Here is a 55,925-nt window from a genome sequence, read left to right as displayed (position 1 = left end):
AACTCCGGGTCGGACTGACGCCGCCCGCCCCCAGGACATCGGCGATCCGTCGCAGACGGGCGGCGTCGCAACAGCCTCAGCGGACCGTGCCGGCGCGGCGCTTGTTGTAGACGTCGAAGGCCACGGCGACGAGCAGGACGAGCCCCTTCACCACCGACTGCGTCGACTGGTCGATCCCCATCAGCTGCATGCCGTTGCTCATCACCGCCATGATCAGACCGCCGACCATCGCGCCCACCACGGTGCCCACCCCGCCGGTGACCGCTGCGCCACCGATGAAGGCGGCGGCGATCGCGTCGAGCTCGAACATGTTGCCGGCGGCCGGCTGCGCCCCGTTGGACCGCGAGGAGTAGATGACGCCGGCGACCGCCGCCAGGAAGCCCATGTTGACGAACATCCAGAAGTTGACCGTGCGGACCTTCACCCCCGACAGCGCCGCGGCCGAGAGATTGCCGCCGATCGCGTAGACCTGCCGACCGAAGACGGTGCGCCGGGTGAGCAGGCCGTAGACCAGCACCAGGACCGCCAGCACGATCAGCACGATCGGAAGCCCACGGGCGTGCGCGAGCTGCCAGGCGAAGTACATGATCACCACGCCGACCAGGGCGACCCGGGCGACGAACAGCGGGAACGACTCCACGGGCTGCTGGTACCGGATTCGCGCGACGCGGGTGCGGAAGCCGCTCACCGCGTACCCGGCCACGGCCACGGCGCCGATGAGCAGCGTGAACGCGTCGTAGCCCTGCCCGCCGAGCAGGCCGTTGAGGAATCCCGCCGCGACGCGCTGATACTCGGCCGGGAACGGCGACAGCGAGATGTTGTCGAGCACGCGCAAGGTGAGGCCGCGGAACAACAGCATCCCGGCGAGGGTCACGATGAAGGCCGGGATGCCGACGTACGCCACCCAGAAGCCGTGCCACGCGCCGACCGCGACGCCGACGACCAGCGCGGCCAGGATGCCGACCCACCACGGGTAGCCCTGCTGGATCACCAGGACGGCGGAGACCGCGCCGGTCAGCGCCACCACCGACCCCACCGACAGGTCGATGTGCCCACCGATGATCAGGATGACCATCCCGATCGCGAGCACCAGGATGTACGAGTACTGCAGGACGACGTTGGTGATGTTCCCGGGGCTCAGCGACACCCCGTCGGTCAGGATCGCGAAGAGGGCGACGATGACGACCAGGGCGACGTAGATCCCGCTCTGCCGCAGGTTGTTCAGCACCAGCGCCCGCAGGTCGCTCGTCCCGGTGTGCAGGGCCGCGGCCGACGTACCGTCGGGGGGCGTCGGGCGCTCCGTCGAGGGGGTCTTGGTGCTGGTCATCCGATGAGCTCCTTGTCCTTGGTCATCAGCTCCATGAGGCTCTCCTGGGTCGCCTCGCCCGCCGGCAGCTCACCGGTGATCCGGCCGGCCGCCAGGGTGTAGATGCGGTCGCACATCCCGAGCAGCTCCGGCAGTTCGGAGGAGATGATGATCACCGCCTTACCGTCGGCCACCAGCCGATTGATGATCGTGTAGATCTCGTACTTCGCCCCGACGTCGATCCCGCGCGTCGGTTCGTCCAGGATCAACACGTCCGGGTCGGTGAAAAGCCACTTCGACAGCACAACCTTCTGCTGGTTGCCCCCGGAGAGCTTGCCGACCACCGCCATGACGCTGGGCGCCTTGATGTTCATTTCCCGCCGGCTCTGCTCGGCGACCTTGATCTCCTCGTTGCCGTTCACCCAGCCCAGCCGGGACAGCCTGGCCAACGCGGCGGCGGAGACGTTGCGGCGGACGTCGTCGATGAGGTTCAGGCCGAACCGCTTGCGGTCCTCGGTCACGTAGGCGATGCCGTGGTCGATCGCCTCGGTGACGGTACGGGCGGTGACCTCCCGACCGTGCATGAGCAGCCGCCCACTGACGTCGCGGCCGTAAGACCGGCCGAACACGCTCATCGCCAGCTCGGTCCGGCCGGCACCCATCAGCCCCGCGATGCCGACGACCTCACCGGCCCGCACGGACAGGCCGACGCCCTCGACGACCATCCGGTCCTGGACCGGATGTCGCACCGTCCAGTCCTCGATCCGGAGCACCTCCGCGCCCGGCGACGACTCCCGATCGGGGTAGAAGCTGTCCAGGTCGCGCCCGACCATGCCTCGGATGATCCGTCCCTGCGTCACCTCGTCGGCGTGCATGTCGAGGGTCTCGACAGTACGTCCGTCGCGGATGACGGTGGTCGAGTCGGCGATCGCGGTGATCTCGTTGAGCTTGTGGGAGATCATGATGCAGGTGATCCCCCGGTCCCTGAGCTGCCGCAACAGGTCGAGCAGGTGAGCCGAGTCGACCTCGTTGAGGGCGGCGGTCGGCTCGTCCAGGATGAGCAGGCGCACCTTCTTCGACAGCGCCTTGGCGATCTCCACCAGTTGCTGCTTGCCCACCCCGAGCTGGATGACCGGGGTGACCGGGTTCTCGTGCAACCCGACGGACGCCAGCAGCTCCGCCGCCTCGGCGTTGGCCCGGTTCCAGTCGATGAGCCCGCCGCGCCCGCGCCGCTCGTTGCCGAGGAAGAGGTTCTCGGCGATCGACAGGTACGGCACCAGGGCGAGCTCCTGGTGGATGATGACGATGCCGTTGGCCTCGCTGTCCCGGATGCCCCGGAACTGCATCGGCTTGCCGTCGAAGAGGATCTCGCCGTCGTACGAGCCGGTCGGGTGGACGCCCGACAGCACCTTCATCAGGGTGGACTTGCCGGCACCGTTCTCGCCGCAGATGGCGTGGATCTCCCCCCGGCGCACCGCGAGGTTCACGTCCTCGAGCGCAGTCACCCCGGGGAAGGTCTTCGTGATGCGGCGCATCTCGAGGATGGTGTCGTCCATGGTCACTGTCCTCATCGTCAGATCCGGACGCGGTACGTCGTGACACCGGGCCCGGCGGTGACCGCCGGGCCCGGTGGACGGCTCAGCCCTTGGCCTGGCCGGCGGCGACCTCTTCCGCCGTCCAGTAGCCGGAGTCGATCAGCGTAGCCTTGATGTCGTCCTTGTAGACCGTCGCGATCGGCAGCAGGTAGGCCGGGACGACCTTGACGCCGTTGTTGTACGTCTGCGAGTCGTTGGCCTGCGGCTGCTTGTCCTGCAGGAACGCCTCGGCGGCGTTCACGGCCTGGTCGGCCAGCAGTCGGGTGTCCTTGAAGACGGTGGAGCTCTGCACGCCGTCGTTGATCAGCTTGATCGAGGCGATCTCCGCGTCCTGGCCGGTCACCACGGGCATCTTCTTGCTCGCGGCGCCGTAACCGGCGTTCTGCAGCGCGGTGATGATGCCGCGGGAGATACCGTCGTACGGCGACAGGACTCCGTTGACCAGAGCGCCGTCGTTGTAGCTGGAGGTGAGCAGATCCTCCATCCGCTTCTGCGCGGTCTCCTGCTGCCACCGCAGGATGGCCACCTGCTCGATGGCGGTCTGTCGCGACTTCACCCGCAGCGTGCCGGCGTCGATGAACGGCTTCAACGTCTCCATCGCCCCGCCGAAGAAGTACTGGGTGTTGTTGTCGTCGAGCGAACCGGCGAACAGCTCGACGTTGAACGGACCCGTCGCCGCGCCCTTCGAGCCGTCCTTGTTCTGCAGGCCGAGACCGACCAGCAGCGCGGTGGCCTGAGCGACGCCGACCTTGAAGTTGTCGAAGCTGACATAGAAGTCGACGTTCTTGCTGCCGCGGATCAACCGGTCGTACGCGATGACCGGGATCTTCGCGTCGGCGGCGGCCTGTAGCTGACCGCTGAGCGCCGTACCGTCGATCGCCGCGATGACCAGGACGTCCGCGCCCTGAGTGATCATCTGGTCGACCTGCTGCGACTGGGTGGGGATGTCGTCACCCGCGTACTGGAGGTCGACCTTGTAGCCCTTCGCCTCCAGCTTCTGCTTCACCGCGTTACCGTCGGCGATCCACCGCTCGGAGGTCTGGGTCGGCATCGAGACGCCGATGGTCAGGTCGCCGGGCTTCTCACCGCTGGTGTCACCGCCGCCGCCGGCACCCTCACCACCGCACGCCGCCAGACTGAGCGCCAACACCGCACCGCCGAGAGCAACCAGGAATTTCCTGCCCACGGGCGTCTCCTCTCTGGACTCCCCGCCGATCACCGGGGCCACCTGTCACCTTTCCGGGTAGTGTTAGCGCTCACATGCCGCACGTCAACACTTACTCTGAAATACCGGCGTCACGGTCTCGTAACGGAGGCACCCGCCGGCGAAGCCCCACCGGCCGCCATCCACATCGGACATAAGTGGCGGCGATGCCGGCTCAGGGCGAGGTTACTGCCCAACCCATGCGCCAGCTAGCCCCCGGTGCCGCCCGGGCGCCGTCAGTGGCGCGGTGGGGCGACGCTACCGCGGGCGACCAGGGTCGGGGCGATGGTCTGCCGAAGCGCCCCGCCGGTGCCCGATTCGATCTGGGCCAGCAGCAGCTGGAGACTCGCCCGCGCCACCGCGTCGAAGTCCGGCCGGACGGTGGTCAGCGGCGGAATGAAGTACGCAGCCTCCGGCACGTCGTCGAAGCCGACCACACTGATCTCGTCCGGCACCCGCCGACCGGACTCGTGCAGTGCCCGCAGCACACCGAGCGCGAGATGATCGTTGGCCGTGAAGATCGCGGTGACCTCGGGCATCCGTGCCAACAACCGCCCACACCGGTAACCCGAGGCCGCGGACCAGTCCCCCGGCATCAACGGTGGCGGTTCCACCCCCGCGGCCAGCAGCGCAGCCCGCCAGCCTTCGATCCGACCGGCGCCGTCGAACCAGTCGGCTGGCCCCGACACGTGCCAGACGGTGCGGTGCCCGGCGTCGAGCAGATGCTGGGTCGCCGCCCGGGCGCCCGCCACCTGATCGACCGTCACCAGCGGCACCGGCCGGCGCGGGTCACCGTCGACGGTGACCAGCGGGACGTCCTTGGGTAGGCGTTCCAGCGCCTCACCGGCCGACTCCACCGGCGCGATGACCACGATGCCGGCGACCCGGTGCGACAGGTGCCGCTCGACCGCCGCCGAGATGGAACGGTGGTCCAGGTTCCGCACACTGCCCACGCTGACCGCGAAACCCTCTTCCGCGGCGGTCTGGTCGAGAGCGGCCAACAGCGACGCCGGACCATAGAGGGTCGTGTTCTGCGCCACCACGCCGATGACCTGCGATCGGCCGGTCACCAACGCGCGCGCGGCGCCGTTCGGGCGGTAGCCGAGCTCGGCGATCGCCGCCCGTACCCGCAACCGGGTCTGCTCACGGACGTTGGGGTGCCCATTGAGCACCCGCGACACCGTCTGATGGGAGACACCGGCCAGACGAGCAACGTCGGTCATCGCCGGACTGCGCACGGCCATTTTCTTCCTCCGCCCACGTCCGATCCGTTGCCCGCCGACGTCGACTGGAGCGGCCCGGCCCGATCACCCTCGCTCAGCCCACCACACCGGTGCTGAGTGCCAGGTGATCATCGCTGAACCGCCAGCAGTCTACGTCAGCCGCGGGCGGGGCCCGGCTGAGCGACGCGGCGGTGGGGAGGGTGGTGGGGGACGGCGCCCCGCAGCACCGGGTAGGGCTCCGATCAGGGCGCGCTCACAATGTGAGCGCTAACATCCTTCCCGCCGGCGACAACTGCGGGCGTCGAACCCGGCCAGACCTGACCGCTGACGTGACCGGCGGCCCGGCAGCCTTGCGGATCGTCGCGTCAGCGTCGGTCGTCGGCGAAGGCCGTACGTGGGTCGAGAAGCTGTCCTCGTGCGTACTCCTCGCCGAAGGCGTCCGGGCCGAGCGCCTCGATCGCGGCGGCGCGCGCCTTCGCGAGGTCGGCCGCGTCGTCCGGGTCCGGCACCTGGCCGAGCGACGCGAACGCGGCATCCGCGACGCCGATCATCCGCGCCGCCCGAGTGTGATCACCCTCGGCTGAGCCGAGCGCCGCGCCCGCTACGCAGACGTACGGCACGAAGTCGGCCCAGCCGTTGCGGAACACCCGCTCGCGGCCTTCGGCGAACAGCTTCCTCGCCACATCGAGATTGCCCAGGCCCAGCTCGCAGAACGCGAGGTTGTGATACTCCGAGTTGACCATCTTGGGCTGGCCGAGCGCCTCGTTGAGCGCGATGCTGTCCAGGTACAGACCCCGAGCGCGGAGCAGATCGCCGGACATCCGCGCCACGGCAGCCAGCACGTGCCTCGGCCGTTCCTCGAGGCTTCGGTCGCCGGAGCGCAGCGCGACCTCAAGAGCCTCCCGGGCCCGGGCCTCTCCGCCCGCGAGGTCACCGCCACGGATGGCGACCCGGGCCAGGCTGTACCGGGCTTCGACCTCGCCCGCCGGGTCGCCCGCCGCCTGGGCCCGCTCGATCTCGGCCTCGCTCATGCGCACCACGGCGTCGGTCTCACCACGCCGGAAGGCCGAGCGCACGTTGTCACTGAAGTTCATGGGTCCTCGGAGGCGTTCGTCTACCTGCTGTGGGCAACCTACGCCACCGGCACGGTGTGACCGTCGACGGTGGCACCCTGATCGCCTGAGTCCGCAGCCGGAGCGGGCGGGCCGCAGGCACGGCCATCACGGCCGCGACGTGACGGTCCCAGGATCCGTGTGAGCAACCGCCGCGGGCTACGTGGCCGGTCAGGCGAATTGCGGCGCGCGAGACTCGTGGCGCGGTTCGAGCGTGATGTGCGCGGACAGCGCGCGGAGGAAGTCGGGCGCGTCGAAGATCTCGCCGGCGGAGGCGACGCCGCTCGTCCTCGTACGACCGTCGAGAAGGCGACGGACCGCCTCGACCGCCAGCGGTGCGCTGATCGCGTAGATGTCCTGGCCGCTGGCGACGACGCGTCGTTGCCTGTCGCCGGAGCGCACGATGACGTCGACGGTGAACGTCTGCGCGGACCGGCCGCGCTCGTCGACCGCGGTCGGCGCGGGTGCGTCGGGGGCGGCCAGGTCCCGGGCCGCGTCGGTGGTCATGTACGTACGCACCTCGGGGATGGACAGGTGGCTGGGCACGGTGACGATGTCGGCCATCGAGAACTCGCCGAGGACGCTCCTTCGGCCCATCGGGGCGGGAAAGTCCCAGTCCAGGGTCGGCAGAACGCGCTCGTCGACGTAGTACTCCAACCGGCCACCGGTGTAGCGGACACGTTGGCCGCCGCGCCGGTCCCGGGAGACGGTGCCGGAGACGAGGGTCCCGGCCGTGGGGTGCCAGCTGCTCAGTCCGTACGCGACGTGCGCCTCGTCGGCCGCCGTCCAATCGCCCATCGCCGTCGTGACCAGCAGGTCGCCGAGTCCGCCGAAGAAGGCCATCGCCGGGACCACCGCGACGCCGGCGGTCCGGGCGCGCTCGGCGAAGTGCGTGAACGTGTCGAGGTTGGCCTCGATCTCGGCCGCCACATCCACATACGGGATCCGGGCGCGCAGGGCGGCCTCGATCACCGGGGCCGCGGTCGAGGCGAACGGTCCGGCGCAATTGATGACGGCAGCGGCGTCCTTCAGTGCCTGGTCGAGCGAGGCCGGGTCGTCGACCGACGCCACCCGGAGTTCGAGCCCGGGATGAGCCGCCGCCAGCGCCTGGAGCTTGCCCGCGTCGCGACCGAGGAGGAGCGGGACGAACCCGCGATCGCGCAACTCCGTCACCACGAACCGCCCGGTGTGCCCGTACGCCCCGAACACCGCCACGGTCTGATTCGAACCCATCGCAGTCCCTCCCCTTGAAAGATCGACTGAGGAGATCCTCTCCGCACGGCCGGCCCTGGCCTAGTGTCTGGAACGCCATTACCCGTACAGTTTCGGACATGGCCACGATCGCGCTCGCCGCCACCGACGGGATGCTGCACTTCGAGCTCGCCATGGCCTGCGAGGTCTTCGTCCGCGACCCATCGGGCCTGGCGGACCCGTGGTACGACCTCGTGGTCTGCGGCCCGGGCCCGGTCCGGATCGGCAGGTTCCGGGTGGAACCTGACGCCGGGTTGGACCGCCTCGCCCGCGCCGACACCGTGATCGTCCCTTCCGTGGAGGACATCGACGCGGAGGTGCCAGCCGATTTGCTCGACGCCGTCCGGTCGGCCCACCAGGCGGGCGCCCGGATGGTCTCGCTGTGCACCGGTGCGTTCGTGCTGGCCGCCGCCGGGGTGCTGGACGGGCTGCACGCGACCACCCACTGGGCCCACACCGAGGCGCTGGCCGCGCGCTATCCCCGGGTGCAGGTCGACCCGGACGTGCTCTACGTCGACAACGGCAACGTGCTCGCCTCTGCCGGCAAGGCCGCCGCGATCGACCTGTGCCTGCACCTGATCCGCCGCGACCACGGCTCGACGGTCGCCAACGCCGTCGCCCGCCGCCTGGTCGTACCGCCGCATCGCGCCGGCGGCCAGGCCCAGTTCGTCACCACCCCGGTGCCCGCCCGCGACGACCATCCCCTCGCCGACCTGCTGCCGTGGGCGATGGAACGGCTGGACCGCCCGCTGACCGTGGAGGACCTGGCCCGCCAGGCGAACATGAGCTCGCGCAACCTGGCCCGCCACTTCAGGTCGGTGACGGGCAGCACCCCACTGCACTGGCTGTCGACGCAGCGGATCCGCCGGGCCCAGGAGCTGCTGGAGAACACCGACAACAGCATCGACGCCATCGCGCAGGCGGCCGGCATGGGGACCGCCACGACGCTGCGCCGACACTTCCATCGCACCGTCGGCGTACCTCCGGACGCCTACCGTCGCACCTTCCGCAGCGTCGGGCCCTCGTCAGGATCGTGATCGCCGTACGCACAGGCGTCCCCGCGTCGAACGTGCTGGCGCGCGGCGAAGTCGTAGGCTGCGATGCACATGACGGACAGGAGGCTGAGGTGGCCGAAACGACGCTCACCGAGTCGACCGTGGCCGAGGTGATGGCCGAGCTGGCAGCGCTCGAGGACCCGAAGACACGCGAGGTGAACGAGAAACACGGTGACGATCACGGCGTGAACCTCGGCAAGCTGCGCGCGCTCGCGAAGCGGCTGAAGACGCAGCAGGAACTCGCGCGCCGGCTCTGGGCGACGGAGGACACCGCGGCGAGACTGCTGGCGATCCTGATCTGCCGCCCGAAGGCGTTCGAGCGTGACGAGTTGGACGTCATGTTGCGCGAGGCGCGCAAACCCAAGGTGCACGACTGGCTCGTGAACTACGTGGTGAAGAAGAACCCGCACTCCGAAGAGCTGCGCCTGGCCTGGTCCGCCGATCCGGATCCGGTGGTCGCGAGTGCCGGCTGGGCGCTGACCACCGAACGTGTGGCGAAGAAGCCCGACGGCCTCGACCTCGCCGGGCTGCTCGACGTCATCGAGGCAAAGATGAAGGACGCCCCCGATCGCCTGCAGTGGGCGATGAACCACTGCCTGGCTCAGATCGGGATCGAGCACGCCGAGCACCGCGCCCGCGCGATCGACATCGGTGAGCGCCTGCAGGTGCTCAAGGACTACCCGACCTCCCCGGGCTGCACGTCTCCGTTCGCGCCCACGTGGATCAACGAGATGGTGCGCCGGCAGCAGGATATGTAGGGCGGATCCGCGGCCCCGCGACTGTCTGCGTGTGGCGGCACAACCTGCCCCTGGTCGCCCAGCCGCAAGGCAAACGGTCCGCCCGCTGCTGCCGGGCGGTCAGGAATCGTTCGATAGGAAGTCCAGACGCCCACGATCGTCGATGACAATTCCCTGTTCGGTCAGCCGGACAGCGCCAGCAGCGGTGAGCCGCGCCAGAGCCCGGTTGATGGTGACCCGGCTCAGCCCAAGCATGCGCGCCAACTGCTCTTGCGATCCTCGCCAGGCGACCCGATCCGCCGGATCCTGCGCGTTCAGCCAAGCAGCCACTCGAGCGACCGCCGGTAGCGTGACGGCCTGCGCGAGCCGCCGTCGGCTGGCCATGGCGTCCCGCGCGAGCTGTCCGAGCACATGCCTACGCACCGACTGTTCGTCGTCGAGCAGGCGCAGAAACCGGATGCGAGGCAGCAGGCGCGCGGTGACCCCGGTAATCGCCACCAACCCGGTTGACGGCCTGCCGCCATCCAGCACGGCGGACTTGTCCACGATCGCGGGGCCCGTCCACTGATCGGGCCACACCTCACCGCCGGTGGGTGCGGCGTGCGTGGCGACCACGGTGCCGGACAGCAGCAGGACCACGGCGCTCACCTGCTCACCGGCCGGCCGGATCAACGCCCCGGCGCCGAACCGTACCGCGCGACTGTCCCGGGCAACCGCCTCCAGCTCGACCGGGGACAGGGCTCGTAGCGCCGGGATGAGATCCAACGAAGTCATGTATCAAGTGATACAGCGCCGCACGGCGCCGACGTCCTAGCGTGCCCGTGTGTGGATCGTAGAGTTGACCTTCACCAGTGACCCCGAACGCCTGGCCGCACGGGCCGCCCATCGCAGCCGGCTGGCCGCCCTTCACCGCGATGGAACCGTTCGGATGGCGGGTCCCTTCGCCGACGACAGCGGAGCGATGATCGTCATTGACGCGCCCGACCGGCAGTCCGTTGACGCGCTGATCGCCGCCGACCCCTATTTCACCACCCCGGGCGTCACGATCGCGCAGATCCGGAACTGGCATCCGTTCCTGCAATAGCAGTCACCAGCCCTTGCACGTGGGACGCGCTGCACCACCGGACAACCCAGCGCACTGTCGCGATCGGATCTCATCCGGCTCCCCGGCGTCGGATGCGGGGTCGGATGGCAGGTTGCGCAGACTCCGACTCCACCAGCGATGGCCGGAGCACTAAACTCGCGATAACGGTGGGTCACGATGCAAGCACTTTTCGCGACCACCGCTGGTCCTTGAGTGCAGACGTCCTCACAGCAGCGCGGAGGGAAAGAACGACGTGGCCCATAACGTTCACGCGGGAGAAGTTGACGGACTGAAGTTCATCAACCCAAAGGGTCTCTACGATCCTCGGCCGAACGCCTACTCGCACCTTGCGGTATTCCCGGCCGGCTGGCGGATGATCCTTCCGGCAGGACAGGGCGGCGAGACCGAAGACGGCGTTCTGGCGGAGGACTTCGGGACGCAGCTCAGACAAGCGCTGGCGAACACCGCAACTGTGCTTGCAGCCGCTGGTGCCACGATGTCGGACGTAGCGAAGTTCAACCTCCTCGTCGTCGACCACGACGAGGAAAAGTTTGGGGTGGTGAGACAGGAGTTCGATCGTGTGTGGGGAGACCGGAAGCCGGCATGGACTCTGATCCCGGTGCCCGGCCTGGCGCTGGCCGGGATGCTGATTGAGATTGACGTCATCGCTGTGGTGCCGCGCTGAGGCCGTGGACGGGACGGCCATAGAGCGCCCCCGCGGCTAGGATCCACCAGCAGCGACGGTGACGGAGGAACGCAAGTGATCGACGCGGTCTTCTTCGATATCGGCGGGACGATTCTCGACGAGTCCCGCGAGTTCGAGAACTGGGCGGACTGGCTCGGCGTTCCACGGCACACGTTTTCGGCGGTCTTCGGTGCGGTCATCGCCCGGGGCCTGGACTATCAGGAGACGTTCCGGGCCTTCCGGCCCGATTTCGATCTCGCGGCCGAACTCGAGCGCCGAGCAGCTGCCGACAAGCCGGAGACGTTCGGCGAAGAGGATCTCTACCCCGACGCGCGACCGTGCCTGACCTCCCTGAAGGAACAGGGCCTGTTCGTGGGCCTGGCCGGCAACCAGCCAGCTCACGCTGAGCGGATCCTCCGCGCTCTCGACCTCTGCGTGGACGTGATCGGCACGTCGCACGGTTGGGGCGTGGAGAAGCCGTCGCCGGCCTTCTTCGAGCGGGTCGTTCGCGAAGGCGGTGGCAACGCGTCTTCGATCCTGTACGTCGGCGATCGGCCCGACAACGATGCACGCCCCGCCAACGAGGCCGGTATGAAGACCTGCCTGATCCGCCGTTCTCCGTGGGGTCACATCCTCGACATCCCAGCCGTGTCCGAGCAATGCCTGTTCCGCATCGACTCGCTGGACGAACTCCCGAACCTGGTCGCGAAGCACAACGCGGCAGGCTAGTACTCCAGTCGGGGATCGTGATCACGGCTGGGCGAGGGCGTGCCGCGGCGTATTGGCTGTCATGGGCGAGGCTTCATGACAGCGTCGACGTGTATTCAGAAAAGATCTCGCCGAGGACGCGCTGCGCGCTCGCGAAATCCTCCGCGTCCTCGGGGTCTTCGAAGGTGTAGGAGCAGGTAGCGAGCGTTTTCCAGAGGGCCCAGCCACGTCCGCGCGCCCACGTCGCATCATCCACCGACAGCCGCTTGCGGAATGCCTGCCGGCCGTCAGCGGTCAGCAAAGTCCAGGCAATCGCCAGATCGCAGGCTGGGTCACCGACGCCGCATGTCCCGAAGTCGATGACGCCCACCAGCTGCCCGTCAGCAAGCAGAAGGTTTCCCTCGGCGATGTCCCCGTGGAACCAGCGGTCTACACCGTCCCAGCAGGCGTCGAGCGCCCTCGCCCAGATCTCGCGCACCAGCTCGGCATCGACGTGACCGTCCAACTCCGCGAGAGCACGCTCCACCTTCTTGTCGTAGGTGCGCAGGGTGCCGCCCCGGAACCAGTTGTGGACACCCGGCTGCGGACCCTCGGCGGTGTCGACACTCTGCAAGGCCGCTAGGAACTCGGCCAGGTCGATCGCGAATCGCACCGGGTCGGCGATGCGGTCCACGCTCGCACGTTCGCCGTCGAGCCACCGGTAGATCGACCACGGATAGGGGTAACCCGCGTCTGGCCTGCCTTTCGCCACCGGGGCGGGGATGGGCAGCGGCAGCCGAGCGGCGAGGGCCGGGAGCCACCGATGTTCCTTGTCGACCGCCAAGGCGTACTCTGCCGCGCTGGGCAGACGCACCAGCCTTTCGGGGCCGAGGTGGAAGGTCCAGTTGTCCCAGCCGCCGTTGGCCACCGGCTCGATCGGGAGGTCGGCCAGGTGCGGGAACTGGTCGGCGATGAGCCGACGCACCTGTTCCACGTCGACGGTGATGCGCTGCGGCAGGGGACCGAGATCCGGAATATCACTCACTGAACCCTCCTCGCCGTGATGCCGCGGAAGACGGCCGCTGACCGCCGCGCTGCGGTCTGGCTCCGTCCTTCTGAGCCAGAGCGTTCCCGCACGGGCCCGCCGGAATGGTGATCCCGGCGGGCCCCTCCGGCGCGACGGTTCACCGTGTCACGGGCAGGGTGTCCGCGCGCAGACGTCGATGACCTTGCCGGTGAGCAGGAACACCGCCTTCTGTTTCTGGGCCCCGGCCTGGGCGCGTGGGAACTCGTGCGAATCGTCGCCGTACTCCGGCCCGGCCGGGGCGAGGTTGGTCGGCGGTGGCGCGTACGCCGCACCGCTGTTCCAGATCACGATCGCCGAGCCGGTGTACGGATAGCTGCGGATCGGCGCGATGCCCCAGTACGGCTGGACATCCAGTGACCAGCCGTCGGCGAGCGCGGGGGTGTGCAGGCGGGCGCCGATGGTCCGCGCCTGGACCTCCGCCGCGGCCGGCGAGACCTGCTGGTCGCCGAAGGCCACGTGCATCAGCACCTGGTGCGCCGGGGTGCGCGGCAACGGCCGGTCGGTCATGTGCTGGGCGTACCCGTTGGCCTCGGACCGGTCCCACAACATCTGCAGCAGCGCGAGAATCAGCTGCTGGTCGACCTTGTCCGGGTAGTAGCCGTCCATGACTGTCTGAAACGGGGCGAAGTCCACGCTGCGTTGCAGCAGCGTGGAGTAGTTCATCGCCGGCACGCCGAGCACCGACCGGGTCCAGTCCTGGGCGATGGCGGTGAGCGCGCCGCCGTTGATGCCACCCTGGCTGTTGCCGTCGTAGTGCAGCCCGCCGGCCACGTCGATCAGCGGTTGCCCGTCGGCGCCCTGGAACGCCGGGTCGGCGGCGAACCCGCCCGGGTGGATCATCGCCCGGCCCAGGAAGAGGAAGTTCAAAAAGCTCTGCTGCAACCGATCCACCACCGCGGGGAAGGCACTGAGGTCGGTGAAGGCGCCGGCCACGTACGGGACGTCGGCGGCGGCCATGCCGATCCAACTGGTCGCGCAGAAGGTGAAGTCGTACGTGTTCGACATCGTCTTGACGTTGCCGGCGTTGATCTCGGTCGGTCTGCCGAGCAGGCCGTGGCCGTAGAGCGAGAGGTGCGCCGGCCTGGCGGCGGAGGCGCTGCGCGGGATGTTGCAGACGAAGTCCGCCGCGACCGTCGCGCCCGACGGCGTGGGCAGGGCGTTCGGCGTCGGTGCTGTCCCGTCGCCGCCGGCCGGCCCGTAGTGCAGCCGCGAACCGGGTCCGCCGTCGCCGGTCAGATAGGACGGTACGCCGATGGTGCCGGTCACCTGCCGGGCGATCAGCGGCTCCTGCTCCGGTGGATAGTCGGTCACCTGAGTGACGGTGAACGACGGTGCGGCCCGGCGCAGGGCGGCGAACGCACCGTGCCGGACCGCCAGCATCCGCCCGGTCAGACCGTGCCGGCTGGCCACGGTGAAGTCCCAGGCCAGGTAGAGGCTGTGCCGCTTGACGCCGGCCCTGGTCAGGTCGGCGAGGATCCGCTTCATCTGCGGCGCCCGACGATCGCGATGGCCGAGGCCGGCACCGGTCACGTACGCCGTGAACGCCTTCGGCGCCGGGATCAACGCCTCGTTGCCGTCGCGCAGGCCGCGCAGGCCGACGACGTACCGGGTGCCCTCGGTCAGCGCCACCGCCGGCCGGATGATCAGCAGCTGCCGGTCGGGCTGGCCGGCTGCGTGCGCGTCCAGCTCGGCCCAGTACGGCGTGCGCTTGCCGGTGCGGGCGTTGAGCAGCACGATCGGCGCGTCCGGCGCCATCGAGCGGCCGATGTCGGTGACCGGCGCGATCCCGGTCGCCGCGGCGTCGAGGCCGGGCACCCGCACCAGGATCGGCGAGCCGGGACTGAACCCGTCCTGCCGGTTCCATTCCGTCGGGTCGATCGGGGTCCCCTGCACGTTGGCGGGCATCGCGGAGGTCGCGAACCGCACCCGCTTGCCGGTGGGGCTGGTCCGATCCGGCACGGTGAAGTAGTCGTTGGGGAACGGCAGCAGGCAGGCCGTCGGGTCGATCGGGTCGCAGGCCCGGTCCCCCGCCGGTCCGGGAGTCGCAGGCGGCGCCGCGGTGGCGGCCGCGCCGAGCAGGACGGCGCCTGCGGTCACCAGCACGGACACGGCGAGACGGAGCCGTCTGGGTGTGGTCACGCGCATCTCCTTCGACGCGGGAAGGTGGATCGCTGCGGGGTCGACCGTGGTGGATGGAGCGTGGTGTTCTTCCTACGCTCGTGAAGGGATCTCAGCAAGGGCCGGCGCGTCCCCTCCCACCCGGCCGCGTGCCGGGTCCCTTCAAAGCGGGCCAGGGCCGGCTTCCCACATCGGGAAACCGGCCCTTTGGCCTGCCGGGCGGCCTCCGCCCCGGAGGCCGCCCGGCACCAGCGGAGCTTGTCAGGCGCTGAGCTTGCTGGCGATCGTGACGACCCGCTGAGCCATGTGGTCGAGGGCGTTGAGCTGGGCGTCGCCCAGCGGAGCGTCGTTGCCTCCGCCGGTGACGTGCGAGACGCCGTACGGGTTGCCGTCGCCGAACTTCACCGGGTCGGTGTAGCCGGGAGCGACGACCAGCCCGCCGAAGTGGTGGATCGTGTTGTAGAGCGCCAGGAGCGTCGACTCCTGGCCGCCGTGGGCGGTCATGGATGCGGTGAAGCCGGCGTACACCTTGTCGGCCAGCAGCCCCTGCCCCCACTGCGGACCGAGAGTGTCGATGAACTGCTTCAGCTGGCTGGAGACGTTGCCGTAGCGGGTCGGGGTGCCGAACAGCACCGCGTCGGCCCAGACGATGTCGTCGGCGGTCGCCTTCGCCTCGCTCTTCGTGGCGTCGAAGTGCTGGCTCCAGGCGGCGTTGGAGGCGATGGCCTCCGCGGGGGCAAGCTCCGGAACCTGGCGCAGCCGCACCTCGGCGCCGGCCTTCTCGCCAGCCTCGGCGAGCCGCTTGGCCATGGCGTGGACGGTACCGGTCGAGGAGTAGTAGATGACGGAGAGCTTGGTCATCGAAGGCATCCTTTCAAAGTAGTTGCCGATGATAATTTTGCTTCAGCAACAACATGACTCTAGCAACGGCAGCGAGGCGGTCGCCACCGGGCCTGCCCTGGCCGCCCAGGCCGCGAGTCTGGCGAGGCACCTACCGGCTGCCCAGACGGCCGACGCGACGCGGCCCGACCGGCGCGCCGGGCGTCGCCGCTGGTGGCAGGTGAGGCTCGGGCGCGGCGGGGAAAGCGGCCGGATGGCCGACGATGCGCTGACCCTCTTCCTCGCGGGCGACGTGATGACCGGCCGTGGGGTGGACCGGATCCTGCCCCGGCCGGGCCCGTCCGACCTGCGCGAAGGTGCGGTCCGCGACGCGGAGACCTACGTCGGGCTGGCCGAGTCGGTCAGCGGGCCGATTCCCCGGCCGGTGCCACCGCGGTGGCCCTGGGGCGTCGCCCTGTCACTGCTGGACCGGCTGCGGCCGGACGCGCGGATCGTGAACCTGGAAACCGCGGTGACCGGCCGGGGCGAGCACGCCCCGGCCAAATCGGTGCACTACCGGATGCACCCGGACAACGTGTCCTGCCTGGCCGCCGCCCGGCTCGACGTCTGCGCGTTGGCCAACAACCACGTGCTCGACTTCGGCCCGGTGGGCCTCACCGACACCCTCGACGCGCTGGCCGGGGCCGGGATCGCCGCCGCCGGTGCCGGCCGGGACGCCGCGGCGGCGTGGGAGCCGGCCCGGGTGGACCTCGGCCGAGGTCGCCGGGTGCTGGTCTTCTCGGTGGCCGCCCCGTCCAGCGGGGTGCCCCCGTACTGGGCGGCCACCGCCGACGGGCCGGGAGTGGCGTACCTGCCGGAGACCTCCGCCGCCACCGCCGAGCTGATGGCGCGGCGGATCGCCGCCGAGGCCGAGCCCGCCGACCGGGTGCTGGTCTCGGTGCACTGGGGCACCAACTGGGGGTACGAGGTGCCGGCCGAGCACATCGAGTTCGCGCACCGCCTGCTCGACGCTGGCGTGGACGTGGTGCACGGGCACTCGTCGCACCACCTCCGACCGGTTGAGGTCTACCGGGACCGGCTGATCCTCTACGGCTGCGGGGACCTGGTCGACGACTACGAGGGCATCAGCGGGCAGGAGGTGTACCGGCCTGAACTGCGGCTGCTCTGGCTGCCCGCCCTCGACTGGGACACCGGCCGGCTGCGCGGACTGCGGGCCGCTCCGGTGCGGATCCGCCGGATGCGTCTGGAGACCGCGAGCCCCGACGAGGCCCGCTGGCTCGCCGATCTGCTCGGCCGCCTCGGCACCCGTTTCGAGGTCGCCGCCGACGGACTGCTCACCCTGGCCGGCGACTGACCCGGGTGACCCGCGCCGTCCACCGGACGCTTGCGGACCGGGTCACCGTGGCAGGTTCTGCCCGAGCGGTACGGGCCTTGGAACGCGCCGACCGGCCGGTAGGGTCGTCCGCGTGGATCTGGACGACACCGCCGCCCGGCTCGGGGTTCCCGTCGAGGACGTCGACCGCGTGCACCGGCTCGCCGGCGACCGTCCGTCGGCTCCACTGCCCGCCAAGGCCGACGCGCCTGCGATCCTCAACCGGCTCGCCGTGCGGCCGGACGACGCCGCCGAGATCATGGCGGGCTGGCCCGACGCCGACTCTCCGCTGTGGACCCCGGAGCTGCGCTGGCTGCTCGACCGCTCGATCGCCCTGGTCCGCGCCGACCTCGGGGGCCACGGCTGGCTGTCGCCCGGTCCGGAGCTGCCGCGCGAACGGGGCCCCGCCTGGCGGCACCTCTACGTGTACGCGTACCTGGCCCTGGTCGACGTCGTCAGGCAGTACCACCGCGACCACGGCATCGCCGATGCCGTGTCGTGGGTGGCCCTCGCCGACCTGGGCCGCAACCTCGCGATCGACCGGCGGATGCACCGCGAGGGCTGGCCGGTCATGCAGAGCTGGCTGACGCTGCACGCGCGCGGCGGCATCTACGAGCTGGGCCGGCTGCAGCACCAGCGCGGCGACGCCGCCATCGACCTGCACATCCCTGAGTCGGGGCCGATGACCCCGGAGGCGGTCGCGGCGTCGCTCGACGAGGCCCGCGCGTTCTTCCCGCGCCACTTTCCCGACGAGCGCTACACGGCGTTCTCCTGCGGCTCGTGGCTGCTCGACCCGCAGCTGCTGGAGTACCTGCCCGGGGACTCCAACATCGTCCGGTTCCAGCGGAGGTTCGAGCTGGAGCCCTACGAGGAGCCGGAAGGGCTGGACGCCGACGTCGAGGTGCTGCGGTTCGTGTTCCGCACCCTGACCACGCCGCTCGACCAGCTGCCGCGCCGCACCGTGCTCCAGCGCGCGGTCGTCGACCACCTGAAGGCCGGCCGCCACTGGCAGGTCCGCCGCGGCCGCTTCCCGATCTAGCCACACCCCCAGGTTCCGTCTCGCGCTTGGCGGTCGGGGACAGCGCGCAGCCGGTCGCCTCGGCAGGTCCCTCCGGCGAGGGAGTGGCTTCCCCTGTCGGTGGGGCTCGCCCGCGCCAGGGCGCCGCAAGGATCGGATGCATGACGACATCGGCATCGATCGCCGGCAAGACCGGCCACGGCCTGACGTACGCGGTGCTCGGCTGGGCCGTGACGTACGGGGGCGTGCGTCTGGCGTGGACCGTCGGCGAGGCTCCGGAGTTCCGGCAGTTCGGGTCGGACCTGCTCGGTTTCACCGGCTGGCGGTCGGTGGCGTTGTGCGTCGCCGCGGGTGTCCTGGCGGTTGCTCTGGACCGGGCGGCGACTTGGCGTCCGGCGCTGGCAGGAGCCGCCTGGACGCTCGCCGGGGCGCTGATCGCGGCAGCCGCGATCCTGCTGCCGGAGTTGGTGGGCTTCCTGCTGTTCGCGGTCGGACCGTACTTCGACCCGGTCGCGCTCGCCAGCCGGCTCGGTTGTGTCACCGGCACCGTCCTGCTCGGTCTGGCCACCGCCCGCTATCAGCGACGCACCCGGGGCGACTGTCCGGCCTGTTGCCGGACGGTCCGACCGGGTGCGCGGCGCTCAGCACCCGCGCGGTGGGCGCGCTGGGCCGCGTACGCCGCGGTAGCCGGCCTCGTCACCCGCTTCGCGGCCCAGGTCGTGGTGGGATTCGACGGCCTGACGCACGACGCCTCCGTGATCGGGCTTGAGGTCGGCCTGTTGCTGGCTGGAGTGCTGTTGCCGCTGGCGCTGGTACACCGGTGGGGCGAGATCTGGCCGGGGTGGGTGCCCCTGCTCGCCGGCCGCAGGATCCCTCGTCTGCTGTTGCTGGTGCCCGGCTTCGGGCTCGGGGCGGGCATCGTCGGCTACTTCGGCATGGGGCTGGTGCAGTTGATGTCGGGATCGGTAAGCCAGTTCTCCGACACGTTCCTCTGGGTGGCGATGTCGGCGTACTGCATCCTGGGGCTCGGCCTCCTCTCGGCGTCAAGCGACTACCACCTGCGCACCCGCGACGCGTGCAGGGCCTGCGGCCGGTGACGGGTTCTCCTCGGGCGTCACCAGGGGACGCCTCCGGGCGACCCTGCCGAGACGGACCACGATCAGATGCGGCGCAGTGCCAGCGTGACGAAGCCCAGAACGTCGCGGTACCCGCGCAACCACTGATCGCGGTGCTCGCGGGCGACGGTGAGTGCCTCGGTAGCGTCCGGGTGGCCAGGGTTGTCCAGCGCCCACTCGGTGAGCGAGCCGATCCACGACCATTCGTAGTCGTCCCACTCTGCGGCGTCGCTGACGTGGGCGTGGATCGGCGTCCAGCCGGCCTGCTCGGCAGCGTCGACGAGGCCGGCGAGGTCGGTGAATTCCTCAGGCTTCGCATCGAGTGCGGCGAGTGCCTCCGGAGTCGGCGGGACCTGCCAGAATCCCTCACCGACCATGAGGATGCCGTCGGCATTCACATGCTTGCCGGCCAGCTTGAGCGTCTCGCCGAATCCGCCGAACGCGTGCGTCGACCCCACGCACAGCACCAGGTCGTAATCGCCATCCGGCACGTACGTCCGGGCGTCGCGCTCATGCAGTGTGAGCCGGTCGGCGAGCCCGCGTTCGGCGGCGGCGCTGGCGGCGCGTTCGAGGGCGTACGGGCTGACGTCCACGCCGTCCGCGTGCCCGTCGGGGTAGTGAGCGAGGGCCTGCAGTGCCCAGGATCCCGCTCCGCAGCCGAGGTCGAGGACACGAGCCGCCGGTTGGCGGCCCGCTCGGCGCAGGAGCCGGTTGAGGTTGACACCGAAGATCGGGGCCGCGATCGGGTGGTGCGAGTGCGCGATGCTGCTGAGCCGTCGACGATCCACCGCCAGAGTCAACACGAGTCCGGTCGACGCCGCACTCGGGTTGTCATGACACGGCCGAAACCGACGCCTCAGGGTTCTCCGCCTGACCCTGCTCATGGGCGCGTTCGCCAAACGCCGGGAGATGCGGCGATGCCGTAGCTGGATCCTCGACCAGTACGCCCGCAGCCAGGTCATCGCGTCCCTGCCGGCCGCCGAGAGGCCGAGCAGGTGAGGCCGGCGTACGCCCGCGGCGCCAGCCGCCCGCGTCCCGGGCCAGCAGACGGCGTCGTACCCCGGCCACAGTGACCAGCGGACCGGCGGGTTCTTCCGTGGTCGTCCCGGCCGTTGACCGTGTCGTGGCGGCGGGCGCCGCCCGGGGTCGGGGGGCGACCAGCAGGATCGCGCCGAGCAGGGCGAGGGCCGCCACGGCGTCGAGCCAGTAGTGGTTTCCGGTGATCACCACGACGGTGAGGGTGAGCAGCGGGTGCAGCAACCAGAGCCAGCGCCACCGGGTACGGCCGGCCGCGATCAGAACGATGGCGACCACCGTCGCCCAGCCGACGTGGAGCGAGGGCATGGCCGCGTACTGGTTGGAGAGGGTGTCGGTGGCAGGGTCGCCGTAGGCGCTCGGCCCCACCACGCGTCCCGTGTCCAGCACGCCGGTCGCGGACAGCAGCCGCGGTGGGGCCAGGGGGATGAGGGCCTGGATGGCGAATCCCACGCCGGACAGCGCCGCCAGGAGCGTGCGCGCCCACCGGTACAGGGCCGGACGAGTCAGGTACGTGAACAGCAGCAGCGCCGCGGTGGCCGGGAAATGCACCGAGGCGTAGTACCTGTTCGCGGCCCGGACCAGGCCGTCGTGCGACAGGACGCTCCGCTGCAACGTCGCCTCGTCGGGCAGTCCCCACGCGCGCTCCAGCGCCCAGACGTGCGTGGCATGGGCGTACGCCGTGGGCAGGTCCCCGACCACGAGCAGCCGCCCGACCTTGTACGCCAGGAAGAGCGCGGCCACGATCAGCAGTTCGCGGACGGGGTGCGGGCGCTTCCCGCGGTGGTCGGCAGCCACGGCGTTCCTTTCGCGGCGGCGAGGGATGAGCAGGCGCAGGGCCGCTGACGTCGTCTGCGAACGGCGGCGGCTCTGTGGGAGGGCAGGCTGGTCAGACGGGTACGTGCTCCTCCTCATGGACGGGAGGCTTCTCCGGCTCGCGGCCGGGCAGCTGGCGGAGCGGGCGAGGCCTCAGGTGGCGGGTGACCGAGGGGAAGGCCCTCGCGCAGCTGCGCGACGCTGGTCCGGACGAGGTCGGGAAGGGTCGCGTCGGTGGTGCCGTCGGCCCAGAACGTGACCACCGCCCGCATCGTGGCTCCGGGGACGGCAGCCAGCAGGTGCGGAGCAAGGTCACGCTCGACGTCGGCCCCGGTCCGCTCCGCGATGACCTCGGCGATGAGCCGCTCGACGCGCGCGAACGCCGTCAACTGCTGCGCCAGCATCGCCGGGTTCTCGGCGGAGACGCGTACCAGGGCGGCGACGTCGTCCTCGCGCTCACCGAGCACTTTCATGATCGCGTCGGGCAGAACGTGGGCGAAGGAGTCCCACACCGGCTCGCCGGCGGGCCGGGCACGCAGCGCCTCCACGAGCCAGCTCGAGCGCTGCACGATCCCGTCGAGGATCGCCTCTTCCCGGCTCGCGAAGTAGTTGCGGAAGGTCCGCGGTGAGACGTCCACCGTCGCGGCGACCGACTCGGCGGTCACCGCGTCGATCCCGTGCTCGACCATCAGTGACCATGCCGCATGGCTCAACGCCGCGCGGGTCGCCCGCTTCTTCCGCTCGCGCAGGCCAACGTCCGAGGTCACGGCACAACTATCCGCGCGACTTTCCCGACCGGCAAAGTTTCCATGTCGGAAAAATCGTGGAGTGGGTCACACGAGAGCAGCAGGCAGCGTGATGGGGCTGCTGAACCTGTCAGTGCAGGGTGAGCGGGGTTTCGGACTCGATGCGGGACAGCTTCTCCGGGTTACGGACGTAGTAGATGCCGGTGACACGGGCGTCCTCGATCCGCAGCGCGGCGACGCCGTCGATCTCCCCGTCGAGGCGAAACAGCAGTGCCGGGCTGCCGTTGATCACGGTCGGTTCGGTGGTGAGCGTGCCTCCGACCTTTTGCATGCTGCCGATGAACATGCGGATCGCCTTCTCCGCGCCGACGATCGGCCGCCGCGCGGCCAGTTTGAGACCGCCGCCGTCGCTGACCACGACCACGTCGGGCGCGAGCACGTCGAGCAGGGCCCGCAGGTCGTTGGTCTCGACCGCGCGCTGGAAGGCCGCCAGCGCCGCCCGCCTCTCGCTCGGGGAGACCAACATGCGGGGGCGGCGGGCATCGACGTGCCGCCGGGCGCGGTGGGCGATCTGACGTACGGCCGCCGCGCTCTTGTCGACGGCCGCGGCGATCTCGTCGTAGCTGACGTCGAACGCCTCGCGCAGCACGAAGACGGCGCGCTCGGTCGGCGAGAGCGTCTCGAGGACGAGCATCAACGCCATCGACACACTCTCGGCCAGCTCGACGTTCTCGGCCGTGTCCGGCGCGGTGAGCAGCGGCTCGGGCAGCCAGGGGCCGACATATGCCTCCTTGCGCCGCTGCATGGTGCGCAGGCGGTTGAGCGACTGCCGGGTGCTGATCCGGATCAGGTAGGCGCGCTGGTCGCGTACCTGATCCAGATCGACCTTGATCCACCGCAGCCAGGTCTCCTGCAGCACGTCCTCCGCGTCGGCCGCCGATCCGAGGATCTCGTAGGCGACGGTGAAGAGCAGGTTCCGGTGGGCGACGAAGGCTTCGGTCGCGGGGTCACCGGCGTTGTCGCTCATCCCGGCGCCCCCCTCAGGCCGGCCGGCTGGCGACCGCGGGCGCCTCGCCGGACTTGGCGCGCAGCGACTTCTGGCGTTGGCGATCCTTGAACCAGAGGTTGAGCGAGCCGGGTCGGCGCGCCTCGTACGACAGCTGCCAGAGGGTGCTCCTGCACACGGACTCCTTGAGCATCGCCATGGGCCGGCCGCCCAGGTGGAACATCCTCGTCGCAGTGTCGTTCTTCTGGGCGAACTGGACGACTCCGGCGCGGCGGCCCAGGCTGATGCACTGGCCGGCGGACCCGAAGTTGAAGTTGGCGGGCAGCTCGCCGGCGATCCGGCTCAGCACCGTCTCGGCGGCCTGCGGGCCCAGCTGCACCGCGGACTGACAGCTCATCCGCACCGGCACGTCCGATGGTGCCGCCGAGTCCCCGGCCGCGACGACGCGTGCGTCGTCCACGCTCGTGAGCGTCTCATCGGTGAGCAGGCGCCCCAGGGCATCCGTGCTCAGCCCGCTGCGGACGGCCAGATCCGGCACGCCGAATCCCGCGGTCCAGATGGTCACGCCGCTGGCCAACTCGCGGCCGTCGGCGAGCTGGACCGCATCACCCGTCACGCCGGTCACCCTCGCACCGGGGCCTTCGAGCACGGTCACACCGAGCTTGGCGAGGTGCCCGGCCACCGCGCGCCGGGCACGCGGATGCAGGTAGGGCCCGAGCACCCTTCCGCACACGAGGGTCACCTTCCGGCCCAGCTCCGCCAGCTCGGAAGCGGTTTCGATGCCGGTCGACCCGGCTCCCACCACCGTCAGCGCGGCCGACGCCGGCACGGCGTCGATGATCGGCTGCAGCCGCCGCGCCTCCTCCAGGGTGGCGATCGGGTAGGCGTGCTCCGCCGCGCCGGGCACGCTCGGGTCGGCGCTGCCGCTGCCCACGGCGTAGATCAGGTAGTCGTAGTGGAGAGTGCCGCCGCTCGCCAAGGTCACGCGACGCCCGGCCGCGTCGATCCGGGTCACGGTGTCGACCACCAGCCCGACGCCGCCGGCCAGAATTTCCTGGTAGTCCACCACCGCGTCGTCCGACCCGCCGACGAGCTGGTGCAGGCGGATCCGCTCGACAAAAGCAGGACGCGGGTTGATCAAGGTCACTGTCACACCATCGCGCCGCGTCAGGCGGTTGGCCGCCATCACGCCGGCGTATCCGCCGCCGACCACGATGACATCGGTGTTCTCAGCCATGGCCTCTCCTTCGTCTCCAAGGTCGGCCTCAAGACACCGCGCGTCCGGCGGTTTGTGACATCAGTGAGTCGGATCACCCTGACCTCTTCGGTGCTGGCGTCGGCCAATCAGCTGCCCTGACCCGTCCAAGGAAGCGGCGGTGCAGCACGTCGGCCGGCGTCCAGGGCATGTCCTCGGCGGCCTGGACGAGGTAGGAGCCGAGGGCGTGCGGCAGGCGCTGCGCCACCCGGTCCGCGCGATCCCAATACCGCCAGGCACGGCCCGCCTCCCCCGCACGAGCGGCGGTGTAGGCGGCCTCGAAGTTCAGCGCGCCTTGGCTCCCAGCGTCAGTGCCCAGGCCCTGGCCCCTTAGTCGCCGGGGACGATCACCCGCGCGCGGCCGGGCAGCAAGGTCAGCACCCGACGCCCGCCGGTGGCCGGGTCGACGGCGACCAGCTCACTGCTGTCCGCGGTCATGCGTTGCAGCAGGACCTCGGAGCCGGCGAGACCGAGGAAGTACTCACTTTCCGCACCCCGGGGCGGCACGAGGTCGATCCGGCCGGCCGGTCGGCCGGATCGTAGATCGACTCCCACCAACGTCATGGGGGCCTCCGCCCGCGCCCCCTCCGGCTGGCCGGTCGGGACCTCATCCCCGATGACCAGAGCCCACACCGCCGGTGGATCACCGCCGCCGCGCACAAGCGGGACGTGCGCGTTGCGGACGTCGCCGGGGCCCACCTGTTGGGTGGTGGCGAGCGACACCGAACGGACGGTGCGGCCGTCGACGTCCTGAATCGCGATGGTGAGCTGGCCCTGCGGCCGGGCGTTCGGACCGACGTTGAACTCCGCGGTGGCCAGTTCACGCCCGTCCAGGAATGCCAGCATCCGGCGGCCCGGCGTCCCGCGTAACGCCAGCGGGCTCAGTTCCCCGCCAGGCAGGGCGAACGCTGCGTACGCCTCGCCATCGCCGGAGGGTTGCTCGAGCAGCAACGCCCGTCCGTCGGTCGACCACTGCCGCAGCTCGTACCCGGGCGGGACGGCCCGCTCGGTGACCCCGGTGAGGTCGCGGATCCACCACTGCCCGTCGCGGCGCTGGGCGAACCACCGTCCGTCCGGGGAGAGCGCCTGACTGAACTCGCCCACGGTAGCCACCAGTCCGACGCCGAATTGTTCACCGGTGGCAGTCACCAGGTACATCGGCCGTCGGGGAAAGGCGCCGGTCGAGGCGTCGAAGCCATCGGGGTCGTCGATCTGGTAGAGCAGGGCTCCCCGTCCCACGGCCCGGTCGGTGGGCAGGGCGGTCGGGGTGGCCGGCGGCAGCAGCCGGCCGGGCAGCCCGGCGAGGAGTTCCCGAGCCGTGACCGGGGCCGCGACCACGGCGGATGCCGGTGACCGGGTCGCGCCCGTCCGCCATACCGTCACGCCAGCGACCCCGCCGACCAGCACCCCGGCCAGCGCGACCGCCGACCATCTCCGAAGTCGGTGCGGTCCCGCCGGCGTAACGGGTGCCGGTCCCGGCGCCGTGGACTCCATCGTCGTGCCCCCCGATCCGGGCGTCCTGCCCGCGCACAGCACACGGGAGACGCACCGGACCGTCAACGGTCCGGTCGGACCCGACTCCCGATCGGGGCTCAATCGTGATCTTCGGCGATCTCAGCCCTCGGTGAGCACCTCGCGCAGCCAGGCGGCGATCGCGTTCGGGTCCAGCACGAAGCCGATGTGACCGCCGGTGATCATCGTCGGCGCGACGCCGAGCGCGTCGGCCAGTGCTCGGGAGCTGCGGTCGGCCACCGTCTACTTCCATGATCGATCGCTCTAACGGAAAGGAGACGTTCCGCTGGTCAAGCTCACCGTCTCGGTGCTCCATGCCGGTGCAGTGATCGGCCATCTGCCACACATCCGTGTTGGACATTGCCCTGCGGTCGCTACCTGGACGAGCGGCGCGGGCATTACGTCGCCTCGTCGGTGCGGCCGATGATCTATTTCTCAGTCGAACCTTGGTCGACCCCGGCGCCGATCCCCGCGCCCCGTGGTCGGAGCAGCGGATGTGAACCCCGCGACGGCCACCAGCTCGCCGGCGCGGCCGCCGTCCGCTCCCCTGCGCCGCGCGGGTTGCTGGCCGCGCGGCACGATGCACGGGTGGATCTGGCGCGCGAATTTGCTGCCGTTCGTCGAGACGATCGCTGACCTGGTGGTGTGCCGACTCGACGAGTCCGGGCTCACCGCCGGAGTCGAGGACTCCACGCCAACAACGACCTCTGGTTCACCTCTGCTCTGGAGGGGCAGCCGCGCGTCGAGGTGCACTTCGCGGGCACGGGCGACCAGGTGTTGGCCGACGCCTCTTCCTACCCTGGCGCGCCAGGACCGGTCGGTCGCCGCGTCAGCGAGGGCCGCGCGGGTGCTGCGGCGGCGTTTGATCGTCCGGTGGTAACTCTTCGAACACCTCGTCCGTCTGCGCCGGCTGCTTCGGGCCGAACGCGTAACGCACCAGCCAGAACACGATGAGCGCCACAAGGACGACGATCAGAAAGAAGCATGCTATGCCCCCGGTGATGCCCATATACCGAAATTATCGTGTTGTGCAGAGCGGGGGACTCGGTTTCGAGGATGCTCGATCAGGTGAGCGGCAGCCCCGACCAAGGTGACGACCCGGCCCCGCTGAGTGCGCACGAGCTGGCGCTGACGGTCCTGCTCCGCGGGTCCACTCGGCTGTAGGGCCGCGAGCGGCACGACAGCCGCTGCCGGCTGTCAGGTCGGTGCGGACTGGAGGGTGTCCGCGACGGGGCGCCGAGTGGTGACCATCGCTGGGATGGCGGTGAGCGCGGCGACGGCGAGCAGGACTCCGAGTGCGGTGGCGAGCAGCCAGGATCCAGGTGGGTACTGGACCTCGCCGGTGCTGACGAACGCAAGGAGCCCGATGCCGGCCGGGATCCCCGCGACGACGCCGGGTATGGCGGGAAGCAGTTGCGCTACCGCCAGGCCCACGCCGGCCTGCGCGGGCGTGGCGCCGAGCGTCCGCGCGACGGCCAGCGGCTGCCGGGCGTCGAGGACTGCGGTCCAGGTGCTCACGACGGCGTTGATGAGCGCAAGGGTGCACAGCACGACGATGACGACGAGAAGGGCCTGGTCCATTCGCTCGCTGCGGGGGTTGGCGAGTTCCGTGTAGCCGAGGTCGAAGTGCTCCACACGGGTGTTGACCATGAGCATGGCGACGAGCGCGGTCGTGGTGATCAGCGTGTTCACTGTGACCAGCCGGGCGCGGCGCGGCCGGCGGGCGTTGATACGTACCCCGATCAGCAGGGCGGTGGGTAGCCGCCGCGACAGCCAGATGCGCCACCGCCGTCGCCGGGGTGGTGTTGCGGCGTCGGCCAACGCGTGGACGGTGCTGGTGGCGGCGGCGCGCACCACCGGTACCAGAGTCGCCGCTACAGCGATCGTGAGGGCGAGAACCGTGACTGCGATCACCGTGCGCAGCGCGGGTGGCTGGGCGTTGGCGGAGCCGATGAGTCCGGCGCTGGGGCGGATCAGCACGGGTGCGGCGAACCAGCCCGCGGCCAGGCCGGTGGTGGCGGCTGCGAGCCCGATCACGAGGTACTCGGCGAGGTGGACGGCGGCGATCATGGCTGGTCCGGCGCCGACGGCCTTGAGCAGCCCCACCCGGCGGCGCTGGCCGATGATCCGGCCCGCGACGATGCCGGCGACGCCGGCCAGCGCAAGGCCGCTGAGCAGCCAGCTGCCGACGAGCAGCGTCATCCGCGCGTCGCCGTACAGCCGAGCGTTGAGGTAGGCGATCCCCTGCCAGGTGGCGAGGTCGGGGCCGACGCTGTACGTGGTGCTGGCCGCCGGGTCGGCGAGTTTGAGGTTGAGGGTGTATGACAGCGGCCGGCTGCCCGCGAGCGTGGTCATGTCGCTGCGGTCGACCCAGACCAGGCCGCCGCGCTCGACCAGGACGCTGCCCGGGTAGTGCCACCCGGCGTACGGATATGTCGCTCTCGCGGCGGTGACCGCGGTCCCGGTCACGACCAGCGGATGGCCGTCGACGCTGACCGTGTCGCCTGTGCGGATGCCGAGGGCGTCGGCGAAGGCACGCTCGACGACCGCACCGCCGGGGCGTACCCAGGTGCCGTCGGTCACGGCGGGCCGGTCGATCGATACAGGTGCGGGGTCCCGGCCCTCGACGACGGCGTGCGCGGACTTGCCGCGGGCCGTCATCGTCGAATAGGCGATCGGAAAGGGGCCGCTGTGATCGGTGACGCCGGCCGCGGTGGTCATCGACGCGAGTTCGTCCAACGCGGCCTGGCCGGTGGCCAGGGGGGTCACGATCACGTCCGGGCCGGCGGTGGCGGTCCGGGTCTGCTGGTACGGCCGATCGGCAACTTCGTTGAGGGTGAGGCCGAGGGTCAGGGTGGCGGTGGCGGCGGTGATGGCGGCCAGGAGCAGGACGGTTTCGGTCCGGCGGCGGCGCAGGTCCCGCATCAACAACCGGCAGACGAGCAGGAGGCGGCCGGACATGTCAGCGCCGCCGGTCGTAGACGGTGGCGGTGCTGGCGAATCGATTCTCGTCGGCGAACGCGCCGTCGCGCATGGCGATCACCCGGTCGGCGACCGCCGCGATGCGGGCGTCGTGGGTGACCACCACCAGGGTCTGCCCCGCGGCGCGCAGCTCCTCGAACAGCCGCAGCACCTCCAGGGTGGCGGCGCTGTCCAGGTTGCCGGTGGGTTCGTCGGCCAGCACGACCAGCGGCTCGTTGCTCAACGCTCGGGCGATGGCGACCCGCTGGCGCTGCCCACCGGACAGCGCCGAGGGCAGGTGCGCGGCACGGTCGGCCAGCCCGACCCGGTCCAGCAGGTACATCGCCCGCTTGCGGGCCCGACCCGGTGATCGGCCGGCCAGCAGTGCGGCCAGCTCGACGTTCTCCACCGCGGTCAGCTCTTCCATCAAGTGGAAAGACTGGAAGACGAACCCGATGCGGTCGCGCCGCAGCCGGGCCAGGGCCCGCTCGCTCATCGTGTCCATCCGGCACCCGGCCAGCCACACCCGGCCGCCGGTGGGGCGTTGCAGCCCGCCGAGCAGATGCAGCAGGGTGGACTTGCCGCAGCCGCTGGGCCCCATCACCGCCAGCGTCTGCCCGGCCGGAACGTCCAGATCGACCTCGTCGACCGCGCGGACCAGCGCGTGCTCGCCGCCGTACCGCATGCTCAGCCCACGCGCCTGCACTACCGTCGATCCGCTCACGCCCCTGCCTCCCGCTCAGTCCGATCACGCCCAGTCCAGAGGCGCTCACACGCCTCCAGCCAGTCCAGGTCGGCCCGCAGCCGCAGCACGACACCCTCCAGCAGCAACCCGGCAACCGGATCCACCGACCGGTCCAACGCGGCGCGCTGAATGTCGCGAAGCCGGCGCAGCACCTCACGCCGCTGCGCGTCCACCAGGGCCACCGGATCGGCCAACCGGGCGGCCGCGGCAGCCACCAGCTTGAGGTGGAACTCGGTGAGGTCCGGCTTGGGCCAGCTCACCTCGGCCAGCCAGCCCGCGACCCGCTGCTGCCCGGCCGGAGTCAGCGCGTACACCCGCCGGTCGGGCCGGTCCGGCAGGCCCTCGGCCCGCTCCGAGGTCACCAGCCCGGCCTTGCCCAGCCGGGCCAGCGTCACGTAGATCTGCCCGGCGTTCATCGCCTCGCCCAGCGGGCCGAGCGCGGTACGCATCCGCCTGCGCAGCTCGTACCCGTACGCCGGCTCCTTCGCCAGCATGGCCAGCACCACGTCCTGCACCCGGGCATCCCCTTCGGATAGATCGCTAATAGATAGCCGCTAGCTATGGCGCTGTCAAATCTGGTGGTGGAGCTGAGCGGACCACTCGACGGTCGACAGGGCTCGTCCTCGCCGCCCTGACGCAGCTCCGCCGACAGAGTCCAGACTGGGTCTAGCGAAAGCCGAGACTGAGGTACGCGCTGTCGGCGGCGTAGCCGACGTATCGACCGCCCGTGGCCGCGGGTTGAACGCACCTCGGGCGGACCACCCTCGGGGTGATGCAACGCCCAGTGGTCTCGAACACGACCGGCCCCGGTCCCGGAACCAGACCGCCACACCGCCGAGTCCGAAGTGGTCACCGCGGGTACGCCCCGCCCTCATCGCCAGCCCGGTTGGGCGGGGAATCGATCCCGCACGAGTCAACCGGCGTCAGCGATCCAAAAGCGGGCCGCCACGGCGGCACCCGCCCAGACGAGCGATACAAGGGCCACCGGAGCCGGTAGGCAGTTAGCCGTCCGCTGCTCCCAAACTGCTCGCAAAGCAGGGACATTGGCGAAGAAGCTCGTTACCGGAAACTCCAACAACAAGCCTCTGACCTGCGGATACAGATGGTGGGCGATGTTGGGATCGAACCAGCGACCTCTTCGGTGTGAACTCTCGGCGAGCGAGCCGGATCGGGTTCGGTGCGAGGTCAGACAGCCTGGTGGTGCGCTTGTCGGCTCGGTTCGGCTGGCACGGTTGCTGTACTTCGCTGCTGTACTGCTGGCATCAGATAAGGCGTTGGATGCGGACCTTGGGGCGCTCGTTCTTGAGGTGGCCGTGCTTGTGCTGGCGGACCTGCTCGTCCCAGACCTTCTGGTCGTAGTCCTGGTCCGGGGGGATCCACTTGTGCGAGCCGTCGCTGTAGTGGAACTTCTCGTCGCCGGGCCGGAGGATGCTCATCGGGTCCAGCCGAGGAAGCGGTGGTGCAGGTGGCCGGCGGGGACGCGGGCCAGGTCCGGTGCGGCGTCAACGAGCTGGGCGGCTAGGTAGAGGGCCAGCGACATCGGAGCGCGGTCGTACTCGGCTCGCAGCTCCCGTCGCCGGGTTTGGCAGGGCCACTCCCCCGCGCAGCCGCCACACGTCCAGGCCGGCTTGATCGGGTGGTGAGTGGTCATTGCGGCCCCTGCTGGCTGGGCCAGTGGCCACGGTTGATCGGGATGCGGTGACGGCTTCGGCATGGCAGAGTCGCGCCGCAGCGGCAGATGTTTCGCCAGTGCCGCCAGGACCACACGAGCCGATGGCGACGGGCGAGGGTGAGCGCTGCCGCCAGGACGTATTCGTCATACGAGACCCGCTTCATCGGCACGTCACAGCAGCCGGGCCGACGAACGACCGAGTTGCGGAACCGAAAGGGAGCACTGCCGCCTCCTCGTGCCGCAGGTGTCCGGAGGCGTGGATGCCCGATCGCGGGGGACGCGCCGGACATCCACGCCGGCGAGGACGGCCCACAGCGCCAACCGGGGGAATCGACCTCCTCGGCAACCTCCCATAGGTACCGTTGGGTAGTCAAGGGCTGGTGTAGGTGGTCTACTCGTGTTGCCAACCGAGGGGAACACCGTGCCACCGCGTTACCGCTACGAGCAGATCGCCGACGACCTCGCCGAACGCATCAAGTCCGGCGAATTCCCGCCCGGCTCCAAGCTGCCCAGCCGCCGAGAGTTGATCGAGCACTACGGCGTCACTGAGCCCGTGATCGACCGAGCCATGCAGGTGCTAAGGATCAAGGGAATGACCGAAACCCTGCCAGGCGTGGGCGTCTTCGTCGCGGAGTAGGCCCCCTCCCTGCAGCCGATCCCTCAAACCGGGAGGAGAGCGATCCTCGGGTCAGCGGGCGGCCCTGTGGAACTTAATTAGGTCGCAACTGTCGGGGTCGCCTTCAAATCGGTACAGCCAGGGCTCTTCTCGGTTGCCGGAAATCCACAGCTGCAGGTCCCCAAGCCTCAAATCCTCGGTGCTCTTTGAATCGAGATCGAGAGTCCACGTGCCCTCTTCGTTGGCCCCGGGAAGATTGCTGGCGCTGTAGCGCCCATCTTCGCTTAGCTCGACTCTTCCATCGTCAAGACTGGTGTAAACCCCTGCCAGGTCTGACTCGGTGATGTCTTCGGGCGGCTGGGGTGCGCACCCGAAATACCGGCTACATCCTGCGGGGGCCATCAGTATGAGCAAGCTGAACGCCAGGGCCGCGGCGAATCGCGGTCCTCTCCCCATCAAAGGCTCCGTCCTGCCCGGCGGCTCTGTAGCCGGGCGACAGCGGACTCTACAGCGCGCCGCTCCCTGGGAGCACGCTCTGGTCCGCAGTCGGTCAGCACCTCGCGGCCCGCGACCTCAGACCACTTCGGTGTGAACTATCGGCGAGCGGGTCGGATCGGGCTTGACGCGAGGTCAAACGGGCTGCTGAGGCGCATCTCGGCTCGGTTCGGCTGGCGCGGTTGCTGTACTTCACTGCTGTACTGCTGGCATCGGCCGCTCAGCCGCCCTGACCCATCCAAGGAAGCGGCGGTGCAGCACACCGGCCGGCGTCCAGGGCATGTCCTCGGCGGCCTGGACGAGGTAGGAGCCGAGGTAAATGGCCAGCGACACCGGAGCGTCCGCGTACTCTGCCCGCAGCTCCCGCTTCCGCGTCGGGCAGGGCCATGGCAGGCCGCAGCCTCCGCAGCTCCAGACCGGCATGACCGGGCCGTAGGTGCTCACCGCACACCACCCAGGAACCGGGCCGTGCTCGTCCGGGCCTGCCGACTGGTCGCCCAATCCACCTGCCAGCACGGGTACGGAGCCAGCCGCGACCACCACGCGCGGCAGCCGGTGCACATGCCATCGAGCCCTCGGACATGCACCGCGAGGATCGCCTGCTCCCGCCCGTCGTTCACTGCTCACCCTCCCGTGGCCAGTGGCCACGCCTAATCGGAATGCGGTGCCGTGCGCGGCAGGGCAGGTCGGCTCCGCAGCGGCAGACCTGCCGCCACCTCCGCCAGGACCAGACCGGCTGGTGCCGCCGGGCGAGAGTCAGTGCGGTAGCCGAGAGGTATTCGTCGTACGAGACGCGCCGCACGTACCCTCCCTCGTCGATCACGAGGGCGGCCTCTTCGCCCCCGAAGCTGAGAGGGACGCGGCGGCCAGGCGATACCCGCACCGCCCGCCGCATCCCGTGAGGGAGACGCTACGTACGGTCGCGGGGTGGAAGGGGTAAGGTTCGTACCCCTAGATCAAGAGACGAGGCCGACTTTAACCGCGAGGTCGCGGGCGTCGTCGCGGGTGGACCGCGGACCGTCGAGCAGGTCCAGAGTGATCTGTCGGGCGTAGCCGTTGAAGCGGATCGTCTCCGGAGCCGACTCGTACGCCCGCCGGAGCGTGGCCATGGTGGCCTCCTTGTCGTCCTTGCCGTAGTGCGCCCGAGCGACCTCGATGAGGTGGCGTGCCCGGCGCGGCCTCGACGGGATCGCCGCCGCGTCGTGGCGACGTGCCTGCCGCGCCGCTTCGCCGGACTTCTGCAACTCCACGGCCACGGTAACCGCGTGGGCGCCCATGATGACCTGGGAGAACGACGTCTGCGGCTGGTAGAAGCCGTGCGGCAGGCGCTGCGCCACCCGGTCCGCACGATCCCAATACCGCCAGGCACGGCCCTCCTCACCCGCACGAGCGGCGGTGTAGGCAGCCTCGAAGTTCAGCGCACCCCAGAGCGCGAGCAGGTTTGTGCTCCCATCGGCCGTACGCGATTCCAGCGTCGACAGGACGTCGAGCGTCACGGCCATCGCGGTGTCCCAGTCGCCGGCGTCCCGATGCACCTGGCACAGGAACCACCCCGCGCATGCCAACGCCTCTGGGTCTCCGGACTCCTGCGCCGCCACCATCGCACGGTCGGCGACCCGCCACAGCAGTTCGGCGGCGGGCTGGTAGGCAACGAACATCTGCGCGAGCCCGAGCGTCTCGGCCAACAGGGCCTGCGCCTGCCGACGCTCGTCACCCTCGTACGCCAACGCTGCACGCTGCACGTCCCGCAGTAGATCCGGCAACAGACTGCCCAGCACCGTACGGTGGTCCGACGCCTGATGACGTGCCCGCCACGCCGCCGCAAGTCGCCCCCTGAGGCTGTACAACGACTCGGCGGGGACGTCGCCAGCGAGCGTGAAGCGGTTCACGGCCTCCCGGACCGAGGCCAGCGCCGGATGCTCCGGCCCGTTGACTGCGGCAGACCGGTCGCTCAACTCCCCGACCAGGGCAGACACGTCGATCTTGAGGGCACGCGCGATCCGATCCAGCATGTGCACACGCGGCGGCAGAATCCGATCGGTCTCCACCGCCTTGACCCACTCGGCGCTCCGACCCACCAGCCCACCGAGCACCGCACGAGTCTTCCCGGACCGCTCGCGGTAGACCTTCAAACGCTGCCCGAAAGTCAACTCCGGCATGGAATCCATCCCGAACCTCCTCGTAGCGCGGGATGCACCACCGGCCCATCGGCCGCCGTCACGCCCAACGCTACCGACCAGCCCGCCGCCTGATAACCCTCACACGCCACCCACCCAGTCCCGTGGTGGCCTCGACGTCATTGGCCTTGGCTCCCAGCGTCTGCCTGTCTCTATCGGACGAGCACTCGAACCAGCACCCGGGGTAGGAGCGGCAGGAGGGCTTTCGACCTCTCGCTTGTAAGTTCTGGGCGCTCCGTCTGGCCCTGTCCGCGCACGTCTCTGACGTCGGACGTTTGTCCGTCGCCAGCCGGCTTCGACTCTCGCTGTACGGCCCCGTTGCTGTCACCGTTGCTGTCGACAGCAACAGGGCTGACAGCTTCGGTGTGAAACAGGACGCCGCACCGACTCTGACCTGCGGCAACGAGAACCTGCAGGCAGGGGTGGGTGCAGTTGCGTGCTGTTCGATGCCGTTGGGCGCAGTTGAAGGCCGTTCTTAGCAGGGCGTTGCTCCCAATCTGCTCCCCCGGTATGGGGCCTCCTCGGCTGCTGCCAGCCGGGAGCGGCAGTGATCGTCCCGCGGGTCGTTCGCCATGCCTACCGCCCCCGTATGACCCCCGCCAGCGCTCCCCCGGTCAGTGACAGTGACCCCAAGCTGCTCCCGACCTGCTCCCACAGACCCTCGGTCGGCTGGTGCGGGCTCACACACCGGGCCTCGTCAGCGGCCCGGGACCGCCGTCTGGCGCTGGCCGTCTCCCGCCGCAGCCGCTTCAGCTCCGCGGACTCGTCGCTGGTCACACCCGGTCGCTGCCCGTCGTCGACCTGTGCCTGACGCACCCACTTGCGCACCGTCTCCGAGCTGCCCACCCCGAGCCGCTGCGCCACCGCCCGATTGCGGGCCACTCCGACTCGTAGTTCGACCGCACCTCCGCGACCATCCGCACCGCGCGTTCACGCAGCTCCTGCGGATACACAACCGACCTTGCCATCCCTCGATCCTTCCCAAGCAGGGAAGTCCTGCAAGATCCGGGGCGGCGGTTCGCCGGGTGCCAGCAACAATGAGGCGATGACCAGGGCCGCCACCATGTTGACTGCCGCAGCCAGGCGATGCCGGCGTGCTCAAGAACGCCGAACATCAGGTTGTCGGCCATCGCCAGGACCACGACGCCCTGGGCCGAGGCCAAGGCGGTCCAACTCGGCCTGTTGGGCCTCATCTCCACCTGATGGCAGTCCATCAACAGTCAAGCGGGCGCGCACGTCATTGCGGGTCCACTGTCGGGGGTTGGTCGTAAGTTCTGCAGCCGTGAGCGCCCTTCAGACTTACCGCTATCTTCGGCCGTCCACGCTGCACCGGGGTGACCTGGCGCTGCAGACGAGTGGCGGGCCCGCCACCAACCCGCGGTTTTTTTTTGGCTTTCTGACGACTCCGCAGGCGGCGGCCGCCGGGTTACTGGCGGTCGCCGAAGTCGCCCGGACCCGGTATCACCAGCCGGTCAGCCCGGCGAGCCTCGATCCCGTGGTCACCGGTAGCCGGGACCGGCTGCGCTTCGAGTCGTTCTCCGGCTGTTGCGGGGTGTACGCGCGGCTGGACGTCGTGCCTGCCGGGTTCGACGGCGACGTCGTCGAGCACGGCACCACCAACGTCGACGTGAACGCGCCGCTGCGGGAGGCGCTGGCCCGGGTGGGCGGCATCGACCCGCTGCACCTGTCGGTGGGGCCGGACGACCTGACCGTGTCCACTTTCGATGGTCCGGTGTTGGAGAAGAAGGTGCCGTTGCCCGGGCGTTGGCTGCGGGGGTTCGCCGAGGTCCATCTGATCGCTGCGGCCATGGGACCGCGGGCGGAGATCCCGGCGGCGGACGCGGCCGCCTTCCTGCGCCGGCTGCCTGCGGGCAACGACCGGTCGGTGCTCTGGGTGGTGCCGGCTGGGCGCTCGCTGCGGCTGACCTCGCGCCCGGTGCCCGGCGCGGTGTGCCTGGCCGGCGCCGGACGGCTCGCCACGCTGCGTGGGCTGCTCCGGTACGCGAAGACCCTGCGGGTGTACGGGCCACCGGCGGCGGCCGGGTCGCCGCCGCTGCCGAGCGTGTGGGAGCTCGACACCGGCGCGCTGCGGCTGTCGCTGACCCTTTCGCCGGAGCCCTACCGGGGTTTCTCCGGCGAGGGCGGCGCGCTGACCGCGCTCGCCACGGACGACGTCGCCGACGACGCCGCGCTGGTCGCCGCGCTGCTGTCCTGGGACCCGACGATCGATGTCCACGAGCTGGCCGCCTCGGCGGGGATCTCGGCGGGCCGGGTCCGGGCCGCGCTGGCCCAGCTGGGCACTGCCGGTCGGGTCGGCTTCGACGTGGCCGAGGCGGGCTATTTCCACCGGGTGCTGCCGTACGACGCCGGCCGGGCTGAGCGGGACAATCCCCGGCTGGTCGGGGCGCGGGCGCTGGTCGAGGCGGGCGCGGTCACGCTCGACGGCGAGGCGGCGACCGTACGCCACGGCGACGAGGTCTACCGGGTCCGCCGCCGGACGGACGGCTCGTACACCTGCTCCTGCCCCTGGTGGGCGCGGCACCGCGGTCAGCGCGGGCCCTGCAAGCACGCGCTCGCCACCACGATGGTGGGCGCTGCGGTGGAGGTCGGGGCGTGACCGATCCGTTCGAGTTCCTGGTCCGCGGCGACATCGGCGCGGCCGTCGACGCGGTCACCGGCCTCGACGAGCAGGGGCGGCGGTCGTTCGCCGACGGGCTGGTGGCCCACGTGCGCCGGCGGCGCGACAACTGGTGGTGGAACAACGAGGCGACGGCCCTGGCGGTGGCCGCGGTCGGCTGCCTGCCCACCGCCGTCACGGCGGCCGAGCTGCTCGGCCGCCGAAACGTGTCGCTGCGGGGCGCCGACGCCGGGCTGGTCGTCCAGGTCGCGCGGACGCGCGGGGTGCCCTGGCTAGCCGAGCTGGCAGACCGGCTGGCGGACCGGCTCCGCCGGGACGACCCGATGGACGGCTGGGAATTCGTCGCCGAGCTGCTCACCGCCGAGAAAGCGGCGACACCCACCGGTGACCAGTTCGTGGAAGGGTGGCTCGCCCTGATGGCGTGGCCGCCGGAGTGGCAGCGACCGATCCCGCTGGTGGACCGGCTCCGGGCGGACGTGTTCCTCGACGCCCTGGTGCCGCGACTGTTCGAGGTGGACGGCGCCGGGACGCGGATGTCCTTCGACGAGTTCATGACCGACGAGAAGCTCGCCCTGCCGCGCGCGCTGGCGCGACTGGCCGGCGAGGGCCGCCTGGACCGGACGATGCTGCTCGACGGCTGCGTGAGCCGGCTGTTGCGCGGCGACCGGCCGTCCGCGTTGCGCGCGTTCGTCACCCTGCACGCCCTGCTGGAACCCACCGCCAGCGAGGTCGACCGGCATCGCGGAGACTACCTGCGCCTGCTCGCCGACGCCCCCGGGTCCGTGGCGTCGATGGCGCAGAAGACGCTGCGGGCTCTCGACGGCCTGGAGGTCGAGGGGCTGCTCAACGCGTCGCGGGCCGTCCTCGTCCGGCCCGACAAGGCGCTGGTCCGCGCCCAGCTCGGCTGGCTGGACCAGCTCGCCCGCCGACACGCCGACCGGGCGGCGGAGATCGCCGAAGTCATCGCCACAGCGGTCGACCACCCGGCGGCGGACGTCCGCGACCGGGCCGGCACGCTGGCCGCCCGGCACGGGCACGTGGTCACCCCGCGGCTCGTGGTCAGTGCGGTGGGCGACGACCTGCCGCCACCGGCCGGCCCGCTGCCCGCGCCACCGGCCATCACCGACCCGGACGAGCTGGCGGAGGAGACCGCTTCCCTGCTCGGCGGCCCCACGACGGCGTCCGGTCTGGAACGGGTCCTCGACGCAGTGGTCCGGCTCGCCGGTGGCGACCGGGCCCGACTGAAAGACGCCCTGATGCCGGTGCTGCGGCGGCACCGCGCCAGCGCGGAGGAGCACCCGTGGGATCCGTGCTGCCTGTGCGGTCTCCTCGGCGGGGTCCTGCACGCGGCGGCCGACCCGGTAGAGGGGGGCGCACGGCGGGGACGGTGGGCCGCGATGCTGGCGGCGTTGCGGCGCCGCACGCCGGGCGGACCGTCCCTCGATCCACGGGTACCCCCGCCGCACCGGCTGCTACGCGCCCGGCTGGCCGAGATCGGTGACCGCGTCGGCCCGCCCCAGCACCCCGGTCTGCTCGCGGCCCCAACCTCGGCAAACGGCGCCATCGACCCGGAGGTGCTGTTCGACCGCCTGACCCGGCTCGGCGAGCACGGCGCGTGGGAGGTGGACCTGACGCAGGCCCTGCTGCGGCTGCCCGCGCGGGTCGACGAGCCCCTCGCGGCCAGGGCGGCGGCGCTCGGCACGCCCGCCGGTAACCGGCTCGCCGGATGGCTGCGCGCCGGCGGCCTGCCGACCCCGGACCAGCGGGTGGTCACGCTGCCCCGCCGGGAGCGCCGACAGGGCTACGACTGGGGGTACGACGAGCTGCCCCGGCAGCGGACGCACGTGCAGGTCAGCCCGCCGGCGGGCGTCGACGACCCGTTCGGCCTGCTCACCGTGCCTGCCGGAGCCGTGGACAGCTACGTCGGCGGCGCGGCCCTGCTCTGGCCGGCCACGCTGCCCGGCTACCGGGCACTGGTCGCGGCGTACGCGCTGCCCGACATCGCCAGCGGCGCCGACCAGGACCTGTCCGGCGGCGCCGCGATCCTGCCGCTGCTCGCCGAGTGCGGTGGCGACGGCGGTCCCGCCGTCGACCTCGCCCTCGCGTACGGCCTGGGTGCCCGGCACGAATCCGACCGGGTCGCCGCCGTCGACGCCCTGCTGATGCTGGCCGCCGCCGGCGACCTGGACGCTCCCACGGTCGGGGCCCACCTCGGCACCCTCGCCGCCGTCGGTGACCTCACGCTCACCCGCACCCTGCAGCCGCTGCGCGACGCGGCCGCCGCCAGTGCCCCGCTCAGCACCTGGCGCCTGCTCGCCGCCGCGTTGCCCGCGCTGCTCGCGGCGCCGAAGGCCCCGCGCGGCACCCCGGACCTGTTGACCCTGGCGGCGGAGACGGCGGGCGCGACCGGCGCCCGGATCGACGTGCCCGGACTGGCCGAGGTCGCCGCGCGCGGCGGGTCGAGCCGGCTGGTCACCGAGGCGCGGCGCCTGGCCGACGCGCTCGACCGGTGACCGAGCTGCTGGTAGCGAGGCGTGGACGGAAGCCGGCTCACGAGCTCCAGCCCCTGTTCGCCGGACCTCCGCGGCGCTGGTGATGGCGCTGCGGATGGGATCCGCGTTCAGCTGAGGGGACCAGGTTCCTGCTCACCACAGCGGGCAACGCAATCTTCACCAATAAATGGCACGTCCGCCGCTGCGGTGCGGGAGCGACCCGTGACCCCCAGCCGGGGGAGAGACAGCCGGGCGCGCCACCACGGACAGCGTCCAGACTGTGGAGCTGAAGTTGTTACTGCAACTGACGCTAAGCAACTACCGTCAGCGCGTGCTCGATCCCACGATCGTCTTCGACACCTCCGGTCCGCTGGAAAGCCCGCTCACAGACGAGGTTCTGCGGGAGGTGGAAGCGCAGCTTGGACGCAAACTGCCCGCTGCGTACGTCGACCTGGCCCAGCGACACAACGGCGGGGTGTTGGCCTGTGACGCCCACCCCTCGCCCAGCCGAACCTCCTGGTCCGCAGGCTACGTGGCTGTGTACACACTGGCGGCGATCGGTCGGACTGCTTCCTTCAGCCTGTGCGGCGAGCTCGGGAACGCGTTCTGGATTGCGGAGTGGGGCTACCCCGACATCGGCATCTACATCGCCGACTGCCCCTCGGCGGGCCACGACATGATCGCCCTCGACTACCGATCCCCCGGCGAGCCGACAGTCGTACACGTCGACCAGGAGTGGAACTACCAGATCACGGTCCTCGCCCCCGACTTCGAGACGTTCCTGGGCGGCCTCGTCGACGAAACCGAGTTTGATGGGGACGATTGACCGCCCACTCGGCACCTGCGCAGCGATCCTGAGTGCAGAGTGCGCGCCCGTCACTGACGCCTCCGGATCCGCCGAAGAGGTCTTCAGGTCGACGAGCCTGGGCAAAATATTGGCTGTGGGATTGACGTCCCAGATGACGAAACTGCGGCTGGCTCCAGCACGCTCAGCCACAACGCTCCACGTCGATCTACAGCGCACCCGCAGCCGCGGCGTTAGGTGACCCGAGACGCCGGCCGGCGCCAGCCACCCTGGGAGCAGCGAGACCTGACCACCTCGACCTCCACCGGGAGGTCAAGCGCTCGGGAACGCGACGTCGTTGCTGCTCAGCGGCTCGGCCGCGGTACGGCCGGATGACCTCTTCGCTGCGGTGACCACTTCGCCGGCCTGCACCCAATCTGCTTCCAACGCGAGGCCCAGCTACCGCGGCGGGCCCTACCGCTCTGAGCTGCCCAAACTCCCCTACCAGCCGGTATAGAGATCCGTTGAAGTCCGCTCAGAAGCGTTGAGCACTTTGTGCAAAACAGGACGCGCACCGACTCTGACCTGCGGAAAGGAGAAATTTCTGACAGACCAGCAACCACCGCTAACTCGCCGAAGGCACAATGGCGCTGATCACCACCCGCTCTCACCATCGCGACAACCGAACTGGCAGCCGTGTGACCACCATCGCCTGGCCCGACCGCAGGGCGGACATCATCACTGCCCTGGCGGTCCTCTCGACCCTCCGCCCACACACCCCGACGCCGTGGCCCGGCCTGACCGAAGCTGTGCACTGGCTCATCGATGACACGTTCTGGGACCAGCACTCACCCGCCAGCGACATCGGCACCATCCTCGCCAGCATCACCGAGGCCGACGCGATCACCGCAACACTCACACCCCTGTCAGCCATCGTCGACGAACTCGGACCCACCGCAGCCGACGACGACTACCTCACCCACCCCCGATGGCACGACGTCACCCACGCCGCAGCCCACGCTCACCAACTCATGACTGGCCAAACGCCAACTCAACCCGAACACTGAACAATGAACCGCCCCGGGTTTGGTGGCGGCCCGACCTCTTGTGGAGGATCGAGCCATGTCACGCCCTTCCCCTTATCCGCGTGAGTTGCGTGAGCGAGCGGTGCGGATGGTCTCCGAGGTGCGGCCGAACTACGAGTCTGAGTACGCGGCGATCGGCGCGGTGGCCCACAAGCTCGGGATCGGCACCGCGGAGACACTGCGTAAGTGGGTGCGCCAGGCCCAGGTCGACACCGGTGAGCGGACCGGGGTGAGCACCGACGAGTCGGCCGAGTTGAAGCGGTTGCGGCGGGAGAACGCGGAGCTGCGCCGGGCGAACGAGATCCTGAAGCCGGCGTCGGCTTTCTTCGCGGCCGAGCTCGACCGGCCACAGCCACGCTCGTGAGGTTCATCGACGAGCACAAGCAGGTGTTCGGCGTCGAGCCGATCTGCCGGATCCTGCGCGAGCACGGCTGGCAGATCACGGCCAGCACCTACCGGGCCGCCTGCCGGCGCACGCCCTCGACCCGCTCGCGTCGGGACGCCTGGCTCGCTGGCGAGATTCGGCGGGTGCACGCGGCGAACTACGGCGTCTACGGGGCCCGGAAGGTGTGGCTGACCTTGAACCGTGAGGGCATCCCGGTGGCCCGGTGCACCGTCGAACGGCTCATGCGCCAGCTGAGACTACGCGGAATCGTGCGGGGCAAGACCCGACGCACCACGATCGCCGACGAGCACGCCCTGCGGCCGGCGGACCTGGTCCAACGCCGGTTCACCACCGAAGCGCCGAACCGGTTGTGGGTCGCCGACTTCACCTACGTGCCCACCTGGTCCGGCATGGTCTACGTCGCGTTCGTCATCGACGCCTACTCCCGCCGCATCCTCGGCTGGCGCGCCGCCACCAGCATGAAGACCAGCCTCGTGTTGGACGCCCTGGAGATGGCAATCTGGGCCCGCGGCCGCCACGGCGCCACCGATCTGACCGGGCTGGTGCACCACAACGACGCCGGCAGCCAATACACCTCGATCGCGTTCACCGAACGCCTCGCCGCCGCCGGCGTCGACCCGTCCGTCGGATCGGTCGGCGACGCGTACGACAACGCTCTGGCCGAGTCCACGATCGGGCTGTTCAAGACCGAGCTGATCAAACCGCGCGGCCCGTGGCGGACCTGCGACCAGGTCGAAATCGCCACCCTGGAGTACGTCGACTGGTACAACCACCGCCGCCTGCACAGCGGCGCCGCAGACCTGCCACCAGCCGCGTTCGAAGCGCTCTACGATCCCACCAAACACCGGCTGACCCAGCCAGAAACCCAACCCATCTAGCCGCTACCAAACCCGGGGCGGTTCAGGACCCCGCGCCGCGTGGACCGCCACGTGTACCTCAACCTGCCTGTGCGCGGGCGACACATGCCCATGCACCATGCCCATCCGTGCCGCCGACGTGCCGCACGTCTGGGGCCCCGACCATCCGCTGATCACCGGCATGATCGCCGCCGGGTAGAGGACGCCGACGTTTGCTGACACTAGGTAAGGTCGCGGTCATGCGGTTCGATCTGGGAGACGTACCGGCGTGGGCGGCGATCATCGTCTCGTCCGCCGCAATCCTGGTTGCTCTCCGCGCCAACCGGCATGCCAAGGATTCCGCAGCTGCATCCCAAGACTCAGCCGTCTCTTCCCGTCGATCCGCAGACGCCGCCGAGCGGCAGGCAACAGCAGCAGAGCAGGCGCTACCGCCGCCGCCTCAGAAGGTGGCCTGGCGCTTTGAATACAAGTCGAGGCAGGAGTACGTGCTGCGCAACACCGGCACTGAGGCGGCGCACGACGTCGAGATCGACATGAACCGGATCGAATGCATGTTCCACGACGAGATGCCTGACGACCGGGTGGTGCCATCGGGCGCATCCGTCTCGCTCATCATGATGGCTACGGGGTCGGGTTCAGTGCCGAACGAGCTGTGGGTCAGGTGGCAGGGGCAGCCCGAGTGGACGCCCGTCCCGCTTGGTTAGACATCGGGATCTCGGAAATGGCGAGATCTGGGGCAGGCACTGTGGCCGAACCCCTCGACCCGACGTCACCCGCCATGATCTGCGACTAGGCCGCGGGTCGCACGGCTACGCCGGCGACCTGAGGGACGATGGGCTCATGGCTCCCCACAAGATGTACACAACTGACGAACGGCCGTACCACCAGCCCAGGGACTGCCCCGAATGCGGAGAGCAGGAGGAGACCCGGAGCTGGTCAATTGACGACCGAATGGTCGGCACCTTCTACCTGCCTAACGACGCCTGCACCAACCCTGACTGCTCGCGAGGGCGGCAGTCCGGAGACCGTTGACGGCGAAGTCCGGGGCGCGGAATCGGGTTGCGCCCCGGACTTCGCTATCTCGGCGGTGGAGCCGCGGGGGACGCGCTGGCCCTGGAAGACTCCAGATAGCCTGTCCCAGGTGGATCCTGCAGTTGCCGCCGCCTGGGCTGGTGTTGTCGTTGCCTTCCTCGCCGTCACGCTGTCGTACTACCAGACCCGGCAGAACCGTCGGGCCATCGCGGTCGCCGAACGGCAAGCAGCCATCGCCGAGTCAGCCCTGCCGCCGCCGCCTCCTCCTGTCGCCTGGGAGATCCGGCGATCCGGAAATGACGGGTGGGCCATGGTGAACATCGGCACAGAGGTGGCCCACGACCTGGAGATAGACGCGGAGCGGGACGCCGGCGTCCTCCGGGTGGACGACGGGAACTTCCCGGTCCGCCCTGGAGCCTCGATCCCGCTCCGAAACGCGGCAACCTACGGTCAGCCAATCCTGCGCGAAATCTGGGTACGGTGGGCGGGACAGCCGGACTGGGTCGGAGTGCCCCTACCGCCCGGGTGGTGGTGACAGACCTTCCACGGTCTCACTCAAGGAAGCGGCACCATCACAGGTTGCACCTGCCCATCCCAAGACACTCGAATCTCCTGAATGTCGACCATCCCTGCCGCTCGGATGACCACGAATGTCATGGACTCGCCCGGCTGCAGCGTCCGGCCGTTCTCTTCAACCCTGACGAAGCCGCCCTGCTTATGGACGTACACGCCATCCGCCGTCTCCGTACCGACATTGCGCAACACGAAAAGGCTCTTTCCCCGCTGCTCCACCTTCCACGCGACCGGCGGCGGCGGGGGCGGAACCGCGGCCTCCGCCGCCCTCGCCTGACGCTCCGCTGCGTTCGCCGACCGCTCTGAAGCGTCGGCTGACCTCTTTGAATGCCATACGCCCCAGACCGAGACGACCAGTGCGACTCCCGAGATGACCACCGCCGCAATCTCCATGGCAGGACGGTAACCGCGCGGCGCCAATGCTGGCCCGCTCACCGCCGGCCTGTCGCCTGCCGCCGGCCGCCTGAGAGACAATCGACCCGTGACCGACGAGATCACCAGCTGGCTCCGGCAGCAGCTTGAGAACCAGCGGCACACCGCCCACGCACTGAAGACCCTCGCCATGGCCGAGTCACCCGAGACAGCGGCGATCCTCCGCCGGACCAGCGATCAGCTCCAGGCCGACGCTGACGCCAAGGCTCGGCTCCTTACCGGCATCCACGGCCCCTCCGACCGGCTCGTCGACGGCACACCCGAGTGCAAGGGATGCCGGGACCTCTGGCCCTGCACCACCGTGCTGTACCTGGCCCAGCCGTTCGCCAACCAACTCGGCTACCGCAGCGAGTGGCTTCCGTGACCGACGACTGGATCCCCGCCGACGGCGACCTCTGGGGCACCGCCCGCATGATCGCCGCCTACCTCGGAGGCGACGTCACCATCGGCATGGTCCGCAACTGGGCCGCACGAGACGGCCTCCCATCAGCACGAATGCGCGACCGCAACGGCCGCCCAGAGATCCGCTACCCCCGCCAAATAGCGACCAACATCGAGGCCGAGAAGCACCTCAGCGGACGCGGCCGACCCCGCCGACTTGACGAAACGATCATGGCCGCCGCATGATTTGATCACTCCGAACCAGTAGGCGAACCCTGCCCGGAAACAGACTCACCACTCATCACGACGAAGGCCCCGCAGCCAACACTGCGGGGCCTTCGCGTTGGTGGAACTACTTCACGTCGACACTGAACCACTTGTCCGGGCTGAAGACCGCGACCACGTCCGTCGGGCTGATGGATCCCAACACGAACAGGTGACCGTCGCGGACGTCGACCGACGACGCATTCGGATACTTCAGGGTCTGCGTGTGACCGCTACGCGTCCCGTACACGGTCACACCCTTCGTCTCATCACTCATGAGTCGGAACCGTATCGCGAACGTACGACAGCCCCGGCCATCGATACAGCCGGAGGCACCCATGCCACGCCGCCCGCCCGTGCCGGTGCTCGCGCTCCACCTCGCCGTCGTGCTCCCCATCGGCGTCACGCTCTTCGCCCCGCACTGGCCCCGGAGATGACTGAGCCCCCACGCGGCAGCACCGCCCGTCGCGGCTACTCACCGCGCCCTACTCTTCCGGCGCCGGAACGCTGGGCGCGGGAACCTCGTGGACGACTTCGGTCGTTACCCGTCCCGACGGATCGCGCGTGAGCCAAGCAGGTTCCTGCTGATGCGCCTCGGCGGCGGCCAGACGTAGCGCCGCCGTGACGACGAACTCCAGGCAGAACGAGAACTCCTCATCGGTGGGCGCGTAGCCCTTCGGCGCCATGTAGGTCCGCTTCCCATTCAAACTCACGATCAAATGAGGTACGAGGAGGTCGAACCTCAGGTACGTCGGGAAGTCCAGGCCGAGCGCCACCATCCGCATCGCCGGGCGCATCAACCTGGCGGACTCGACCGAGCCCGCCACCTGCGCCGCCACCCTGCGACCCGTGCTAGTGACACGCCCGTCACCAAGCAGCCCCTCAAGCGCCTGTTTGACCTCGTGCGCCGGCACCGAGCGCCACATATCAGGGCCGAAGGCGAACGGGGATCTGTCCGGCATGGTCCACGAGAGGTCGCGCGCGCCCCGGTGGGGATCGAACAACTCGTTGACCGCGTCCCGCAGCTTGACCATCGCGAGGCGAGTCTTCCCACCCGCATGCTCCACCTCGGCGGCGCGCAGCTCGGCTCGCACCTTGGTTTGACTCACCACGTCCACCATCGACACGCCTGTGTAGTCCACGCCAAACGCCGCTTGCACGGTCGCCGACATGAAGGTCGCTGCGTCGCTGCCAGCAAGGGTGATCGTTGACGACGATGGGACGACTCCGTTGTGCTTGAAGTCGTTCCGAGAGCGGTGAAGCCGCTGCATGCCCCGGAACCCGGTCAGGCCGCCCGGGACACGTGGGTCGAGCACCTTCCAGTAGTCCTCGAACTTCTGCGACGACACGCTGTAATGATCTGCGACCAGGAGGAGCAGGCTCTCGACCGCGTCGTGCAGCATCAGCAGGGAGACCGCGGACTGCGGATCAGGCAACTGCGCCTGGGCATCGGCGAGTCGGTGTAGGTAGCGGATGAATGCGAGACGCCGGGCGGTCGCCGGAGCAAGAGTCACCCCAGCAACTTTGCCACCCTGCAGGTACTCCGCTCAATGCCGTTTGGGCTGGCGCTACGGCAGGTCGCGGTGGTGGCCAGCGTGTCCGTACGTAAGCGGGCTCTTGCGCGCGCCGCCTAGCCTGATCCGGTGCCCCTACCGCCTGCCACGCTGGTCTACCTGGCAACCCGGCCATGGGAACTGGGCGACGTAGCGACCTGGCTCTCCGCCATCGCCAACATCGCGACCGTCATCCTGGCGACGGCGGCGGCCATCGTCGGCTACCGCGTGTACAAGGTCGAGTCCGGACGGGACGCACGAGCCGAGCTCGACCGACGCGAACGCGCAGCAGACGACCGCCGAGCCCAGGCCGCTCTCGTCTCCGCCTGGTATGGACGAAGCGCAGAAGCAACCGATGCGTTCGGGGGCCAATGGAGGACGTACGCCTGGGGCGGATGGGTCCTCAACGCGTCAGACTCGCCGATCTACGACGCGCGCATCACCTTCCTGCTCGCGGACGGGGAGGACCACTACGAATGGCCCGCCGCCACGATCCGGGTCATCCCGCCTTTCAGGGGCGAGCAGTTCGTCAAAGTGGACCCCGAGGTCCGAGAGTCCATCAGCGAAGAGGACTGGAAGCACAACCTCGAGGTCACCCTCGTCTTCCGCGATGCGGCCGGACGGCGCTGGCAGCGCGGCCACGACGGCTACCTCCACGAGGTGTAGCGCCCCACACCAGGAAGCAGCCGTGGAGGTGACCATGCCCAGACCCGGCAGCACCACCGACCGCGCGGCCCTGACAGCGGGCACATGGGGGTTGATCGAAGGCACTCACACCGCGCCGGCGGGCGCCGCTCAGGCGCTGCTGGTCGCGGCGAACATGACCGGCACCCCGCCGGCGGGGCATCAGTGCTACGTCGACAGCGCGACGATCCGGATCGGGATCCCCGAGGTCGCCAGCGTCGATCTGTATCGGCGGCCGATCACCACCCCGACGATCGCCGCGTACGACTTCGAGACGGCCGACATGTCCGGGTGGGGTGCCCCGCACGCTGGCGTCGCCGTGCGCACCAACAGCAAGTCGCACCAGGGCAGCTGGTCGTACCAGTTGACCAGCGACGGCACGGATGCGCTTGGCTCGCACGTGGAGACGGTGAAGATCCTGTGCACGCCGGGCGCCGAGTACATGGTCGACGAGTGGATCGCCGGGTCGTCGGCGGCGAAGGACACGTTCGCGCAGCTGCGGTTCTACGACGCCGGCGGCGGGTTCCTGCAGGCGAACAACGGGATCGGGAAGCCGCCGCCCGGGCCGGGCGCGTGGGAGTACCGGTGGGCGGTGGGGACCGCCCCGGCCGGCGCGACGCACATGACGCTGCTGGCGGTCCTCGACAGCTTCCCCACCGCCGGCGACACGATCTGGGTCGACGAGGTCCGGGTGCGGTTGGTGAACCGCGCCGCCGGTGTGCGGGTCGCCCAGGGCCTGCCGGCGAACGCCGTCTACGACGACTGGCGGGGCGTCATCTCCGGCGTGCCGTACGAGTACCGGGCTGAGGTCCGCAGCGTCATCGGCACGACCGTCGGCGGCGTCTGGACCCCCTGACCTGTGCCCGGCCGCCGCCGGCGGCCGGGCCTTCCACCTCTCGCCGCCGCGGCCGGGCCGTCCCGCCGCAGCGGCGCTGTCTCTCCCGGAGGTATCGCAGTGCCGTGGACACCGATCCGGACCATGCGGCGTGGCCAGCGCCCCGACTTCACACTGCGCCGGCAGCCGCCGAACAACTACATCACCAACGCGCAGCAGTGGCTGATGGACCAGCTGCTCGACCTGGAGCCGGGCAGCGAGGACGTCGACGGCGGCCGGTACGCGCACAAGCCGGGCTATCACGACACGGTCGCCCACAACGACGCCCGGTCGGGTGTCGGTAAGGACTACTCGGCGCGCGACCCGGAGGACCGGCGAGGCCCGCACAACAAGACGCGGGCGTTCGACTGGACGTTCCGCGACGCGCAGGCCGGCCGCTTCGCCGACTTCGAGAAGTACGGCGACCGGCTGCTCGCGGCGTACCGGGCCAACGATCCGCGGCTCGCCGGGTGGCGCGAGTACCTGGGCCGGGTGTCCAAGGCCGTGACCATCAACGGCAAGAGCACACGCCGCGTCGGGATCGACTTCCGCAAGCGGTCCCTGCGGATCCCGGACTCGACGCACGAGTGGCACGGCCACGGGTCGGAGGACACCGAGCAGGTCGAGTCGTTCGCGAACAAGTGGAAGCTGCTGACCATCCTCGCCGGGTGGTCGCTGGCCGAGTGGCAGCAGAGCACGACCGACACCGGGGAGGACACCATGGCGATGAGCCAGGCAGACAAGGTCGCGTGGGCGACCACGAACCGCACCGACGCGCTGCTGTCCGGGAAGGACGCCAGCTACCAGATCGAGGGCGAGAAGACCCGCCGCAATGAGCCTAACCAGGTGGCCCGGGCGCTGGCACGGATCGAGACGAAGGTCGACGCCGCGATCAAGGCCGCGCAGGGCGGCGACGGTGAAGAGATCCTGGCGCGCATCAACGAGGTTGCCGCGGAGTCGGCGCAGCGCGACGCGCAGACCACCGCGGAGCTCGCCGCGCTGGCCGACCAGCTCGACCAGGTCGCCGAGATGCTTCGGAAGTTGGAGTCCGGGGAGCTGACCGCGGAGCAGGTCCTGGTGCAGCTGCGCGAGTTGCTGCCCGTCGCCCCGACCAGCTGACGCACCACCCACGGGAGGACCGCCGGTGGCCGGCGACGACATCACCAACGCCGAGCTGGCCCGCCGGCTCGATGCGATGCGCCGGGACGTCCACGACGACCTGGCCGAGATCAGCCGGCGAATGGACTCGTACGTGCTTCGCGAGGTGTACGCCGCGGAGCGCCTGGCGATGGAGACCCGCGTCGGAGTTTTGGAGGCGCGCGTGAAGGACGGCGAAGAGCAACGCCGAACGCTGACCCGGTGGCTGATCACTTCGGTGGTCTTCCCGTGCGCGGCCCTGATCGTGACCATCTACTTCAACCTTCAGGGGCCGAGATGATGACGACTGCGGGTGAGCATCGGGCGCGTCGGTGGAGCCGGTGGCGGGACTGGGCGGCGATCCTGGCCGCGGTCCTGGTTGCCGCGCTGATCGCGTGGGCTACGTACCAGATCGGCGTGCTGCGCGCACAGAACGAGGCGCTGGCCAGCGCGTTGGATCAGCAGCGCCAGCAGGCGCAGGACTCCGGCCAGAACCCCGTCGCACCGCCAGCGGAAGACATCATCCGGGACCCGCAGACCGTCACCGGACCGGCGGGACCTCAGGGTCCTCAGGGGCCGCGCGGCTTTGACGGTGTCGACGGGAGTAGCGGTCCGCCCGGGCCGACCGGTCCACCGGGTGCTACCGGTAGACCCGGTGTCGCTGGCGAGAACGGGACGGATGGAGCTGTCGGACCAGCCGGTCCGGCGGGACCTCCGGGGCCAACTGGCCCGACGGGGCCGGCGGGTCCGCCCGGTGACCAGGGCCCGCAGGGCGAGGCCGGGCCGGCCGGCACGCAGTGCCCGGAGGGAACCACCCCGCGGACCGTGACCGTTGTGACGACCGAGGGCGCGCAGGAGATCGCCGCTTGCGTTGCGGAATAGGGCGTGGCGGTCAGAGCCGGGCGGCGATGAAGACACCGCCGCCCGGCTCGGCCAGCTACGACCGCCGGTTCTTCCCGGAACGTCGTAAGACGATCGCGATGGCGCTGACTGCGGCCAGGACGATCGTGCTGATCGCGGGGATCACCACCTGTGCCACGTTGCTGATGTCCTCGACGAGCTTCACCACGTAGACCAGCGAGCCAAGGCCGGCCATCACGACCAGGACGAGGGCGCCGACCAGCACTTTCTCCGTGTCGTTCGTCCCGTTGGGCTGGTGCGGTCCCGACCGCCTATGTAACGTTGTCATCGGTCGTTACTCCTTGATGTGCATTCTTCCGGTGGACATTGACTGGGACGCGACCCGTCAAGGCGGACCCGGGGAAGGCAGCCCCGGGCACCCGCCTTGACTTGCTTATAGGCGTGGGTCTTTGCCCTGCTGAGAACCCTAGCCGGCCGGTGGAACAATCCGCTGCACACAGCCCGTGGTGATCGGACCGCGGTGAGTAGCGAATCATCGATGCACCCGCCCGCCGCTAATCGACCCACACCCGATGACCTGCGCAAACGTCCAGGCAGTCGAACCACTGTCCGAAAGCGCTCGGCCCCTGCTCTCCTTCGGCTGATAGCAGCCACTTCAATCATGCGGAAAACGTGCAGCGGGAGGGGTCCACGCCACCTGTGCACGCTCCGGGACGACCCGAGTGATCTACAGCTAGGTGTAGAAGGACCCGGTCATCAGTCCCGGTCGTACCGGACGCCCATGCCCTCGAATCGTTCCCGAGTCTCGGCCGCATGCTGCCCGGCGACCCCCATGTCGGCGCCGGCCGCCTCCAGCAGCTCGATCGTTGGGCCGCTGATGCCGTGCGGGTCGGCCATCGCCACCCCGGCCTGGATCCCGAGCAGCCGCGGGTCCTCCGTCACCGCGTGCACCGCGGCGACCGCCTGGTCGCGCGGAGCGTCCCGATCGCTGCCATTGCCGTACCGGCCGGCCACCCCCGGACAGCTCGGCGAGCAGCAGCCGGTCCCGAGCCGGCAGTGAAGGCACATGTACCACCCGATGACCGTACCCAGGAGGTACCGATGAACAGCAGGCCCCGCCCCGTTCTCATCTATGCCACGGTGATGGCCGGCCTCACCGCGCTAACCGGCTACGCCGGCCTCGACCAACTGATCCCCGCGCAGGCCGTCTCCTGGCTGGCCCTCGTGACCGTCATCGTCGGCGCGGTCGGCGGCGTCCTGGTCCAGAGCCAGGTGACGCCGCTGTCGGCCCCGCAGATGAAGGACGGCCGCCAGCTCGTGCCGACGCCGCTGGCCCGGGTACCAGGCCGCACGATCCGCGGAGACGTGGACTAGATCTCGTAGAAGTGCCGGTAGCTGATCAGCTCGTCGGTGAACTTCTTGTGCAGGTTCGTGGCGCGCTTCACGATGAACTCCTTGTACGAGTCGCCGCCCTCACTGAGAGCGGAATCGACACACCGTCGACGTCGAGGATGAAGAAGCCCTCGGCAGCCTGGGTGATCCAGGCTGCCGAGGGCTTCCTCGGACGTGCTACCGCCGGCCGACCATCTGGTTGAGCACCGTGAGAACGCCCACGGCGACGAGGGCCGGGGTCCCGACCTGCGGGTGCTGGAGCGCGACGTAGAAGGCGAACAAGGCCGTCACCAGCAGCGCTAGTCCCCTGGGCGACACGTCACTGTTCTTGGGGGCCTTCTTACGTCGACTCTCATCGCGTCGTATGGTGGGTCTCATTGCGAGTGGGTTCCTCTCTCTTCTTGCCAGACGGGTCAGGGCGTTGCTCGTAACGTGGCACCCGCGCCAACGGGTGTTCGCTCGCGACGGCACCCGCGCCAACGGGTGCCGTCGCTGTTTTCAGCCGGCTACATGGCCGCCCTCGGCGTCGGTCGACCACGGCACGTCGTTCGGCGCCTCGAAGTGGGTCCACGCGACGAGCTTCACCTGGGGCTGCACCATCTGCACCATCTCCGGCATGCCTGGGACTGTAGTGGTGGCGGCGGCACGACCCAAGTCCGGCTCGCCCCGCTGCAACGTCCGTCCCCCGCCTGGCACGCCGGGTGATGCTGGCCGGCCAACCCCTACAGATCTAAAGGCGACCGTCCTGTTACGACGCCGGCCCGCGCTGGGCGGAACCCCTAGGTTGAGCCGCCCCGACAGCATCGCCTTTGGCGCGGTCGACCTGTCGGTGCTCACCTCGCTGGCGTCGCGGCGGCGAGCCGGACTCGCCGACCCTTGTCGGTGGCGCGCTGTAGCGTCCCTGCCGGCTGGTACGAACGAAGCGCCCCCGCTTGGCCATCCAGCCAGCGGGGGCGCTTCGTGCTGACCGGGCTCAGCACTGTCAGGGATGCAGCCAGTGCCAGCCGCTGGCGCAGTCATGGGTGTCGAAGATGGCGCCCTTCGGCACCACGACCTCCAGGTAGCTCGTCGCATAGCCGCCGTCGTCGAGGCCGTACTCCGGCGGCTTCGACAGGCCCCACATGCAGTCCGACATGCCGGGACCTCCCTCGGTCGCCCACGAGCCCGGCTCGACCAGGTCGCCCTTCTTGCACCACTCAACGTTCTTGCAGCTCGACCCGGCGACGTAGTAGCCGCACCTGCCCTCTCGCACGCAGTTGCCGCCGTCGTCGGTCATGACCGTCGGCAGCTTCGGCTTGTACGCCGGCGAGACGCTCACGGATGGGCTCAGCGACGGGCTCGGGCTCGGCGACGGCGACGCGCTCGCCACGGCCGGGGTCGGCGACGGTGCGGCAGCCAGCTCGGGGGCGCCGCCACAACCGGCGAGGGCGACGGCGGCGAGCAGCACGGCGGGGAGGATCAGGCGGGATCGGATCATTGTTCGTCCTTCTGGCGGGGCCGAGTCATGTCGTATAGCGCGTCCTGCGGGGCGGCGCGGGCTAGGTACTCGCGGCGCCACCGCCGCCACTTCCGCCGGCATCGGCCGCACGGATTCCGCAACAACCGCCACCGACCGCACTTCGAGCACCTCACCCGCGGTCCGCCCTGGCAGCGGTGGTGAGGTGTCGGTCGCGGTCCATGCCGGGCACCGTACCGGCGCAGGTCAACACCATCAGTCCATCGTCGGATCACTGACCGGGCGGCGTGTCGATGTAACACCCTGCGCAGACAGCGGCTCCTTACCGTAGGGCAGGGGCCACTTCGTGCTGTGCGGGATCAGCGGCGCTCGCACACGGTGCCGTCACCGTCGCGGTCCCGGTACCAGTCGTACTCCGGGTCCTCACCCTCCACGTACGGGCCGTACCCGTTGCCGTTGGCCTCCGCGCACGTGTCGAACCGCGGGTCGTTTTTCGGCGCCGGCGGCGGAGGCTTCCGCGTCGGGGACGGCTTCGGCCGGGCGGTGGTTCGCTTCGGCGTCGGCGACGCCTTCACCACCGTGCTCTTCGTAGTTGACGGTGCCACCTGCTGCGCCGGCGTGGACGGCGGGGCACTGCTGGCGACCGCTGACGAGTTCACCACCGGCCGGGCTGGCGGGTCTTCGTCGTCGCTGACGGCACCGATCACACCGCCGCAGCAGCACATCATCAGGACGGTGGCGACGATCCCCCACGAGATGGCGCCGAACGGGCTCGTGATGTGGATCGGGCCGAGGCGGAAGTTCCAGCGGACCTTGCTCACGACACGTCGACGATCTTGCAGGTGATGGTGCCCGACGTCGACGCGTTCAGGATCGTCGACTCCTCACCGCGCACCGTGTCACCCGCCGGCACGCTGCCCACGTACGCCGTGTCCGTGTCCAGCCGTGCACCGGACGCGTCCCGGTACTCCACCTTTAACGTCACCCGCCGGTCCTCGTTGCCGTTGTTCGTCACCGTGTAGCCGATCGTCGCGACCGAGCTGGTGCCGCTGCACGCGGTGACCTGAACGTCGAGCTGTTTGACGGCGTTGTTGTCGCTGACCCGACCGACCGTGACGAGGCCGACGCAGATGGCGCCCATCAGGGCGACGGTTCCGAACACGACGAGGAAGATCCCGCCCGGGGTGGCGAGGAAGTGCTTCTTCCGCGGCGGTGGCGGCGGTGGCGGGTAGTAGCCGGGTGGCCCGGAGGCGGGCGGGTACGGCGGCTGTCCGGGCGGGGCCGGCGGCGGGTAGTAGCCGGGCGGCCCGGAGACGGGCGGGTACGGCGGCTGCCCGGGCGGGGCCGGCGGCGGGTAGTAGCCGGGCGCCGATACTGCAGGATGGTGCGGTGGCAGCCCGGGAGGTGGCGGGGGCTGCGGCGGCGTGGTCATGGCGGGCACCGTACTCCTTGCGGTCAGCTGGTAGCAGCCTGCGCGGGCCGCTCGCGGGTCTTCGGTACGTTCGGTCGCCCCGGTCGTGGCCGATCCGCTGGCGTGGCCGCGGCCGGTCGGTCCACCCCGGACCAGTCGCCCCCGGTCATCCCGACCGGGCCGCCGGCACCCAGACGTACACCCACGGCGGCCCGGCGCCGGCGACTGGCTCAAGCTCGTACGCCCCGTCGACGTCGGCGTCGAGCAGCTCCCCGCCGTATTCGACCCACAGCCAGTTCTGGTCGATGATCTCGGGCGGGACGCCGTCCTCGTTGACGGGCACCAGCAGGTTCCGGCCGTCGACGGGGCCTCCGACGGCCGGCACGTCGACCCGCTCCCACATGCCCCGATCATCAAGGGGCGGGCCCGGTGGCGACGCGGTTTCACCTATCTGGCCAGCGGCGGATGCTGCGACCAGCAGTGCGCCAGCGCCTCGAGCAGCGGCACCGCGGTTTCCGCCGGCAGCTGGCGCAGCTGGTCGACGGGCGGTACGAGTAGCGCCCCGCGGCTTCGGTTTGGATGCCGTACCTACTGCGCGAGACTATGGGTGAATGGCTGAGAACATTCGATTCCTCCTCTGCGTGGAGGTCATGGTCGACGACCCGGTGGGCTTCCAGGCCGGACAGCTGGAGATGGTCTTCAACGAGTCGACGGGCGAGGCGGAGCCCATGGGCGCCATCGGACGTGACATTGAGGAGCAGGTCGGCATCGTGGCCATGGAGGCTGCGCTCACCAAACTCAGGGACACGGCGGGCATCCGCCCGATAGGGGGATCCACTCTGCCGTGGAAGAAGGCCGAGGACGGGTCCTTCCCGGAGATGACGCTGCCGCGGATGCCGTCCCGCGCGGAGATCGAGGATCGGGCACGGCGGCGCAGCGAGGGCAGCGCAGACCAAAGCTGACGGACCCATCTCGGTACGGATCAGCCGGCCGTCCACATCGCCCGGCTGATTCAATCTCCGTACGGACCTACACCGGGCGTCGGGGCGGCCGATCGGCCCCCCCCCCCCCCCCCCCCCCCCCCGCCG

General features: G+C 70.1%; 56 protein-coding genes and 5 pseudogenes. 24 read left to right on the top strand and 37 right to left on the bottom strand.

Annotated elements, in window-relative coordinates:
* Positions 1 to 76: 76 nt before the first annotated feature.
* From mmsB to AB0C04_RS28310, 6 genes are all read right to left on the bottom strand, one after another.
* On the bottom strand, positions 77 to 1,327 hold the full coding sequence (gene mmsB, locus AB0C04_RS28335) for a multiple monosaccharide ABC transporter permease (RefSeq protein WP_357060306.1): 1,251 nt from the start codon (positions 1,325 to 1,327) through the stop codon (positions 77 to 79).
* Positions 1,324 to 2,862: a multiple monosaccharide ABC transporter ATP-binding protein gene (gene mmsA, locus AB0C04_RS28330; RefSeq protein WP_357060553.1), complete on the bottom strand. Its 1,539-nt coding sequence runs from the start codon at positions 2,860 to 2,862 to the stop codon at positions 1,324 to 1,326. Before mmsA ends, mmsB begins: the two co-directional genes overlap by 4 nt.
* A gap of 82 nt (positions 2,863 to 2,944) precedes the next feature.
* Positions 2,945 to 4,087: a multiple monosaccharide ABC transporter substrate-binding protein gene (gene chvE, locus AB0C04_RS28325; protein WP_357060304.1), complete on the bottom strand. Its 1,143-nt coding sequence runs from the start codon at positions 4,085 to 4,087 to the stop codon at positions 2,945 to 2,947.
* A gap of 254 nt (positions 4,088 to 4,341) precedes the next feature.
* The gene (locus AB0C04_RS28320) at positions 4,342 to 5,349 is read right to left on the bottom strand and encodes a LacI family DNA-binding transcriptional regulator (protein WP_357060302.1); all 1,008 of its coding nucleotides are present in this window, start codon (positions 5,347 to 5,349) and stop codon (positions 4,342 to 4,344) included.
* A gap of 344 nt (positions 5,350 to 5,693) precedes the next feature.
* Positions 5,694 to 6,422, bottom strand: a complete 729-nt coding sequence (locus AB0C04_RS28315; protein ID WP_357060300.1) for a tetratricopeptide repeat protein — start codon at positions 6,420 to 6,422, stop codon at positions 5,694 to 5,696.
* A gap of 189 nt (positions 6,423 to 6,611) precedes the next feature.
* Positions 6,612 to 7,673 (bottom strand): saccharopine dehydrogenase NADP-binding domain-containing protein, encoded by a 1,062-nt coding sequence (locus AB0C04_RS28310; RefSeq protein ID WP_357060298.1) that lies wholly within the window; start codon positions 7,671 to 7,673, stop codon positions 6,612 to 6,614.
* A gap of 98 nt (positions 7,674 to 7,771) precedes the next feature.
* Here AB0C04_RS28310 and AB0C04_RS28305 point away from each other — a divergent pair, with 98 nt between their 5' ends.
* Together AB0C04_RS28305 and AB0C04_RS28300 are read left to right on the top strand one after the other, a co-directional pair.
* Positions 7,772 to 8,728 (top strand): helix-turn-helix domain-containing protein, encoded by a 957-nt coding sequence (locus AB0C04_RS28305; RefSeq protein WP_357060296.1) that lies wholly within the window; start codon positions 7,772 to 7,774, stop codon positions 8,726 to 8,728.
* An 89-nt stretch (positions 8,729 to 8,817) separates the two neighbouring features.
* Positions 8,818 to 9,504, top strand: coding sequence for a DNA alkylation repair protein (locus AB0C04_RS28300; RefSeq protein ID WP_357060551.1), 687 nt, complete (start codon positions 8,818 to 8,820; stop codon positions 9,502 to 9,504).
* Positions 9,505 to 9,603: 99 nt separating this feature from the next.
* Here the strand turns inward: AB0C04_RS28300 and AB0C04_RS28295 are convergent, their stop codons facing one another.
* The gene (locus tag AB0C04_RS28295; protein ID WP_357060293.1) at positions 9,604 to 10,257 is read right to left on the bottom strand and encodes a Crp/Fnr family transcriptional regulator; all 654 of its coding nucleotides are present in this window, start codon (positions 10,255 to 10,257) and stop codon (positions 9,604 to 9,606) included.
* A gap of 49 nt (positions 10,258 to 10,306) precedes the next feature.
* Between AB0C04_RS28295 and AB0C04_RS28290 the strand changes: the two genes are divergently transcribed.
* From AB0C04_RS28290 to AB0C04_RS28280, 3 genes are all read left to right on the top strand, one after another.
* A complete protein-coding gene (locus AB0C04_RS28290; protein WP_357060291.1) occupies positions 10,307 to 10,567 on the top strand; it encodes a YciI family protein in 261 nt (86 codons plus the stop codon).
* Positions 10,568 to 10,820: 253 nt separating this feature from the next.
* Positions 10,821 to 11,252: a RidA family protein gene (locus tag AB0C04_RS28285; protein ID WP_357060288.1), complete on the top strand. Its 432-nt coding sequence runs from the start codon at positions 10,821 to 10,823 to the stop codon at positions 11,250 to 11,252.
* Positions 11,253 to 11,327: 75 nt separating this feature from the next.
* Complete coding sequence (locus tag AB0C04_RS28280; RefSeq protein WP_357060286.1) at positions 11,328 to 11,981, top strand: HAD family hydrolase; 654 nt, start codon at positions 11,328 to 11,330, stop codon at positions 11,979 to 11,981.
* A gap of 73 nt (positions 11,982 to 12,054) precedes the next feature.
* Here AB0C04_RS28280 and AB0C04_RS28275 read toward each other — a convergent pair whose 3' ends face one another.
* The 3 genes from AB0C04_RS28275 to wrbA form a co-directional block, all read right to left on the bottom strand.
* Positions 12,055 to 12,984, bottom strand: coding sequence for an aminoglycoside phosphotransferase family protein (locus AB0C04_RS28275; protein ID WP_357060283.1), 930 nt, complete (start codon positions 12,982 to 12,984; stop codon positions 12,055 to 12,057).
* Positions 12,985 to 13,131: 147 nt separating this feature from the next.
* Positions 13,132 to 15,171: a hypothetical protein gene (locus AB0C04_RS28270; RefSeq protein ID WP_357060280.1), complete on the bottom strand. Its 2,040-nt coding sequence runs from the start codon at positions 15,169 to 15,171 to the stop codon at positions 13,132 to 13,134.
* Positions 15,172 to 15,405: 234 nt separating this feature from the next.
* Positions 15,406 to 16,005 (bottom strand): NAD(P)H:quinone oxidoreductase, encoded by a 600-nt coding sequence (gene wrbA / locus AB0C04_RS28265; RefSeq protein ID WP_357060277.1) that lies wholly within the window; start codon positions 16,003 to 16,005, stop codon positions 15,406 to 15,408.
* A 232-nt stretch (positions 16,006 to 16,237) separates the two neighbouring features.
* On the opposite strand from wrbA, the gene AB0C04_RS28260 reads away from it, so the two are divergent.
* The 3 genes from AB0C04_RS28260 (at position 16,238) to AB0C04_RS28250 (ending at position 19,471) form a co-directional block, all read left to right on the top strand.
* The gene (locus AB0C04_RS28260) at positions 16,238 to 17,338 is read left to right on the top strand and encodes a CapA family protein (protein WP_357060274.1); all 1,101 of its coding nucleotides are present in this window, start codon (positions 16,238 to 16,240) and stop codon (positions 17,336 to 17,338) included.
* Positions 17,339 to 17,450: 112 nt separating this feature from the next.
* Positions 17,451 to 18,395, top strand: a complete 945-nt coding sequence (locus AB0C04_RS28255) for an acyltransferase domain-containing protein (RefSeq protein ID WP_357060271.1) — start codon at positions 17,451 to 17,453, stop codon at positions 18,393 to 18,395.
* Between the two features lie 140 nt (positions 18,396 to 18,535).
* Positions 18,536 to 19,471, top strand: coding sequence for a hypothetical protein (locus AB0C04_RS28250; protein ID WP_357060268.1), 936 nt, complete (start codon positions 18,536 to 18,538; stop codon positions 19,469 to 19,471).
* Between the two features lie 62 nt (positions 19,472 to 19,533).
* On the opposite strand, the gene AB0C04_RS28245 is transcribed toward AB0C04_RS28250, so the two are convergent.
* The 13 genes from AB0C04_RS28245 to AB0C04_RS28185 all read right to left on the bottom strand — a co-directional run bounded on the left by AB0C04_RS28245 (position 19,534) and on the right by AB0C04_RS28185 (position 31,216).
* Positions 19,534 to 20,292, bottom strand: a complete 759-nt coding sequence (locus tag AB0C04_RS28245) for a class I SAM-dependent methyltransferase (protein ID WP_357060266.1) — start codon at positions 20,290 to 20,292, stop codon at positions 19,534 to 19,536.
* A gap of 28 nt (positions 20,293 to 20,320) precedes the next feature.
* Positions 20,321 to 21,322, bottom strand: coding sequence for a phosphatase PAP2 family protein (locus AB0C04_RS28240; RefSeq protein ID WP_357060264.1), 1,002 nt, complete (start codon positions 21,320 to 21,322; stop codon positions 20,321 to 20,323).
* A gap of 113 nt (positions 21,323 to 21,435) precedes the next feature.
* Positions 21,436 to 22,107 (bottom strand): TetR/AcrR family transcriptional regulator, encoded by a 672-nt coding sequence (locus tag AB0C04_RS28235; RefSeq protein WP_357060261.1) that lies wholly within the window; start codon positions 22,105 to 22,107, stop codon positions 21,436 to 21,438.
* A gap of 109 nt (positions 22,108 to 22,216) precedes the next feature.
* Positions 22,217 to 23,113: an RNA polymerase sigma-70 factor gene (locus AB0C04_RS28230; RefSeq protein WP_357060258.1), complete on the bottom strand. Its 897-nt coding sequence runs from the start codon at positions 23,111 to 23,113 to the stop codon at positions 22,217 to 22,219.
* 13 nt (positions 23,114 to 23,126) lie between these two features.
* Complete coding sequence (locus AB0C04_RS28225) at positions 23,127 to 24,329, bottom strand: FAD-dependent oxidoreductase (protein WP_357060255.1); 1,203 nt, start codon at positions 24,327 to 24,329, stop codon at positions 23,127 to 23,129.
* 348 nt (positions 24,330 to 24,677) lie between these two features.
* A complete protein-coding gene (locus tag AB0C04_RS28220; RefSeq protein ID WP_357060252.1) occupies positions 24,678 to 25,730 on the bottom strand; it encodes a hypothetical protein in 1,053 nt (350 codons plus the stop codon).
* A 231-nt stretch (positions 25,731 to 25,961) separates the two neighbouring features.
* On the bottom strand, positions 25,962 to 26,099 hold the full coding sequence (locus AB0C04_RS28215) for a hypothetical protein (protein WP_357060250.1): 138 nt from the start codon (positions 26,097 to 26,099) through the stop codon (positions 25,962 to 25,964).
* A gap of 589 nt (positions 26,100 to 26,688) precedes the next feature.
* A complete protein-coding gene (locus tag AB0C04_RS28210; RefSeq protein ID WP_357060248.1) occupies positions 26,689 to 26,868 on the bottom strand; it encodes a hypothetical protein in 180 nt (59 codons plus the stop codon).
* A 188-nt stretch (positions 26,869 to 27,056) separates the two neighbouring features.
* Positions 27,057 to 28,820, bottom strand: a complete 1,764-nt coding sequence (locus AB0C04_RS28205) for an FtsX-like permease family protein (RefSeq protein WP_357060245.1) — start codon at positions 28,818 to 28,820, stop codon at positions 27,057 to 27,059.
* 1 nt (position 28,821) lies between these two features.
* A complete protein-coding gene (locus AB0C04_RS28200; protein WP_357060242.1) occupies positions 28,822 to 29,544 on the bottom strand; it encodes an ABC transporter ATP-binding protein in 723 nt (240 codons plus the stop codon).
* Complete coding sequence (locus AB0C04_RS28195) at positions 29,541 to 30,080, bottom strand: PadR family transcriptional regulator (protein ID WP_357060240.1); 540 nt, start codon at positions 30,078 to 30,080, stop codon at positions 29,541 to 29,543. The genes AB0C04_RS28200 and AB0C04_RS28195 overlap by 4 nt, the downstream gene beginning before the upstream one ends.
* A 747-nt stretch (positions 30,081 to 30,827) precedes the next feature.
* Entirely contained in the window at positions 30,828 to 31,001 is a 174-nt protein-coding gene (locus AB0C04_RS28190; RefSeq protein WP_357060237.1) for a hypothetical protein, read from the bottom strand.
* Complete coding sequence (locus tag AB0C04_RS28185; protein WP_357060234.1) at positions 30,998 to 31,216, bottom strand: flavin reductase; 219 nt, start codon at positions 31,214 to 31,216, stop codon at positions 30,998 to 31,000. The genes AB0C04_RS28190 and AB0C04_RS28185 overlap by 4 nt, the downstream gene beginning before the upstream one ends.
* Before the next feature lie 418 nt (positions 31,217 to 31,634).
* Between AB0C04_RS28185 and AB0C04_RS28180 the strand changes: the two genes are divergently transcribed.
* The gene (locus AB0C04_RS28180; RefSeq protein ID WP_113973358.1) at positions 31,635 to 31,874 is read left to right on the top strand and encodes a GntR family transcriptional regulator; all 240 of its coding nucleotides are present in this window, start codon (positions 31,635 to 31,637) and stop codon (positions 31,872 to 31,874) included.
* A 669-nt stretch (positions 31,875 to 32,543) separates the two neighbouring features.
* Here the strand turns inward: AB0C04_RS28180 and AB0C04_RS28175 are convergent.
* The 4 genes and pseudogenes from AB0C04_RS28175 to AB0C04_RS28160 all read right to left on the bottom strand — a co-directional run.
* Positions 32,544 to 32,792: pseudogene (locus AB0C04_RS28175) on the bottom strand (hypothetical protein); the annotation flags it as partial.
* A pseudogene (locus AB0C04_RS28170) lies at positions 32,789 to 33,127 on the bottom strand (hypothetical protein). The pseudogenes AB0C04_RS28170 and AB0C04_RS28175, both read right to left, overlap by 4 nt.
* A 177-nt stretch (positions 33,128 to 33,304) precedes the next feature.
* On the bottom strand, positions 33,305 to 34,516 hold the full coding sequence (locus AB0C04_RS28165; protein ID WP_357060231.1) for a helix-turn-helix transcriptional regulator: 1,212 nt from the start codon (positions 34,514 to 34,516) through the stop codon (positions 33,305 to 33,307).
* Between the two features lie 678 nt (positions 34,517 to 35,194).
* Positions 35,195 to 35,493 (bottom strand): annotated as a pseudogene (locus AB0C04_RS28160) (transposase); the annotation flags it as partial.
* Positions 35,494 to 35,807: 314 nt separating this feature from the next.
* On the opposite strand from AB0C04_RS28160, the gene AB0C04_RS28155 reads away from it, so the two are divergent.
* The 7 genes from AB0C04_RS28155 to AB0C04_RS28125 all read left to right on the top strand — a co-directional run bounded on the left by AB0C04_RS28155 (position 35,808) and on the right by AB0C04_RS28125 (position 44,354).
* Positions 35,808 to 37,142: an SWIM zinc finger family protein gene (locus AB0C04_RS28155; protein ID WP_357060228.1), complete on the top strand. Its 1,335-nt coding sequence runs from the start codon at positions 35,808 to 35,810 to the stop codon at positions 37,140 to 37,142.
* Complete coding sequence (locus AB0C04_RS28150; protein ID WP_357060226.1) at positions 37,139 to 39,676, top strand: DUF6493 family protein; 2,538 nt, start codon at positions 37,139 to 37,141, stop codon at positions 39,674 to 39,676. The genes AB0C04_RS28155 and AB0C04_RS28150 overlap by 4 nt, the downstream gene beginning before the upstream one ends.
* 310 nt (positions 39,677 to 39,986) lie before the next feature.
* Positions 39,987 to 40,481: an SMI1/KNR4 family protein gene (locus tag AB0C04_RS28145; RefSeq protein ID WP_357060548.1), complete on the top strand. Its 495-nt coding sequence runs from the start codon at positions 39,987 to 39,989 to the stop codon at positions 40,479 to 40,481.
* Positions 40,482 to 41,083: 602 nt separating this feature from the next.
* Positions 41,084 to 41,506 carry a hypothetical protein gene (locus AB0C04_RS28140; RefSeq protein ID WP_357060224.1) on the top strand — a complete coding sequence of 141 codons (423 nt, stop codon included), beginning with the start codon at positions 41,084 to 41,086 and terminating at the stop codon, positions 41,504 to 41,506.
* A 55-nt stretch (positions 41,507 to 41,561) separates the two neighbouring features.
* Positions 41,562 to 42,808, top strand: a protein-coding gene (locus AB0C04_RS28135) for an IS3 family transposase (protein ID WP_357060222.1) whose coding sequence is annotated in 2 segments (ribosomal slippage) — positions 41,562 to 41,844 and positions 41,844 to 42,808 — 1,248 coding nt in all. Because the reading frame shifts where the segments join, the coding sequence is not laid out codon by codon here.
* Positions 42,809 to 43,026: 218 nt separating this feature from the next.
* Positions 43,027 to 43,491: a hypothetical protein gene (locus tag AB0C04_RS28130; RefSeq protein WP_357060218.1), complete on the top strand. Its 465-nt coding sequence runs from the start codon at positions 43,027 to 43,029 to the stop codon at positions 43,489 to 43,491.
* 437 nt (positions 43,492 to 43,928) lie between these two features.
* Entirely contained in the window at positions 43,929 to 44,354 is a 426-nt protein-coding gene (locus AB0C04_RS28125) for a hypothetical protein (protein WP_357060216.1), read from the top strand.
* 20 nt (positions 44,355 to 44,374) lie between these two features.
* On the opposite strand, the gene AB0C04_RS28120 is transcribed toward AB0C04_RS28125, so the two are convergent.
* Positions 44,375 to 44,785 (bottom strand): hypothetical protein, encoded by a 411-nt coding sequence (locus AB0C04_RS28120; protein ID WP_357060214.1) that lies wholly within the window; start codon positions 44,783 to 44,785, stop codon positions 44,375 to 44,377.
* Between the two features lie 88 nt (positions 44,786 to 44,873).
* Here AB0C04_RS28120 and AB0C04_RS28115 point away from each other — a divergent pair, with 88 nt between their 5' ends.
* Positions 44,874 to 45,188, top strand: a complete 315-nt coding sequence (locus AB0C04_RS28115) for a DUF6221 family protein (protein ID WP_357060212.1) — start codon at positions 44,874 to 44,876, stop codon at positions 45,186 to 45,188.
* Positions 45,185 to 45,451, top strand: a complete 267-nt coding sequence (locus AB0C04_RS28110) for a hypothetical protein (RefSeq protein WP_357060210.1) — start codon at positions 45,185 to 45,187, stop codon at positions 45,449 to 45,451. Before AB0C04_RS28115 ends, AB0C04_RS28110 begins: the two co-directional genes overlap by 4 nt.
* Positions 45,452 to 45,557: 106 nt before the next feature.
* On the opposite strand, the gene AB0C04_RS28105 is transcribed toward AB0C04_RS28110, so the two are convergent.
* Together AB0C04_RS28105 and AB0C04_RS28100 are read right to left on the bottom strand one after the other, a co-directional pair.
* Positions 45,558 to 45,746 carry a hypothetical protein gene (locus AB0C04_RS28105; protein WP_357060208.1) on the bottom strand — a complete coding sequence of 63 codons (189 nt, stop codon included), beginning with the start codon at positions 45,744 to 45,746 and terminating at the stop codon, positions 45,558 to 45,560.
* 208 nt (positions 45,747 to 45,954) lie between these two features.
* Complete coding sequence (locus AB0C04_RS28100; RefSeq protein ID WP_357060206.1) at positions 45,955 to 46,983, bottom strand: hypothetical protein; 1,029 nt, start codon at positions 46,981 to 46,983, stop codon at positions 45,955 to 45,957.
* Between the two features lie 129 nt (positions 46,984 to 47,112).
* Here AB0C04_RS28100 and AB0C04_RS28095 point away from each other — a divergent pair, with 129 nt between their 5' ends.
* The 4 genes from AB0C04_RS28095 (at position 47,113) to AB0C04_RS28080 (ending at position 50,018) form a co-directional block, all read left to right on the top strand.
* Complete coding sequence (locus AB0C04_RS28095; RefSeq protein ID WP_357060203.1) at positions 47,113 to 47,688, top strand: hypothetical protein; 576 nt, start codon at positions 47,113 to 47,115, stop codon at positions 47,686 to 47,688.
* A 28-nt stretch (positions 47,689 to 47,716) separates the two neighbouring features.
* Positions 47,717 to 48,562, top strand: coding sequence for a hypothetical protein (locus AB0C04_RS28090; protein ID WP_357060201.1), 846 nt, complete (start codon positions 47,717 to 47,719; stop codon positions 48,560 to 48,562).
* 99 nt (positions 48,563 to 48,661) lie between these two features.
* Positions 48,662 to 49,699, top strand: a complete 1,038-nt coding sequence (locus tag AB0C04_RS28085; protein ID WP_357060198.1) for a hypothetical protein — start codon at positions 48,662 to 48,664, stop codon at positions 49,697 to 49,699.
* Between the two features lie 25 nt (positions 49,700 to 49,724).
* Positions 49,725 to 50,018, top strand: coding sequence for a hypothetical protein (locus AB0C04_RS28080; protein ID WP_357060196.1), 294 nt, complete (start codon positions 49,725 to 49,727; stop codon positions 50,016 to 50,018).
* Between the two features lie 636 nt (positions 50,019 to 50,654).
* On the opposite strand, the gene AB0C04_RS28075 is transcribed toward AB0C04_RS28080, so the two are convergent.
* Together AB0C04_RS28075 and AB0C04_RS28070 are read right to left on the bottom strand one after the other, a co-directional pair.
* Positions 50,655 to 50,843 carry a hypothetical protein gene (locus AB0C04_RS28075; RefSeq protein WP_357060194.1) on the bottom strand — a complete coding sequence of 63 codons (189 nt, stop codon included), beginning with the start codon at positions 50,841 to 50,843 and terminating at the stop codon, positions 50,655 to 50,657.
* A 491-nt stretch (positions 50,844 to 51,334) separates the two neighbouring features.
* Positions 51,335 to 51,653 (bottom strand): annotated as a pseudogene (locus AB0C04_RS28070) (hypothetical protein).
* Between the two features lie 26 nt (positions 51,654 to 51,679).
* On the opposite strand from AB0C04_RS28070, the gene AB0C04_RS28065 reads away from it, so the two are divergent.
* Positions 51,680 to 51,952: a hypothetical protein gene (locus AB0C04_RS28065; protein WP_357060192.1), complete on the top strand. Its 273-nt coding sequence runs from the start codon at positions 51,680 to 51,682 to the stop codon at positions 51,950 to 51,952.
* A gap of 531 nt (positions 51,953 to 52,483) precedes the next feature.
* Here the strand turns inward: AB0C04_RS28065 and thyX are convergent.
* From thyX to AB0C04_RS28040, 5 genes and pseudogenes are all read right to left on the bottom strand, one after another.
* Positions 52,484 to 52,570: pseudogene (gene thyX / locus AB0C04_RS28060) on the bottom strand (FAD-dependent thymidylate synthase); the annotation flags it as partial.
* Between the two features lie 382 nt (positions 52,571 to 52,952).
* Entirely contained in the window at positions 52,953 to 53,447 is a 495-nt protein-coding gene (locus AB0C04_RS28055; RefSeq protein ID WP_357060189.1) for a hypothetical protein, read from the bottom strand.
* A 338-nt stretch (positions 53,448 to 53,785) separates the two neighbouring features.
* Positions 53,786 to 54,247, bottom strand: a complete 462-nt coding sequence (locus AB0C04_RS28050; protein WP_357060187.1) for an excalibur calcium-binding domain-containing protein — start codon at positions 54,245 to 54,247, stop codon at positions 53,786 to 53,788.
* Positions 54,244 to 54,858: an FxLYD domain-containing protein gene (locus tag AB0C04_RS28045; protein ID WP_357060184.1), complete on the bottom strand. Its 615-nt coding sequence runs from the start codon at positions 54,856 to 54,858 to the stop codon at positions 54,244 to 54,246. Before AB0C04_RS28045 ends, AB0C04_RS28050 begins: the two co-directional genes overlap by 4 nt.
* A 145-nt stretch (positions 54,859 to 55,003) precedes the next feature.
* Positions 55,004 to 55,240: a hypothetical protein gene (locus AB0C04_RS28040; protein WP_357060181.1), complete on the bottom strand. Its 237-nt coding sequence runs from the start codon at positions 55,238 to 55,240 to the stop codon at positions 55,004 to 55,006.
* A gap of 208 nt (positions 55,241 to 55,448) precedes the next feature.
* Between AB0C04_RS28040 and AB0C04_RS28035 the strand changes: the two genes are divergently transcribed.
* Positions 55,449 to 55,799 (top strand): hypothetical protein, encoded by a 351-nt coding sequence (locus AB0C04_RS28035; protein ID WP_357060179.1) that lies wholly within the window; start codon positions 55,449 to 55,451, stop codon positions 55,797 to 55,799.
* Positions 55,800 to 55,925 lie beyond the last annotated feature (126 nt).

The sequence above is a fragment of the Micromonospora sp. NPDC048909 genome (assembly GCF_040649635.1).
In the GTDB taxonomy this organism is placed as follows: Bacteria; Actinomycetota; Actinomycetes; order Mycobacteriales; family Micromonosporaceae; genus Micromonospora.
This window is presented reverse-complemented; position numbering and strand designations above follow the sequence as displayed.

Excerpts from the sequence above, each read along its gene's own strand:
- mmsB (WP_357060306.1), bottom strand. The coding sequence starts at position 1,327 with ATGACCAGCACCAAGACCCCCTCGACGGAGCGCCCGACGCCCCCCGAC.
- mmsA (WP_357060553.1), bottom strand. The coding sequence starts at position 2,862 with ATGGACGACACCATCCTCGAGATGCGCCGCATCACGAAGACCTTCCCC.
- AB0C04_RS28320 (WP_357060302.1), bottom strand. The coding sequence starts at position 5,349 with ATGGCCGTGCGCAGTCCGGCGATGACCGACGTTGCTCGTCTGGCCGGT.
- AB0C04_RS28315 (WP_357060300.1), bottom strand. The coding sequence starts at position 6,422 with ATGAACTTCAGTGACAACGTGCGCTCGGCCTTCCGGCGTGGTGAGACC.
- AB0C04_RS28310 (WP_357060298.1), bottom strand. The coding sequence starts at position 7,673 with ATGGGTTCGAATCAGACCGTGGCGGTGTTCGGGGCGTACGGGCACACC.
- AB0C04_RS28305 (WP_357060296.1), top strand. The coding sequence starts at position 7,772 with ATGGCCACGATCGCGCTCGCCGCCACCGACGGGATGCTGCACTTCGAG.
- AB0C04_RS28295 (WP_357060293.1), bottom strand. The coding sequence starts at position 10,257 with ATGACTTCGTTGGATCTCATCCCGGCGCTACGAGCCCTGTCCCCGGTC.
- AB0C04_RS28270 (WP_357060280.1), bottom strand. The coding sequence starts at position 15,171 with ATGCGCGTGACCACACCCAGACGGCTCCGTCTCGCCGTGTCCGTGCTG.
- wrbA (WP_357060277.1), bottom strand. The coding sequence starts at position 16,005 with ATGACCAAGCTCTCCGTCATCTACTACTCCTCGACCGGTACCGTCCAC.
- AB0C04_RS28260 (WP_357060274.1), top strand. The coding sequence starts at position 16,238 with ATGGCCGACGATGCGCTGACCCTCTTCCTCGCGGGCGACGTGATGACC.
- AB0C04_RS28250 (WP_357060268.1), top strand. The coding sequence starts at position 18,536 with ATGACGACATCGGCATCGATCGCCGGCAAGACCGGCCACGGCCTGACG.
- AB0C04_RS28230 (WP_357060258.1), bottom strand. The coding sequence starts at position 23,113 with ATGAGCGACAACGCCGGTGACCCCGCGACCGAAGCCTTCGTCGCCCAC.
- AB0C04_RS28225 (WP_357060255.1), bottom strand. The coding sequence starts at position 24,329 with ATGGCTGAGAACACCGATGTCATCGTGGTCGGCGGCGGATACGCCGGC.
- AB0C04_RS28210 (WP_357060248.1), bottom strand. The coding sequence starts at position 26,868 with ATGGGCATCACCGGGGGCATAGCATGCTTCTTTCTGATCGTCGTCCTT.
- AB0C04_RS28205 (WP_357060245.1), bottom strand. The coding sequence starts at position 28,820 with ATGTCCGGCCGCCTCCTGCTCGTCTGCCGGTTGTTGATGCGGGACCTG.
- AB0C04_RS28190 (WP_357060237.1), bottom strand. The coding sequence starts at position 31,001 with ATGAGCATCCTCCGGCCCGGCGACGAGAAGTTCCACTACAGCGACGGC.
- AB0C04_RS28185 (WP_357060234.1), bottom strand. The coding sequence starts at position 31,216 with ATGACCACTCACCACCCGATCAAGCCGGCCTGGACGTGTGGCGGCTGC.
- AB0C04_RS28165 (WP_357060231.1), bottom strand. The coding sequence starts at position 34,516 with ATGGATTCCATGCCGGAGTTGACTTTCGGGCAGCGTTTGAAGGTCTAC.
- AB0C04_RS28140 (WP_357060224.1), top strand. The coding sequence starts at position 41,084 with ATGGCGCTGATCACCACCCGCTCTCACCATCGCGACAACCGAACTGGC.
- AB0C04_RS28130 (WP_357060218.1), top strand. The coding sequence starts at position 43,027 with ATGCGGTTCGATCTGGGAGACGTACCGGCGTGGGCGGCGATCATCGTC.
- AB0C04_RS28120 (WP_357060214.1), bottom strand. The coding sequence starts at position 44,785 with ATGGAGATTGCGGCGGTGGTCATCTCGGGAGTCGCACTGGTCGTCTCG.
- AB0C04_RS28105 (WP_357060208.1), bottom strand. The coding sequence starts at position 45,746 with ATGAGTGATGAGACGAAGGGTGTGACCGTGTACGGGACGCGTAGCGGT.
- AB0C04_RS28065 (WP_357060192.1), top strand. The coding sequence starts at position 51,680 with ATGAACAGCAGGCCCCGCCCCGTTCTCATCTATGCCACGGTGATGGCC.
- AB0C04_RS28055 (WP_357060189.1), bottom strand. The coding sequence starts at position 53,447 with ATGATCCGATCCCGCCTGATCCTCCCCGCCGTGCTGCTCGCCGCCGTC.
- AB0C04_RS28045 (WP_357060184.1), bottom strand. The coding sequence starts at position 54,858 with ATGACCACGCCGCCGCAGCCCCCGCCACCTCCCGGGCTGCCACCGCAC.
- AB0C04_RS28040 (WP_357060181.1), bottom strand. The coding sequence starts at position 55,240 with ATGTGGGAGCGGGTCGACGTGCCGGCCGTCGGAGGCCCCGTCGACGGC.
- AB0C04_RS28035 (WP_357060179.1), top strand. The coding sequence starts at position 55,449 with ATGGCTGAGAACATTCGATTCCTCCTCTGCGTGGAGGTCATGGTCGAC.